A 57,671-nucleotide genomic window follows, 5' to 3' on the forward strand; every position below is an offset into this window, starting at 1 on the left:
TATTTAGAAAATGTAACCTGTTACCAGTTTACAAATATGAATTTTTTCTGCCAGGGGAGTTTTACGAGACCAATTCCCCAGGAAAGCTTTTCAAGAAGAATATCCTGTGTTTTTCGTTCTACGGTAAGGGTGTAATCAGAGTCGGTAATGGTTAATTTCCCCGGTCGCTGGAAAAACTCATTTTGTAATAGTGCAGCAGATGATTTTTTCATAGGAGCCCAGTTGTGCTGTACACTTTCTATTACATTTTTGGCCTGTGTTTTATGCTTACGTGAAAGTTTAATATGCCTGTTAATTGTTTGGTGCATCGGAATATTACACAGAAATTTTTCAAAAATCATGTCGTATTCCGGAGCATTTGTTTTTCCGGCAGCGATATAATGCAATAGATGGGCACACAATTCCGGATCAGTGAGTTGCTGGGTTTTTGGATCAATGAGCTCACAATGTTCAAACAGGGTTTTGATGAATGGGTGGATCAAAATAAGCCCTGCATTTTGAATGTATTGTCCCTCGTTCTGGTTTACCTCTGCCGGAGTTTCTGTATCTTTTTCCTGAATAGTTTCTATTAAAGCTGTTACATTCTCAGGTAGCTCTGCAGCATTCGTTTTGATGCTTTCAGAAATTTCATTTTCTGTAATAAAAGGGAATATCTTAACTACTTTTTTCCTGTTCTGATGATTGCTTTTTGTTTGTGATAAGCCAATCTGTTCTATTGTTGAAATTTCCTGTAAAAGATACTCCCGTGGATGGGTATTGGATGTATTCAAATACTCCGATATTACATTGAAGATCAAACGCCATATTGCAATTCTATCCGTATGATTCAGTTTTGATATATAATGTATTGTACCGGTGTCCAGGTTAATATTTAATTCCTTATTTTTCAGAATTGCCAAACATAATTGTGCAATTTGTTCATTGGAAAGCTGATTGATAATCCGATTTTTAACATTTTCTTTTGACAAAACAGGTAGAATGCTCCTTTGAAAATTATCGGCCGAAATAAGCCGGTCAAAAGCCGTTGATTCCAAAATAGCCATATTATTGCTCTCTGAATTCCACCAGGGCATAGCTCCTTTTTCTAAAAAATAGATAAAAGCCCTGAGCATCTTTTCCTGATTGTCTATCAGGTATACCTTAGTGTCCCTTTCTGTTTCCTGATGGGAAGTTTCAATGGGACTGGTAATTTCTGACAGTTCTTCTTTAAAAAGTTCAGCTATCTGATCTTTTAACTCTGTATTTAATGCGCTGCTTTTTACATCCACATTTAATTCTAAACGGGGAATCTGCAGGGTCTGACCAGCTAATTTATATTCTAAAGCTTTGATATGCTTTTCTATTTCCGGAAAAACATCAATAGACAAAAAGCTGTTAATATCATCTTTTATATGCAATGCTTTTTCTTTATTGTTGACGGTAATTTCAAGAAAAACTTTCTGAATGATATGATTTTGCTTCACATTAATAGGTTTACATTATAAAATATCGGGAGTCGTCAAATGGTTTTACTTTTGGTTGAACTCTCCACCCCAAAAACCTGCAGGACAAAGACTGAATCTTGATCTCTGTTTAGCACTCAATCTGCATCCACAGCCTCTGATAAACCCATCTTTTGGACCATCTACCACTTCCAGTGTCTCTGGATTGAGCCATTTCATTGCGTTGCAATTGTTGCCGTTTTTTAAAGGACATGCATTACAAATTTCTTCCCTTAAAGAGAAAATAGCTTCTTCATTTTGATTTGCTGCCCCCAGTTTTGAGCGTAGTTCGTTAAAGTGGCCTTCAATGATTTCATTGCGCTTGCTGAAAAGATTTTTAATATTCATATGATTAAAGTTTTTAAAATTATTGGGTCAAAATTAGAAAGAAGAAAAGCCATTTTGCGAATTATAAGACCGCTCTATTCTGTCTTTGCAGTAAAACACAAAAATCATTTCGTGGTGATGCGGGTTTACAATTTTTAGAACTTGTTGGGTAAAAAATGTGGTACTCCTAATCAGGAATGCATGTGTTTTTTGTAGAATTAATACTTCTTGTAATCAAAATTCAGAAATGCAGGACCACTAAAAATGACCATTTAGTTAATGGATAATCTTATGTTGAAAAATGATGCTTTTTAAAAGCAGAATGAGCCTCAATCACCAGGCTGAAAATTTAGTGTAATTAGCCGGAGAAAATCTCTGGTCTTAGATTTAATTTTTTAATATTGATTTTAATGTGTTTGTTTTCAGTGTTTTAATAGTGTTTTTTTTGGTTTTTTTTAAAAAGTGTTAAAATCCTATTTACTGCAAAGACTGTATTGAGGCCGTAAAATATTTGTCTTTTGAGGGGGGGTGATTGTATGTTTGCACCATAATAATTAAGAACAGAAATTATGATTAATAAAGTATTAACAGTTTTAAAAAATCAGCTAAATGCTCCGGATGGTTTATGGGATCCTAACGTTCCTAACGAAATTGAAATCGCTGTTGTTGATGACATTGCAAAACATGATGACAATACTGAGGGACTTAATAACAAAGTAGTAATCAGTCTGCTCAACATTGAGGAAGAATCAACATTGAAAAACAGGTCAAGGTATCAGCAGGTTGTTGTTGAGAACAATCCAATCCGATACGATAAAGAAAGTACACCAGCTTACTTAAACCTATATGTAATGATTGCTGCCAACAGAAGTACCTATAGCAAATCATTACTAAGTATTTCAAAAGTGATTGAGGTATTTCAGGCAAAAAATGTTCTGGAGTATGTGGATCTTGAGCCCGAAAACAACTTCAGTTTCAGAATTGAACTGCATTCAATTCCCTTTGAACAGCTAAGTTACGTCTGGGGACTATTAGGCGGAAAAATAATGCCATCTGCCTTATATAAAATAAGTGTGATAAAAATTGCGGCTAAGGATGTAATCCCTGTTAAATTAATTAATGACGTTAATATCCAAAGTATTAAAATTGATTAATCATAAAAGCAAAAACTAAAACTAATAACCCTTTAAATTTTTAAACATGTTAAATTCAGCAACACCAGGTGTTTCTGTTGAAGAAATTACAAAACTTCCATACTCAGTTGCCTATATAGAAACAGCTATGCCAGCGTTTATTGGGTATACCGACCTACTCCCTGCCGGGTATAATGAACCCTTCAGAATCAATTCTCTTTTAGAATATGAACAATATTTTGGAAAAGCAAAAAAAGAAAATATCCAGCTAAAAGATGTAGAAGGCCAGGGAGCAACTATTGTAGCCCCTCAGGTACAGTTTTTAATGTACTATTCGCTGCAAATGTATTTTGCTAATGGCGGCGGACCGTGTTATATCATTTCTGTAGGGGATTATACATCAGCAGAAGTACAATTATCCTCATTGGAAACAGGATTGGGTAAGATAGATCATAAAAATATTAAAGAACCGATTCTTATTATTTTCCCTGATGCTATTTCGTTAGCCAATGAATCTGAGTTTTATAGTATCTATAATCAGGCAATTGATAAAGCTAAGGATGAGAGTAAGAACAGGTTTGTTATCCTGGATACTTATTACGGAAATTCTATCATCAAATCAAACAATCTTACCACGATTGAATCTTTTAGAAGTAATATAAACCCAACTAATCATGCGGCGGCTTACTTCCCTCACTTAAAAACCATTTTGAATTATACTTTTGATGAAACTCAAACCCCTATCACCCATGCCGGTTTACAAAAAACAGGACAGGGGAGTGCTCTTTTTTATGCGGGTGAGATCGCTGCTTTAGATGAATTAAAAAGGTTGGCAAGTGCCGAAATCTCAACGGGATCTGCCGATGCTTACGTGCTTGCTGATTTATTAGATCAGGCTATTGCGATAGCAGAAGAAGTGAATGAAGCAGCGGATGCAGGTGATAAAAAAAATGCTTTAACAGAAGCAATTGATGAAGCAAAAGTTGTTTTAGAAGCCATATATGACGGAATAATAGATGATTTTGTGATCCCTGATGGTTTTGACGAAGATGCACCTGTGTTCAGTGGAGAGTTTGATGCCTTAAAAACTGCAATTCTTGAGGTAAAAGACGAAAAAGGAGATGCAAACGGGATAACGCTTAAAAATTTGGAATTATCCAATTCTGCACTGTATAATCAGGTAAAAAAAGAAATACAGTCGTTAAAAGTTGTTTTACCACCATCATCAGCAATTGCAGGAGCATATGGTAGAGTAGACAGCGTAAGAGGAGTGTGGAAGGCTCCCGCAAATGTTAATATCAGTAATGTTATTACTCCGACAGAAAAAATTTCCGATCATGAACAAGCTGCTTTAAACATTGATGATTTCGGAAAATCAATTAATGCAATCAGAACTTTTACAGGAAAAGGAACCTTAATCTGGGGAGCCAGAACCCTTGAAGGGAAAGATAAAAATAATGAAGGGAAAGATAACGAATGGAAGTATGTACATGTACGCCGTTATTATAATATGATCAGACAGGCGATCAACGAAGCACTCAATAAGTTTATTAATGAGCCTAACATCCCTCACACATGGTTACGGGCAAAAACAATGCTGGAAAATTTTCTTAACCAGCAATGGATGGAGGGCGCATTAGCAGGCAGCACTCCGAAAGAAGCCTACGAGGTAACAGTTAAGGGAGTAGAAGGCACTACTATTATGAATGTTGACCTTAAAATAGCATTAGTACGTCCGGCAGAGTTTATTGTACTCAGCTTCTCGCACAAATTACAACAGTTCTAAAAAATAAAAACAATAAATCAATCACGAATAAATATTCGAAGTTTTACTTCGAGGAATAATTAATATTAACGTAAAATTTTTAAAAATGAATTACAAAACCCCTGGAGTTTACGTGGAGGAGCAAGGAAAATTTCCCCCTTCCGTAGCGCAAGTTGAAACGGCTATCCCTGCTTTTATTGGATATACAGCGGATGGACCGAAAAATAAACCAACGAGAATTGTTTCGATGTTGGAGTATGAAGAACTTTTTGGAAAAGCAAACTCTGAAATCTTCGCTGTAGCTTTCAAAGATGGTGTTGCAACAGCAATGCCAACCAAGGTAAGCGACTTTAAAATGTATTATGCCATGCAGATGTATTTTGCCAATGGTGGTGGCCCTTGCTATATTGTTTCTGTAGGAGATTATAAAAGTCCGGAGGCTGTAGATGCTCCTACACCTGCAGAAGCTTTTTTATCAGGTCTTGAATTATTAAAAAAAGAAGATGAACCTACACTGATTGTTTTTCCGGATCTTCAAAGTTTAGTGCCTTCTGATGCTGATGTTGCTGCTGCTCAGGCTGTTGTTACTACAGCTTTAAATGCTAAAAATGTTGCTTCCGCAGCTAAAGGTATTGCAGGTGTTGTTGCAGGTGCTGTTGCAGGTGCTAATGTAGAAGCGGCTGTTGATGCTGCAGTTGCTAAGGCAGCGGAGTTTAATGTTCCTAATCCTAACGATTTACAGATTGTGGGAGCTAAGGCCGGTCAGGCTGTTGTAGTGGCGGTTAAGATTGCTGCTGCTGTAGATAATGCTACCGTTGCTACTGTTAAGGCAGCAGCTGATGAGGTTGCGACTGATTTTGAGACAGATTTTACTACGGCTTCGGCTATGGAGACTGATGCTCTTGCTGCCAGCAGCATTGTTACTGCCAGAGCAGGTAATTCTGTTGCGATTGGCAAAATCTATGCTTTGTACAGCAAGGCTTTAGATCAGGCAGAATTGTTAAAAGACAGGTTCGTCATTATGGATGTTCTTGAAGATGCTGCTGATTTTAGAGATAAAGTATCTTCTACAGGTCTGAAATACGGAGCAGCTTATTATCCAAAATTGAAGACTGTTCTAAGCTATGATTTCAAAGATGCTGATATCTTAGTTACCGGTGCATCTGGTATCACAACTTTAGCGGATTTGAAGGCTGTTAATTCTGAGATGTATAACCAGGCTAAAAAAGCAATCGAGTCTACATCAGTAGTATTGGCACCGTCATCAGCAATGGCCGGAGTTTATGCAAAAGTAGACAGTACTTCCGGAGTTTGGAAATCGCCTGCCAATTTAGGGCTTAGTTTAGTAGAAGCACCAGCAGTAAAAATCTCCAATAAAGAACAAGATCTGCTTAATGTAGATGCTGAATCAGGAAAATCAATTAACGCGATCAGAACTTTTACAGGAAAAGGAAACTTGGTTTGGGGGGCAAGAACGCTGGATGGAAACAGCAACGAATGGAGATACATTTCTGTACGTCGTTTCTTCAACATGGTAGAAGAATCTGTGAAGAAAGCTACAGAACGTTTCGTCTTTGAACCGAATACTGCCAATACATGGGCTCGTGTACAGGCTATGATCGAAAATTTCCTTGACCAGCAGTGGAGAGACGGTGCATTAGCAGGAAACAAGCCGGAAGAAGCTTTTTACGTAAGCGTTGGTTTACACAAAACAATGTCTGCTCAGGATATTCTGGAAGGAAGAATGAACATTGAAATCGGAATGGCAGCAGTACGTCCGGCTGAATTTATTGTGTTACGTTTTTCACACAAATTACAGGAAGCATAAAATCAATTAAATAACAATCAAAATTAAAAATAAATTATGAGTACATATCCATTAGTAAAGTTTGCCTTTGAAGTAGATTGGGGTGGAACAAAAGTAGGTTTTCAGGAAGTCAGCGGTTTAAATGTTGAAGCAGCTTTAATTGAATACAGACATGGCGCAAGTCCTGATTTCAGTAAGATTAAAATGCCTGGAATGAAAAGTTTCAGTAACATCACTTTAAAGAGAGGAACTTTCAAAACTGATAATGAATATTTCGACTGGTTCCAAAGTATTCAGCTAAGCACCGTAGAGCGCAGATCTATTACGATCTCCCTTTTAGATGAGACAGGAGCGCCTGCAGTTACATGGAAAGTGAAAAATGCATTCCCGCTTAAGTTACAGTCAACAGATCTGAAAGCTGAAGGTAACGAGGTTGCTATTGAAACGCTGGAAATTGCACACGAAGGATTAACTATTGAAAACAACTAATATTAACTTTAAATTTTTAACAAATGAATTACAAAACACCTGGAGTTTACGTAGAAGAAATTGCGAAATTCCCACCATCTGTAGCACAAGTAGAAACAGCTATCCCGGCTTTTATCGGACATACGGATAAAGGACCAAGAAATGAACCGACAAGAATTTCTTCTATGTTGGAATACGAAACGATTTTTGGAGGAGCAAAAAATGAAAAAACAGCAATCTCTATTAAGATTGAAGATACAGTTGTTACTGCAAATATAGATAATACCAAGGTAAGCCCTTACAAAATGCATTATGCTATGCAAATGTATTTTGCTAATGGTGGTGGACCATGTTATATTGTTTCAGTAGCTGACTATGAAAAAACTCCTGCATTAGGAACGGAAACAGTTGCTGGAGGTCTGTGGTTCGGATTGAAATCACTGGAAAAAGAAGATGAGCCAACGCTTATTGTTTTCCCGGATGCTGAAGTTTTAGGAGCAGATGCTTATAAATTATACAATAAAGCTTTAGATCAGGCAGAAGACTTGAAAGACAGGTTCGTTATTATGGATGTTTTTGAAGATGCTGCTGCTTTTAGAGCTGGAGTAGATGCTGCAGGATTAAAATATGGAGCTGCCTATTATCCAAAATTGGAGACTGTTTTAAGCTATAGCTTTGATGATAAAGACGTTAAAATCGATAGCTATAAAGAAGTAAATGCTGCTGGAGTTCTTGTGGACGTTACAATGCCTCAAAATGGAAATACCTTAGCATGGTTGAAATCAAGAAGTTCAGCATTGTATAACCAGGCTAAAAAAGAAATTGAATCTAAAAGACTGGTATTGACTCCATCTTCATCAATTGCCGGAATTTATGCTAAAGTAGACAGTACTTCCGGAGTATGGAAAGCACCAGCCAACTTAGCAATCAGCAATGTACTGGCACCTGTTGTAAAAATTTCTAATGAAACGCAGGACGGTCTTAACGTAGATGCGGTAGCAGGAAAATCAATCAACGCGATCAGAACTTTTACAGGAAAAGGAACGATGGTTTGGGGAGCAAGAACATTAGACGGAAACAGTAACGAATGGAGGTATGTACCTGTACGTCGTTTCTTCAACATGGTAGAAGAGTCTGTGAAGAAAGCTACAGAACGTTTCGTTTTTGAACCGAATACGGCCAATACATGGGTTCGTGTACAGGCTATGATCGAAAATTTCCTTGACCAGCAGTGGAGAGACGGTGCATTGGCAGGAAGCAAGCCGGAAGAAGCTTTTTACGTAAGCGTTGGTTTACACAAAACAATGTCTGCGCAGGATATTTTAGAAGGAAGAATGATCATTGAAATCGGAATGGCAGCAGTACGTCCGGCTGAATTTATTGTGTTACGTTTTTCACACAAATTACAGGAAGCATAAGCTAAATTAAATAACAAATAAAAATAAATACATTATGAGTACATATCCATTAGTAAAGTTTGCCTTTGAAGTAGATTGGGGCGGAACAAAAGTAGGTTTTCAGGAAGTCAGCGGTTTAAATGTTGAAGCAGCTTTAATTGAATACAGACATGGCGCAAGTCCTGATTTCAGTAAGATTAAAATGCCTGGAATGAAAAGTTTCAGTAATATCACTTTAAAGAGAGGAACTTTCAAAACTGATAACGAATATTTCGACTGGTTCCAAAGTATTCAGCTAAGCACCGTAGAGCGCAGATCTATTACGATTTCTCTTTTAGATGAGACAGGAGCGCCTGCAGTTACATGGAAAGTGAAAAATGCATTCCCACTTAAGTTACAATCAACAGATCTGAAAGCTGAAGGTAACGAGGTTGCTATTGAAACGCTGGAAATTGCACACGAAGGATTAACTATTGAAAATAACTAATCATGGCAGTTTTATATCCTCCAACCAGTTTCTCTTTTATTGTTAATGGGATTTCAACAACAGAGGGTATTGACTCCAGATTTCAATCTATATCTGGTTTATCAACAGAAATTGGAACTGAAGAATATGCCGAAGGAGGCGAAAACAGGTTTACGCACCAGCTTCCTTTGAGACCCAAATATCCTAATCTGGTTCTTAAGCGTGGGTTAATCGTAAGTTCCGGATTGATAAGCTGGTGTAGAAATGCGATGGAAAACTTCCAGTTTGAACCCAGAGACCTGATCATTACTCTTTCAGGCGGGATTCAGTCTACAGCACCCCTAATGGTTTGGAATGTAGTTGGAGCATATCCTGTAAGATGGGAAGTGTCAGAATTCAACGCAGAAGAAAGCAAACTTGCTATTGAAACAATAGAACTGAAATATAGATATTTCACAATACCCTCATCGTTAGCAAGCTTAGGCTTGTAATTTCTAAATCAAATCTAAGCACCCGAACGTGTGTTAGTTTAAAGATAACATTTACCCAAATCTTTTTTCATAAAAAACAACAGATTGGTCTATAACAGAGACTGAACACACCCTTCATGTGCTTAGATTTTTAAAAATAAACATGTTAAATCATTGGTTATTAGTATTTTGAATATTAATGATCGATTAAAAAACAAACAAAATGCCAATAGAAATAAAAGAGCTTCACATTAAAATAAATGTGGACGAAAAAGCAGAAGCAACGACGACTGCCGCATCGGTAGATGAAGCACAGCTCATGCGCGCAATCAGCGAAAGTGTAGAACAGGCAGCAAAGATAGAAAACCGTAAAAAAGAAAGATAATGAGAGGAGCAATTCAAAAACTGACAATCGGAACATACGAAAACTCTGATTATGAAAAAAGAGTTCAGAGCGGTGCTTTTAAAGCTTTTATCAATCCGACAGGTTTTTCTATGACCTATAAAACGAAATATAATAAAGATCAGGCAGATGGTAATTCTAAACCTAATTTAGGATACACCTCATCAGCATCACCTGATTTACAATTAGAATTTCTATTTGATGGGACAGGAGTTACAGAAGCGAATTCAGGGCTTAAACTGATCAATAAAATTAAAGGGAAATCGTTTGCAAAAACAGCTGTAACAAAACAGATTGAAGATTTTTATAAGGCAACAAGCGAGCTGGAAGGTTCTATCCATAAACCTTATAATGTTATCCTTAATTGGGGAAGTTTTGAATTTAAAGGAGTGCTTTCTGAATTAACGATAGAATATAAATTATTTGATAACGAAGGCCAGCCTCTGAGAGCTATAGGAAAGGCAACATTCAGTGAATCAACAAGTCCTAAACTTGCCGGTAAAATTGAAGATAAACAATCTCCGGATCTTACCCACAAAAGAACAGTACAAGCTGGCGATACACTGCCATTAATGACTGAAAGAATTTACGGAGACTCCAAATATTATCTGGAGGTCGCTAAAGTAAACAATCTTGTCAATTTCAGACAGCTAAAACCAGGGCAGGAATTATTCTTTCCGCCATTAGAAAAAGTTTCATGATATGAATAATAGCGGATACATACAAACAGCAAAAAATCCAGATTTAGTCACCCATAAGGTGATGTCTGGAGGAACAGAACTGCCGGGGAAGTACGGGGTGAAAAGCATTGTCGTGGAAAAAGAAGTCAACAGAATTCCTTATGCCCGCATTGTTATTTTAGACGGAAGTGTACCGGAGCAGGATTTCAAGCTCAGTAATGAAGAGCTGTTGATTCCCGGAAAAGAAATTGAGATTACCGCTGGATACCATTCTGAAGAAGAAACCATTTTTAAAGGAGTTGTTGTAAAACACAACATAAAAATCAGAAACGGTTCTTCTTACCTGATTGTAGAATGCAGAGATAAGGCCGTAAAAATGACCTTAGGAAGAAAAAGCAAGTACTTCTACGAAAGCACAGACAGTGATGTCATGGAAGAACTCATTAGTAATAACGGGCTTACTGCCGATGTTGAAGCTACTTCAAATTCACATAAGGAATTGGTTCAGTACCAGGCTTCCGATTGGGATTTCATGCTTACCAGAGCGCAGGCAAACGGTAAACTTTGTTTCGTTGAAGATGGAACCATAAAAATTGCTAAGCCTGATTTTAGTGCTGAAGCCGTAGAAACGGTGGTTTACGGATCATCCATACATGAATTTGATGGAGAAATTGATGCCAGAGACCAATTCAGTAAAATTACAGCCAAAACATGGAGCTATACTGATCAGGAACTTACAGAAGTTGAAGCTCAGGATCCGGCGATTAATCTCAACGGAAATCTTTCATCAGGTGATTTGGCAGATGTTTTCGGAATTGAAGACCTGCAGCTTAAGCATGGAGGAAATCTTACTCAGGGAGAACTGCAGGAATGGGGTGATGCCAAAGCAACTTTCCAGCAATTAGCCAAAACAAGAGGAAGAGTAAAACTCCAGGGAATCCCATCTGTGATACCAGGAGCTTCATTAACACTGCAGGGAGTAGGGAACCGTTTCAACGGGAAAATATATGTAACCGGTGTCCGCCATGAAATCGCTGAAGGAAATTGGCTGGTGGATGCTCAATTCGGACTTTCTCCAACATGGTTTTCAGAAACCTATGATGTAAGTGAAATGCCGGGTTCAGGAATTATCCCTGCCATAAGCGGATTACATGTAGGAGTAGTGTCTCAATTGGAATCAGATCCGGACGGAGAAGACAGAATTTTAGTGCAGATCCCCATCATCAATAACGAAGAAGAAGGAATTTGGGCACGTATTGCCACTCTTGATGCCGGAGAAAACAGAGGATCATTCTTCAGACCCGAAATCGGAGACGAAGTCATCATCGGATTTATTAATGATGATCCCAATGATGCCGTGGTACTCGGAATGCTAAACAGCAGTGCAAAACCGGCTCCTCTTGTAGCTTCTGACGATAATCATGAAAAAGGATTTGTTACCCGAAGCGAAATGAAAATGATCTTTAATGACGACAAAATTTCGTACACACTGGAAACCCCAAAAGGTAAAAAAGTGATTGTAGATGAAGATGCCGATGTCATTACAATAAAAGATGAGCATTCTAATACTCTTACCCTTAATAAAGACGGTATAAGTATGGAAAGCGGAAAAGACATTAAGATCAAAGCAAAAGGAGACATTAATATGGAAGGAACCAATATCAATGTAAAAGCAAGTGCTCAATTCAAAGCAGAGGGAAGTTCCGGTTCAGAGCTTAAATCAGGAGCAGTAACAGTAGTAAAAGGATCTCAAGTTAAAATTAATTAATAATCATGAAACCGGCAGCAAGAATTACAGATATGCATACCTGCCCTATGGTAACGGGAACTGTTCCCCATGTAGGAGGTCCTATAATTCCGGCAGGAGAACCCACAGTACTTATCGGCGGAATGCCCGCAGCAAGACAAGGAGACAAAGCAGTATGTACCGGGCCACCGGACACCATTGCTTCAGGATCTTCAAGTGTTTTAATAGGCGGGAAACCTGCCGCAAGAATGGGAGATTCTACCGCTCATGGAGGGGTAATAACCGCGGGTGATGCTACTGTTTTAATAGGCGGATAATATGGAAGGCAGCTTTTAATATAATCATAAGCTCTCTTAGAAATAACATCTGAACTAAAATAAAAATGTAAAACATCAATAACAAAACGGTTAGAATAACCAAAAAACTCTATGCTACAGATGCAAGATGTGAACATTAAATATAACAAATAACGTATGAAAATAAATACAGATTTTTTAGGAACAGGCTGGAGTTTTCCGCCTGAGTTTAACGAAACTGAAGGAAAACTGGCCATGACCACAGATGTAGAAGACATCAATAACAGCCTTAAGATTTTATTGTCAACACGCCCAGGTGAACGTGTAATGTTCCCAAACTACGGGTGTGACTTGCAGGAAATGCTCTTTAAACCGCTGGACTTAACGCTGATTACCCAAATGAAAGGAATCGTTGAGCGTGCTATTTTATATCATGAACCCAGAATAAACATTCTAAGTATTGAAATAGATGCTCAGGAGGAGCTTCAGGGAGAAGTTTTGATACAGGTTGACTACGAAGTAAGAAATACTAATACAAGAAGCAATATGGTTTTCCCTTTTTACAAAGGAGAAGCTACCGAAATATAATGAATTACGGGATGTCTGTAGCCATTTTGAATACTACCAAACACTACAATAAGTATTGCATCTGACCATAGAAAGATAAATATAAACAAATGAAAAAAACAGATACATTTTCACATTATCGTGAAGGAAAATCACAAATGCAGCGCTTTTTAGCAGAATTAGATCCTGGGAATCTTGAGTTACACGATTTCGATTTGTTTGACTGGCTATTATTCGCCAACAATTTTGCTCAACGTGTAAACTATTTTGACAAAGGTAATAATACAACACCAAAAGGAAACTGGGGAAACTTCTTCCTGGGTGATGATGCCAATGCGATCCCACGCAGAGAGAGCGTTGAGTATAAAAGTATGAAAAAACAGGTTACAGATCTTATGTCCCAGTTTGAACAGGATAGCAGCCTGACCCCTCACCTGACATTATTTGTCTGCTTTTTAAAATTATTAGATTTCTCAAAAAATGCCTTCAATAATCTGACTAAAAGGCACCTGGATTTCTATTATAACGAAATTCTTCAAATTGAGAAAAACGACGCCAAATCAGACAAGGTCTATGTGATTTTTGAACTCGCCAAAAAAGCGATTCAGGAAAAAATTCCAGCCGGTACATTGCTGGATGGAGGTAAAGACGCTGACGGAAAAAAACGAATCTACACAACAGGTGATGAACTTATTGCCAATCAGGCCAAAGTAGTGGAAATCAAAAGTTTCTTAAATGATGCGGAAAAGAGAGAACTAAAAATGGCTTCGGTTGCCAACTCTGCCGATGGAATGGGAGACAAACTGCCGGAAGACGGCAATTACTGGTGGCCGTTTGGATATAATTCTGATGAAACCGTTTCAAATAAATCTATTTATAAAGAACTTCCAAAAGCTAAACTGGGTTTTTCAATAGCCTCTTCATTATTAGATTTAAAAGAAGGAGAACGTACAGTGACTCTTAAGATCGATTTTAATAAAAATTCAACCCAGAAATTACAAAATCTTTCAAAAACAGATATTGAAAATAATATCAAAGTGCTTTGTAGTGGGGAAAAAGAATGGTTATCAGGTGTTGTTTTAAAATGTATTAAAAACGAAGAAGCAAGATTAGAACTTTCTTTTACATTATCTAAAGATTTCCCGGCAGTTGTAAAATATAATAAAGAAGTGCTGGCAGAAACATTTCAAACCAGCTTTCCTGTTATAAGATTGATGATTGAAGGAGAAAAATATTACGATATGTACGAAGCTCTTTCAGAAAAATTAATAAAAAATATTGAAATAGCAGTTGATGTAAAAGGAGTAAAATCAATTCAGATAGAAAATGACAACGGAACATTAAATTCAGAAAAGCCTTATTATCCTTTTACCGCACAACCTGTTAAAGGATCTAATTTTTATATCAAATGTCCTGAAATGTTTTCCAAAAAATGGCAGAACGCGGACATTACGATCAACTGGAAAAATGCTCCGGATTCTATAAAAGATTTATACAGCGGATACGTCATTCAGCCTAATCAAAACATCAGTTTAAACGATTTTGAATCTTTAAAAAACTCCTCAATCGTAGGTTCTGATGGTTACTTTAAGGCCGATGTAGCCCTACTGGATAAGGAAATCTGGTATGAAAAAGCGAATGATATTAATGTATTCAGTAAAGTAAGAGATGCTTATAAAGTCCAATTCTCTGTAAATAATACAAGTAATGAGGCAGGGACAAGTGAGACCATCAGGTTGACACTTAATCAGTCATCATTACAGGATGTATATCCTAAACTGTATACATTGGCATTATCAAGTAATCCGAGTTTAAAAAAACTTATTCCCAACGAACCGTATATTCCTTTTGCTGAAGATATAGAGTTGAATTACAGCGCAAAAGAAAATGCATATTCGTACTTAGAAAGAAAATCTGCCGGAGAAGCTTCAAAAAATAAAGAAGTACAGCTGTATCATGAGGATGTATTCGGACAGTATGAAAAAGAAGTCGAAACCAACAGCATTGTACCTGTACATCAAAATGGAGGCGAATTATATATCGGTTTGGAAGCAATGCCTCAGACGACAGTTTCACTATTGATTCAAATGCTGGAAGGAAGTGAAAATCCTTTGGTAGAGACCTTCCTGGAAAAAGAATATATAGAATGGCATATCCTTTTAAACAATACATGGATGAGTCTGTCGAATTATATGCTGCAGAACGAGACCAGAAAGTTCCTGGAATCAGGGATTGTCAGGTTTAAAGTGCCTAAGGACGTTGATAAAAGCCACACAAGATTTACCGACGGATTAGTCTGGATCAGAGCCAAATCACAAAGAAGTTATGATGCAGTATGTAAAATTCAGGGAATCTATACGCAGGCTGTTTTAGCGACATTCCAGAATCAGGACAATGACCTGTCTCACCTTAATAACGGACTGGAAGCAAAAACTATTGCTAAACTTATCACAAGAGTTCCTCAGGTAAAATCGGTTAGCCAGCCTTATAACTCGTTTGACGGTAAATACAAAGAAACCGATACTGAGTTTTACAGACGGGTAAGTGAACGATTGAGACATAAGCACAGAGCTATTACCCAATGGGATTACGAACATTTGGTATTACAGGAGTTCCCGGAAGTCTTTAAGGTAAAATGTTTAAATCATACTTCCGAAACTTCCTATATGGCTCCGGGCCATGTAACCCTGATGGTGGTTCCGAATATTAAAAATAAAAATGCTTTTGATGTCTATCAGCCGAGAGTAAGCCGAGCTTCGCTAAATAAGATTCAGAATTATGTAAATGAATTAAATACAATGCATGTGAAAGCTCAGGTGATCAATCCCAATTACAAAGAAGCGAAAGTAGAAACAAAGGTCAAGTTCTTTGAGCAGTACGATGAAACATTTTACACCAAACAGCTGGACGAAGATATTAAAAAATACATATCGCCCTGGGCTTTTACAGACTCTGAAAATATTGATTTTAATGTAGAGTTGAATGTTAATCAGTTGGTTAACTATCTGGAGCAGCTGTATTATGTAGACTACATTGATGATATTAAAATATTGGTGAACAATGTTCCGCAAAGGCAGTCTTTAATCGAAGTAGATCCAAAATCAATTCTGGTATCTGCCAAACAGCACAATGTCACTATTACAGAGCAGGTATGTATTTAATAATAAATAAGAAGAAACATAATCATGTCAGAAAATAAACATATTAGTATATCAAAAAATATAGAAACCGGGGATCAGACAGATTTTCATTTTCTACGCAAAACCGGGGTTGAATACATAGAGAAGTTAGGAGGAAAACTATGGACCGATTATAACTCTCATGACCCCGGTATCACCACGTTGGAAGTTTTAAGCTATGCCATAACGGATCTTGGGATGAGGATGAACCTGAACATGGAAGATATCTTAGCATCTGATGATGTAAAAAAAGACATTCATACCCAGTTTTTAAAGGCTGCAGAGATTTTGCCTTCAAGACCTTTAAACGAACTGGACTACAGAAAGTTGTTTATAGATATTAACATGGCAGGAAGTCTTACAAGACCGATCCGTAACTGTTGGTTAGTCCCTAAAAATGAAAAATTATACGTTGATTGCAAAACAGGAGATTTAGACTTTAAACCCATTGGAGAAAAAACACAAAGCTTTGACGTAAAAGGACTGTATGACCTGTATGTAGACTATGCTGAAGAGATTGATATGGATGGTATCGGATGTGAAAAATCTAATGTCAATATTAAAATATTAGACAGTTACCATGCCAACAGAGGACTTTGCGAAGATCTGGCGGAAATTAAAGAAGTTGAAATCCAGAAAGTTGCAGTATGTGCCCGTATCGGACTTGTCAACAAAGCAGATGAGGAACTGGTGCATGCCAAAGTAATAAGAGCGATCAATAATTATCTTTCTCCTGAGGTTCATTTTTATTCATTGAAGCAAATGCTGGACAAAGGCCTGACTACAGATCAGATCTTTGAAGGACCTCTTTTGGATAACGGTTTTATCGATACTGAAGAGCTTAGAAACAGCCAGTTAAGAACAGAAGTTCGTCTTTCCGATATCATCAGTGAAATCATGAAGATTGAAGGGGTTAAAGAAATTCATGACGTTTCTATTGCAGGTTGTGACAGTGTGATCAAGCAAAATAACGACTGGCTGATCTGCATTGAAAAAGGCAGAAAACCGGAACTGTGTGAACTGAGCTCATTCAGTTACAGTAAAGGATCTCTTCCGTTAAATATCAATGACAAAAAAGTTCAGGATTACTTAGAAACCCTTAAAAGGGAAGAAGAAGTACTCAGAGAGGATGCAAGACAGAATAAAGAATTGGCTTTACCGCAAGGAACTTCATATGATATTGCGAACTATGCTACTATTCTGAATGAATTTCCGGATACTTATGGCGTAGGAGAATCAGGAATTATAGGAAATCAATCTCCGGAGAGAGAAGCTTTGGCCAAACAGATGAAAGGGTATTTGTTATTTTTTGATCAGATCCTTGCTGGTTATTTCAAGCATCTTGAAAAAGTTAAAGAAGTATTAAGCATCAATGGTAAGTTAAAAAGAACCTTTTTTACACAGGCTCTTAAGAATATTAAAGGGTTTGATGAACTGGTTTCTGAATACGATACTGAAAATGATGATCAGCTTACAGATTCATTGTATAAAGAGTTGGATAACAGTGTGGAACGTAGAAATGAAGTTTTGGATCATTTGATCTCCCGTTTTGCCGAAACATTCAGTGACTATACTTTCTTAATGAAATCCCTGTATGGGAAATCTACCGATGAAATTGTCTTAGGTAATAAAGAAAATTTCTTAAAAGAATATTCATCATTAAGTAAAGACAGAGGGTTAGGTTATAATTATACCTTAATCGGAGATTCAGATCTTTGGAATACCAGTAATATTTCCGGTGTTCAGAAAAGAATCGCCCGTTTGTTGGGAATTAAAGATTATACCCATAGAAACTTATCGCAGTCGCCGGTTTCCATTATTGAAACGATAGATAATGCCGGTAAAAAAACGTATACCTGGAAAATAAAAGATACTGATAACAATATTATCTTATCATCTGTAAATAGTTATACGACTGAGCATATTGCAATCAAAAACCTGAATGAAGCTATTTATCAGACCATTCAGATCGATCAGGAAGATCTTGAAAATGCATTAGCTACACTGGATGAGAAGAATCCTGCAGATACATTAGAAAAACTGAAAAACTGTGAAAAGGATTACTGTTTAATTGGAAATATAAAAATCCGTGTTTCATTGGGAGGGAACTATTATTTTGAAATTCTGGATGATAGTGGTCAACAAAATGTTATTGCTGTCCACAAAAAGACCAATCCTTATTCAGAATTGAAAGACCTGAAAAAAGGAATTGAAGAGACGATTAATTATTTCAAATATGAATTTACAGAAGAGGGTATTTTCCTTGTTGAGCATTTATTATTAAAGCCAACCACTAAAGATTATAAACTCATGGGCGGTATTGGCTGCATGTCTGTCGGAGGTACTTTTAGAATCATGTATGACCTGGAAGAAGAAAATCCTGCAACAGATCCGATAGAATATTCGGAAGCCTTTATGTCTTCTTGCGAAGAAGACTGCGAAACAGACGTTTTTGACCCTTATTCTTACAGGGTGAGCGTTGTTCTTCCTGGCTTTGCCTATCGTTTCCAGGATCCTGATTTCAGACGTTATGCAGAAACAGTGATCAGACAGGAAATTCCGGCTCATGTTTTAGCAAAAATTTGCTGGGTGGGAGATCGTTTGAGTGAAAAACAAACTGCTCAGAATGATTTGGCTGAATTTGAAGTAGCCTTTAAAAAATACCTTTCAGATAAGTCAAGAAACAATATTGCGAATCTCGGAAACAGCATTACAGATTTATTGACTGCTCTTAGCCATTTGAATAATATCTATAGACCGGGAAGACTGTTGGACTGCGACGCCAGTGATAGTGACATTCTGGATGGAAAAATCATATTAGGACAATCGAACTTATCAAAAAAAATTGAAAAATAATGAATACCAAATTAGACAATGTAACAACCCAATATAGAAAGTTTAACGACAATCAGGCGTTAACTGAAGGGCAATTAAACGAATTTATAGATTATTTTGAAGATCAGGACAGACTATCAAGAACCCGTCTGAGCGGCGTGGGGATAGTGTGTGGTTTTCAATCGGAATATGTAGAGCTTGAAATCTCACCTTCTTTAGCAGAAAAAACATCCAGCCCCGGAGATAGAGATCTTGAGGAGATTCCCTTTGATACGATTGCTATTACGCAAGGAGCCGGGGTGACTACGGATGGAGACTTAATAACACTGCGTAAGGCAGGAAGCAAAAACTCAGAGGTTACCATTGACTTCCAGGCTAAAAATTATAGATACTATAGAAATTATATTGATGTCGTAGGATATGAACATTTTCGTATCGGAGGGCAGCAAATTCCTCTTTTAGAATTGTTTACAACACAAGAGTATACAAAGTTAGTGAACGAAGGAGCTAACGCCGGGGATTTTAAACAGGTAATAGATATTCGTAGTTCGTTAAATGATAAAATTGTAATTCTGTATTTAGAAAGTTATTCTAATGATGAAAATCCATGTCAGGATGCAGATTGTGACAATAACGGGGCTGAGCAGGTTTCTAATCTTAAAGTACTTCTGGCAGATTCAGCATCTGTTTCAGAGCTTATAGCGAAAGGTGATGCAAAAGATGCTATCTATAAACAACACAATACTTATGAAAAGCTTTTTGACAGTTTGCCGAACATACAGGCTAAAAGAGTTATTTTGGATACCGAAGTTAAAACAGCTTTACAATTAAAAACAAAATTCAAAGAATCAATCACTGCTGTTGCAGATTTAAGCCAGGGCTTTGACTCTATTGCAGATACTTTTAACGTGAGTGTCAACCTGGGAGGGCAAACGCTTATCGATAAATTGAATTCCTTATTGTCTATGACGACAACAGGTTTGGAGGATTATCAATACCGATATGATTTACTGAAGGATTTGATTGATACCTACAATGAAATAAAAGATCTGATCCTGCATCTGAACGCCGAGTGTTGCCCGGATATTACTTCATTCCCAAAACACCTGATGTTAGGTCCTGTGGGAGCAAAACAGGAATTAGGGCAGTACACCCCTTTACGTCATGGATTTTACAATTCCCCTGTAACAACAAATGATGATGAGAATTATGAAAGAGTTGTAATGCTTGCCAACCGTTTTGTGCAGAAAATCAATGGATTTCAAACCTATATCGGACGCATTAAAATTACACCTTCCAATCTTAATGTAAGGCTGGGTAATAAGGCAATACCATATTACTATAATGTGGATCAGCCTTTATTGGCTCAGTGGAACTTTGAAAAAGCAAAAACCGATAGAGCTGCTTACAATCTAAGTTATCATACAACCAATCTGGCAGGAGAAGATTTTATTCAGAATCCGCTGAATTATAACATTGACAATAATGATTTCTATAGAATTGAAGGTCACCTAGGAATGCCTTATAAAACAGCATTGCAAAACATCAATGACCTTAAAACACAATACGGATTAGCTTTTGATGTCATTGCATTGGTTCTGGATAAAGGCGAAAAACCTGGCAGCGAGCCGCCAGTCAGAGAAAAAACAGTATCGATAGACGAGCTCAGAAAGCAGCTGGTGTCCATTTCCAGTGATGTTAGCAACAGAACATTCAATTCACAAAATACTTTACTGAATATCTCTAAACTGGATGAACAGTTAAGACTGCTGAACCAGGCCGAATTCTCAAAAGAAGGATCACCTGAAGGAATTACCGTTGTAAAACAAGATCCTAAAAAAGATGATGTTGTAAGTGAGCTTTTAAGTGAGTTTCTGGAGCGAAAATCAGGACTGGAGCACAAGGGCGGAGTAGAACCGGGCGGGACTATTGCTTTGGTTTATTATTCTGATGCTGATAATCAGGTGCTTGCAGACTTTTCGTTACCTTACTTATGTTGTTCTAAAAAAGATCCTGCATTCCTGTCATTACCGAGCAGCAAGCTATGTCAGAAAGATGCTCCGATTGCTATGACAATTGTTCCGACAGACGGACAGGTAAAAGCATTTGTAAATGGTACTCAGGTTCCTGCGGTTACACAATCCGGAGGTCAGAGCTTCTTCGATCCAGGGTTGGTGAATGCAACTTACTTTGGACAAACCATTACGTTTACCGTGGATGATGATCCGGTAGAAGCACAGATGGTCGTATATGCACAACCAAATGTATCTGTTACTACAGGTACCGTGAGCTATGATGCTCCTACGATGGACGAGAATGCCAACAATCCGGATGCTACAGTTGAATTTAATGTTGCCGGGGACTTTACAGGTCTTACATTTACCTGGAATTTTGATGATGGTACTCCAATACAGCATAATGAGGCACCTGCTAACAAAAAGATCCACGTGTACAAACTGGTTGCTGGACAAGAAAAAACTTTCAATCCAATACTTACAGTAACCAATGCTAATGGTTGTAGTACGGTGTACAAATTAGCTCCGCTTAAATTAAAAGGTCAATCCACTATTGCATGTTTAAGTGGTATGAGAGTGGTTATTCAGTACAGAGATGATGTAGACCAAGGTCACGTTTGTAATGATGCTACTTTCAACTTAAAAGGAAATGATATTGTAATAGGAGGGATCAATCCATACCCTGGTTTTGTTGGAAATATACATTTAAGTAATACAGGAGGTAATCAGGATAGAGGTAATCATAAACCTGGTACTCCTGCGTTGAGCAGATATAATGAAATTACGATCACTCAGGCTGAAGCGAAACAAATGGCATCACAATCATTGGATGGCTTTGTAGAGTTTTCACTTGAATGTGCATTACCTCCTAGTAACAGACCACCAACAGGTTGTCACCAGGATGTTGCTTATACAGAAATCTTCTTAGCAAACGCTACTATTCCTATTTATAAAGGGTATCCAAATGGGAATTTCCTAAAAATAAACCCTTGTACAGGAGTGACAAAATAATAGTCAGATAATAACTTCATAGACAGTCTGAATTGTCTATGAAGTTTATTAAAAGACCTTAATAAATCATTAAAAATGAACAATAATGAATAATCAATTAAGTAATATAACCGTTCAATATCGAAAGTTCAGTAAAGGACAGTATCTGGAAGATCCCGATCAGTTCAATGAGTTTCTGGACTCTTTCGAAGATCAGGACCGTTTGTCCAGAGTGCTGCTTAAGGGGGTTGGTGTTGTATGTGGTCTCAAACCCAAACTTATTTATAAAAACAGACTTTTAGACAAGATACAGCTCTCTCAGGGGGCGGCTGTGACAACTGACGGAGATTTGCTCACCTTAAGTAATACAAGTGAGGTAAGTAAGGATTTGTATGTGAGTGATTTAAAAACCATCAACTTAGAAAATAAAGACTATACGCATTGTAAAGCATACGATAATTTTAAAGTAAAATATCCGGTATTTTATGAGGGAACCGAGCAGATTGAACTCTGGGAACTGGCAACAGCTCAGGAAGCAAGATCGGATTTTCAACCCATTAATACCCTATCGAATTTAGAAGACAAATACCTGCTGCTGTATCTGGAGGATTATGAAAAAGAGGTTAAACCCTGTAGAGGAGTTGACTGTGATAATCATGGTATACAGCAGATTAGAAACCTCAAAGTATTAGTTACTACAGCAAGTGGTATCACTCATATTCTTGGAGAAGATGGTTTTTCTCTGCCTGATCCCGTAACAGGTGAGGTTAAACCCAAAAGAAAAGATAATCTTCAGCCTCATCCTTTGTTTATAGAAGGGATTATGGAGCCTGTAAAACAAAACCGGATTATTTTAGAGAAGTTTGTTGCAGACGAAATTGTAAGTGCTTCTGATTTAAAAAGACAGTATATTAAGGCTCTGGACAAGGATGATTACGGTAAAATCGTCTTTGATAAAATCCAGGCGATCGCTAAAATATTAAAGGTTTCAGGTTCTAGCCATGAAGTATTCAAAGCATCATTTACAAAGATTTTTAACCAGGATTTTGGTTTTCAGTATGCTTATGATGTAGTAAAGGATTTGATGGATACCTATGCTGAAATTATAGAGTTACTTCCTAAAGCATTTACCAAATGTCTTCCTGATTTTGTTTCTTTTCCCAAACACATCATGCTTGGAAAATTAATCTCGGATACCCAATTGGATTCCTCAAGACATCAGTTTTATAATTCGCCTGTCTTAGACAGTGAAAAAGCAACCCAAAAAGTTAAAACCTTAATCAATCGATTTAATCAGCAAGTGGGACGTTTTGATCCTGATAGTATTATTAAAGGTAAGGAACGCGTTAAAATTACTCCATCACAAATATTAAATCCTTTGGGCAATAAGGCGGTTCCTTTTTACTACCGGGCTACAGAAGAATTTTTAAAAACATGGAATTTTGACAAGACAAGCAACCGGTCATCTGGCAGTAATTTAACCTTTGATACCGAGTGGGTGTTAATAGGGGAATCCGAACAGGTAAGTCCTTTAAATCTCAATATAGATAACAATTCGTTTTATAATATAGAAGGCCATCAGGGGATGGATCACCGAATCGCTTTTGAACAGATAAAGGAAATCAAGGATAAGCAGCAGCTGGGATTTGATATTATGCTTTTATCTTTAGAAGAATTAAAAGGAAATAAAGATCTGTCGAAAGCATATTTCAATGAATATGTAGAAAAAAATTCCGGATTGGAACATAAGCGGGGAGTTAAAACGGGAGGAACTTTTATCATGGTGTATGGTTCCATAAAAGACCCGAAAGTTATTGCAGACTTTTCACTTCCATACATATGCTGTACTCCGAAATCGATCATTAAATTAAGCTTGCCAACTTCTGTTATCTGTGCTGAGGCCAGTCCTATACCTTTTACAGTATCCCCTATGAGTGGAGTGGTAAAAGCAAGTGTTGGTGACGGTGTGAAATTTATCAAAGGACAATATTTCTTCGATCCGAAGTCTGTGGAAGATCAGTTCCATGGCCAGGTAATTACCTTTACTGTAAATGGGAAACCTACTGATTGCAGCATTAAGGTGATTTCAGAACCGGATATAAAAGTAGAAGTCGTTCAACCTATCATTTATCCTGGAGGAGATTCAAAGGCAACAGTAGTAAACTTTAGAGTTTCCGGAGCAAACTTTGCCGACTATACTTACAACTGGGATTTCCTGGGTACTGATGTCTGGCTTCCTATGAATCCTGATGAAAATGGATATTTGAGTTATAAATTTTACAATCTGGATCCATCAATGATTCCGGTAGTAAAAGTAAAAGTGATCGGCAATGGCTGTACTGACACGGTGACTGTAAATTTACCTCTGGATAAAGAGTGTCCGGTGATTTCAAATGTTAAATATACAGTTGTTGATAATGGTGATGATACCCAGACATTCACATTTGATTGGGATTTGCCTTCAGATCTTTCCGGAATAACAGGCTTGAATATTTATGATTCAAATGACCTCGGAAATGGATGGCATTATGAACCCGGATCATTCCGTCCGCGAAGATCAATCACACTGCCTTTAGGCAAATACTCTATTAGATTCGGTTTAGTGGGTTCATGTAGGGAAGCAGAAAATACGCTGAATCTTCCGGGATTTGATGATATTGGAATTATAAAAGATCAGAATAATCACCCACCCACAGCATTGATCAGATGGAAGGATAATTCAGGAATTGAGGACAGGCTGTGTAGGCAGTTGGTTTGTAATTTTACAATTGATGTTTATGCAACTGATCCGGATGGAGATATTGCAACTATTCAGATTTTTAAAAGTACTGATAATGGGACAACATGGAGTTTGTTTATTGGCAGTCTTACAGGGACAACATTTACAGATGCTATAAATGGAGCTGGTACACAGTTGTATAGAGCGATTGTTACTGATCAGAAAAACAATAAGACAACTTCAAATACTCTGTCTTATAAAAAAGAAAACCATCCACCAGCGGTATCAATCAGATGGAATGATACCTTCGGAATTGAGGATAGGGTATGTACACAGCCTGTTTGTAATTATACAGTTAACGTTTTGGCTAGCGATCCTGATGGTGATATTGCCAACGTTCATATTCATAAAAGCACTGATAATGGGGCTGTATGGAATTTATTTATTGGCAATTTTACAGGGACGACATTTACAGACTCTATAAATGCGGTGGGTACAAATTTATATAAAGCAGTTGTAGTAGATGGGGAAAACAATACAGTAACTTCAAATATTCTTTCCTATAGAAATGAATACCGTCCAACGGTTGTGATAGATAACATTAGCTTTCCTGATAAAAATTGCTGTAATGTTGAGTTACCTACGATTACAGCTGGTGCCGGTGGAAATCAAAACATTCGTTTATCTAATTTACCTATTAGGCAATTGGGATTAAAAGGATGGGGGAGCGGAGCGAATGAGCTTCTGTATTTTTGGAGCAAACTAGAAGGTCCGGATGTAATACTTGAGAATGTTAACGAAGCAACTTTGACAATCAAAGAGTTAGTCGTTGGGAAATATAAATTCCAGATTTTGGTTAAGGATGCTAATAGTGATGCATTTGAAATTGATGTAGCAGAGATAATAGTGGAGTAAGGAAGATATTTCCTGATGCTATATCTAATATAAAGGGGTGTTTGTCTTTAGCATAATGATAACACCCCTTAATTACCAGAAAAAATAAATAATAACAATAAAAACATAATACAATGGCAGCAGCAAAATGTGATGCTTCATTCAAAATAGAATATGAATCTTCTTCACCAATAACGGAGGCGACTGTGACTTATCTGAATCCTCCAGGCCCCACACATGATATAAAGCAATTGCTTGCAATTAATAATACAATAAAGCTTAATGATATTCAAAATGATATTCAGACTCCAGACACATACGATCTGGAAGTGAAACTGGCTGTAGATGATGTTGTTACTACGAAGAGGTTTTCTTTGAACGTTGGGAGATGTACCTCATCTTCTTGTTATGTGCCGAAGATCTATGAAATAAAAGTGTTGGATGATGGGCAGATTGTAATGAACTACTGGGTTGATACTACCACCAATCTTGCAGCATTGGAATATCAAATCGCAAAAGATCCTGGCTTTAAAGATGAAGATATTATTTATTCAAAGGTGGGCTTTAGTGATGTAAATTATACCCAATTTGAAAATATTGACATGAGAAATGGAAATATTCCTGATAAAACTCGTTTATACATAAGAATAAGAAAATATTGCGGGAGAGATGGAGTTTCGGATTGGTCGGATTTCGTTGAATTTGACTCTGGAATATGGGGAGTAGAAGCTTACTGCTTGTCTGGTGTAGATGATCGGAACAAAGATGCTCTTTGTTATGGAACAGATCCTGCCTGGAAGATGAAAGTAACTTTACAGCCTTTTCGGCCAGATATAGGGAGCTTGATTTGTCTTACTAATGGTAAGCCTGCAATACCGGAAAATATAAGAGACTTTGAGCAAAATGCACCCGAAAACCTCAAAAAAAGTGGAATAAGATGGATAAGATTCCTAAGATCCAATTCAGATTTTAACCCAAGTTTAATTTATCGGGTAAAGCCAGAAACAGGTGAAATAGAGGTTCTTGAAGGCGACGTGAAGTGTTATTAGAATATCTCACACGATGATGATCCAAAATGCCCCAATAAAATCCTCAAGAAATTGAGGATTTTATTCACTCAGGCAATTATCTTCTGTTGTTTTTACGTCTAGTACTTATAATATTGAAAAGTTTCGCAACATCCTTCAGATGGATTTCGAAATCTTCATAATACTCATTCAGAGAATGAAGAGTGATAAGACCTTTCTCAACATCGTGGTTGACGATTCGCTTTACTAAAATCCCTTTCTCTTTGTGAACGATTACAAAATCCCACTTATCATAATGCAGTTTACTCATCCAGTAATCCTGTCTGATATTTCGGCACAAGATAATGTCACCTTCCAGGTAGCTTTCATATGATCCGTTATCCATACTGTCTCCTTTCACTTCAAAACACATGTATTCACCCCGGTGCTCTACATCGTCCGTAAAAGGAATAGTGGGTAAGCTTTCTATGTATTCTTCATCAGCAAAATTACTCAGATAACCGGCTTGTGCATATTGATTCGCCAGCGGAACGTGCATAATCTTTAAATCTGAAAAAACAACCGGAGATGCGCTGTCATCATTGAGTTCCTGTTGCTTTAAGAGTAAATTGGTTACAAAATAAGCCGTTGTTTCAGGTATCTTTCGTTCGCCTTTTTCCCAATATTGTACGGCTCTTGTGCCTACTCCTATGGATTTTGCTATATCAGCCTGCTTCATGTTTAGTTTCTTTCTGATTTCTTTGAATTCTAAATAGTTCATTTTGATATGTTTATAGTTATTTGCAAAAAAAAATGAACAAAATGTTCGTTTTTATTTTGGAAAACGAACAATGTTCGTATATTTGTTTCGTCATTAAGATGGAACGGTACAAATGTACAAAATTATATTTGAAATTTAATGTTTTTTTAATATTTTAAAATGTTGTTTTTTGTTTGTAATTGTCTGTAATTAAAAAAGTTAAAAAATAATTTTATGTATAATGTATTTAAAATACAGATATTTTCCTTTTTTATTTTATCCGGTGCTAATAGAAACAGGGAAAATTTTAAACAATCTACAAAATGTAAAAAGTGCGTTTTAAATATAGAATTCTTTGATTTTTGTTCGTTTTTGTATCGTTTTATTGGTGATAAAAATGCGTTTATTTTTTGATTGATATCTGAATAAAGCAATCATTTTGCTCTTTGTTTTTCCTGAAAATAAAAAGCAAGCCCAAAATGTAGAATATCATTACTGTTCAACATATAAAATATCGATTAATTATAGTTGTCAGTAAAGTTGCTAATACATACAAAAGGGCAAATGAAATTTAAAATAAAGAAGTCAGGGTAAAATTTTTATTGGGAAATACCTGGTACCGGCTTCTAAAAAAACAAAATTAAATAATTGAATTAGACATCTTTTAAAAGACGGAATGTTCGTCTTTAGGGTTTCTTATGACTCAATGAAACGGTCAATAGGTAAGAAAAGGAAAGCCTGTCTGATTCAAAAAAAACTTTTTAACCAAAAAAACTTTTAACCATAGAATATGAAACGTAGTAAAGAATTAGTCGAAAAAAGAAAAGATTTTGTCATTGATTATGTAAAACGTAATCAGGATAAACAAATGAAAGTGATTGTCAACGAGCTGATGGAAATGTTGTTTTTGTCCGAGAGAACAATATATAATATCATTCTTCAGCCATAGTTATGGTTTGTGAAAGAAAGCTCAGTTCTTAGCATTTAATATAATGTTATTATTTGGATATCAGTAAGATAATGTTTGTGGATAGTGTGTACTCATGATTCATATCTTGAAATTATTCATTCTAAAAAGGTAAAAAGGATTCAAAATTATTGCTGTACCCTCAATAGCCCGTGCATCAGATTGAAGGACTGGCCTGACATCTTTCTCAAATTTAAATTATAAGTAAAATAGTAAGGTGAAAAACGGTTTTTGCTTTTAGTTCTATTGTTTTTAAATGAAACATGAATTTCAAAAAGAAACCGTTTGGCCTTAGTGTATTGGAAAGGAAATCAACTTAAAAAACTAAAAAGAAATTATTCATTTAATAAATTCTGGAAACCATGAAAAAAAAAGAAAAGAAAAAAAAGAAAAAAGATAAGGAAAAAGACAATGAAAAACTGAAGAAACCAAGCAGAGATATCAGTGATCTTATTGACGAGCTAGCCTATGCAGATGAGAGTGATAATATCCGGAAAATCAGAAAATTTTTAGATGATATGTACATCCTGTCTCAGGAATAAGTAAGCATCTGAAAGTTGTTGGAAAATCAAAAATTTTAATAAATAATATAATTAGGAAACGAATGAATTTGGATAGTATAAAAGCCCTTTTGATCGGAACTGCAATAGCATTTTCAGGAGGATTATTAAGGGTACTGGTCTCCATACAAAATAAAGAGAAAAAACAGCCATGGGAACACTTTATCACATTGGTAATCGTGGTGATTGTGGGTTTTACAATGAGCTATTTAATGAACAGAGCTGAATTGCATGACAAATGGTATTCAACAGGAGTATTGTTTGTACTGGGATACGGTTATGATAAATTTCTGAAAATGATCACTAATAATCTGCCTAACTGGATTGATAAAGCAGTGAATCTTCTTATTGAAAACCGATATGGTTCCAATACAGATCGATCTTCTGATGAGAAGGAAGAAAAAAATGAGGGTATGAACTAATAACCAATAACGTAATGAAAACGAAAGTGACCATTTTTCTGGAAATCACATAAAGAAGCAGCTAAAGGAAACAGAGTGGATAAATGAATATAAAGATGTCAACTTATCCTGATGCTCTGATATTTACTGCAACGTAAAGAATCAGTCACTAAACAGATAATTTACCTGAAAAAGAGTGAATTACCAAACTTAAAAAAACCTGAAAATTCAAAACAAGAGAACAAACTAAGAAATGGTTCAGTGTTGCCTGTTTCTCAAAGTCAAATACCATTTCTATTTACTTACATTCTTAAAGAATCTACCTCACCCGGTATGATTTTTCTAACCCGGCAGGCACCCTATAAGGCACAATATTTTGGTTGTGCCTATAGGTCTTTTAAACAATATGAAACTAAAAACTAAGTCAATGAAAGCAGCAAAACCTGTAGAAAAAGACAACAAAGCCCACCAAAATCAAAGACAGAATAAGCCTGTGGTTGTTCATCAATCAGAGGCAAAGGTGAGTGGTGTACAAATACCAAAATCTGGCAATCTGAATATTATAAAGGGATCAGGAAATTCTAATAATAATACAGTTGGTGCCAATGGTACTACCCCGATGGTTCATGGTTCACAAACCATTTACGATCAGGGCTCGGAAATAATGTATAAAAAGCAGCAGGAAAGTTTAGCAAAAACTGGAGATCCCAACCATCCGGAAACCAGAGATGCGGAAAAAGGCTATCTATTTGCCTTGAATATCAATCAGGTACAAGATTATCATGGTGTTAAACCTGAAACTTATCAGTCGAAGGAACAAACAGCTGAAAGTCAAATTCTTGCACCTGAACTTGTATTTCAGGCAGGTGGTAAGGAAAGAGTAACGCACAAAGGTGATGTGTATACCTTGCATTTCGATACATACAAAACGGATGAATTTCGCCGCAGTATAGATACTAACTATAAGCTGGATCGGTACGCAGAAAGAATGATTTTTGGAGAAGAAGTCAATCATTCCTGGACGCCTGAATTTGAAAATGCATATGTACAAAAGCTTGTAAGTTCAGGAGGAACTGCAGATTACCGGAAATCTGACTATAAAGGGGTCGTGGGAGGTAAAGGTACAGGAAATGGAGAAAAATCGGGTAAAGAATCTGGTGAAGAAAATACCATTAAACCCAACCAGGAAAAAACCCCTGAAGAATTGAAAAGCGAACTGGCTAAATTACCTAATGAAATAAAAAAGCTTATCAAGTTAGAAAAAGGTAATCTTAAACCATCAGATTATCAACGTTTATTGGTAATTGCTCAAAAATTGAAACAACTGTCACAAGAAGATATAGCATTATTCCAACTTCTTACACTGAAAGCTACAGACAATATAGAATTATTTGAAAAAGCCGTTGATTTATTTTTGGCAAAAAAAGAGGAACTGAAAGCAATAAGCGAGCAAGCACAAGCTGCCAATGTTCCCCAGTCTATGCAGGAAGCTATAGAGGGTTCGTGGAATGGGTTTGATGAAAACCAAATAGGTAAAATATCTGAAAGCGACCAGTATGATTTAGCCAGAGAACAGACTACAAAAGCGACTGGAGCGCAATTGCAGTATATGAAAGACCATCCGGGCGAAGTTATCAAAGATTTTGCTAAAGCGGCTACATTGATGAATACACCTGAAGCAGCAGAAGCCATAGAAAAAGATATTCAAGAAGCTGCTAATGGAGATGTCAATGCATGGCAACGATTAGCAGCAGGTTTGGGAGCAGGTGCTAAAATCTCGGGTTGGTTGCTGGCAGCAGTGTGTATAGTTGCTGTCATTGCTTTGCTTACCGGGGTAGGTGAGGTGGCAGCAGTTATAGCTACAATTGTAGAAGTATTGTTATATACTACCATCACTTTGTCGGCATTAGAATCTGAAGCACGTATTAAGGCTGCATCACAAGCTAAAGATGCCAATACCTTTAAGGAAAATGTAAATCAGGCAGCTTCTGCACGCGCTAATTTTATAGTAGCTTTGGCTATGCTGGGGCTGGCAAAAGCAGCAGGCTTTATTGCAAAAACCTATTTCCCAAAAACACTGGCTAAAATAGGAGAAAGTGTAAAAAACTTTAGAGCTAAACTAAGAGATATGATAGGTCTCGATAATTTTGCTGCAGTGAAGAACGGATTTTTGACAGAGCTGGAAAATAATAAACAAAGTTTAATACAAAGCGGAGAGCAGGCTAAACAAAATGCAGTACAAACAGCCAATGAGTTGGCCCAAATGGATATTCAAACTTTTATAGAAAGATTGGATAAAGCAGGTGATGATTTTTACGTGCAAGCAACTACTCAAAACGGGCAAGCTACCACCTGGAAAGCTATAAGTCAGACACCTGAAGGGTTAAAAGGAATAGAAACCTATAAAGAAGGTCTACTACAAGAGTTGCGTACAGAAGTGCCACAACATATAGATGCTTTAATACAAGAACAGGTACAGGCAGTAAACAAAATGCAGGAAGGAGTGAAATTGGCGAAGGATACTGAGGCTTGTGATGCTACGCTACAAGAATATGAAAAGTTTATCAGCAATGAAGAAGTGGGTAAAAGAGCCAATGAGAAGCAAGTAGAAATTACCAAAAACTTATCTGAAAAAGCTCTGCGGGAGATTGATGATAATTTAAAGAAAAGTAATATATTTGAAGAAAAGCCTAAACATACAGATCCAAAGGGAGGTAAAGTTGATGAAAATAATACTGTAGATGTTGGAAAAGTATTAGATGCTAATGACATGTCTACAGCACGTGAAATAGTACGGAATATAGGAGATATACTAGCACAGGATATTATTAAAGGACTTAGAAAAAAAGGGCTAGCACCAGATGTAATTGATGATATAATTATTCGGTCTAAATATATTGATGCCAAACTAGGAAGTACAAAAATGTCCGAGACAATAAGTAGACTTGCTAATGAAACTGGATTTTTAAACCCGGAAGATATTATTAGATGGTTGGATGATAGTGTTATTAAGCCTGATGGTTCAGTTATTGATGGTTCAGTAAAAAATCTATTAAATGAATTGGAGACAGGATTGAAAGAATTAAATGATGGTAGTGAAGTTATTATTTCTAAAATAGTTGGTGGAGATGAAATAGATGTTTTAAATGTTACAAAGAAGAAAATTATTGAAAATAAGCGTGTCATAGGTGGTGACTCACAAATTAGAGATAATATTAAAAGTATAATTGGAAAGTTTAATACAGAAACCAGATTAAGTACTGCAAATAAGGAGTTATATCCCAATCATTTTGGGCAATTAAAAATTGATAATCCTACCAATTCATATTTTAATCTGAACAAACTAGAGTTTATTAATAAAATTAGACAAGATTTATTTCCTTACACTTCTGCTGAAGGTGGGATTGAAAAAATACAGTTACAGAACGCTATACAGGAATTAGAAGTCACAAATGGAAAAGGAACATTTAAAATTAATAAAAATGAATGGTAATAAAATAAATAATGTAAGTGAATATTGGAAATACATGGATCATGATGTTTCTGCATTCACAATTAAATGGAACACAAAAGAATCACAAATGTTTTTGGAAAGTAAAACCTTAGATTTTATTTGTTCATATATTCTTTTAACTTTTAAATATGGTATTCTGTTACCTCATAATATTTCAGAATTAACTAACCTAAAACAGCTAGTTAATGAAATGGATGTTAAAAGTGAATCAATAAATTCTCCCATTTGGAAAAAATTTAATTATTTATATAACTATAATAATAATTCATTATATCATTCATTATTATTTGTGCAAAAGGAAAATTATGAGAAAATTTTTGCAGAAAAAATTGTCAATGCAGATTTGTTAATCACCTATGAGGATGTTCTAAATATGAATGATAACATTTATGCAGAACCGGTTACAATACTATTCTTTAAAAATTATTTTTATATTACTTTTAATGCTGATGCTTTTTTTGACACGCTAAATAACAAGAAGACAAATGGTGTGGTTGATAATTCAGAAACAGCTTATTTAAATACACCAAGACTTAATAGTTTTTTAAGAGATTTTATTATACTGTGTTTTGAATATGGAGCAACGGATTTTGAATTTGAAAAATTAGAATATGATAATATTTCAGAACAAGGAATACTATTTGACAATAAAATAGTGTACTACGAAGATATTTATGATTTATTACCTGAAGAGCATAAATATAAACAATTTAAGGAGATACAGGTAGAATTGGATGATACCAATTATAAGAGATACATGGAAAGAAAAAAAGAAACTAAATAAATCTTCTCAATGCCGCGCGATACAATCGTGCGGCTTTTATTTTATATCATTTGCTCAAAAAAATTAACTTTATAAGGCATGAGTTATGATTATAAAACTTGTAATCATAGGTTGACTAGATATTTTATTGGGAGCGAATAAAAAAAAATTAGAAACCCTGTGTAAAATCGCATCTAGATACTTGTACTGTATTTAATAAAGCTTACTATATTCTGATAAAAATGCATAATCATATTTAACTTTGTAGTTCATTTGTTAGCCAAAGAGCGCTTAAATGAAGGTTTAACAAGAGAAATTGAAAAAATAAGGGAAAAGGACAATATTTTACGGTGAAAGATCTCCAAAAATATAATTTTCCACTTAATCCTAAATTTAATGGTTCTTATGATGCATTTATGAAAGAACATGGAGTAACACTAAGTGATAGGTTATATATAAATTATAATATTGAAGTAAAAGTTAAATATGTAAAATAAAGAAATATGATATCAGTAAAATTATTAAAAATAGAAAATGTTGAACCTGTAGAGGTAGATAATTTGGATGAATTTATTCAAGGTTTAAATAATGTTTTGGGACATCCAATAGAGACTATAAATAAAGTAGATCCTAATTTTGATGGATATTATTTATTGCCAATGGGTTTCACAATTCCGGAAGATGAAAATGGCTCTGTAAAAGAAAATATTAATGAAAAAGTTTTTTTGTTGAGTGTAATTAATAGTAATATTCCAAGAATACTGAAAGAATGCAGACCGGCAGGATTAACGAATTGGGCTCTTTTTTTTAGAGCTGGAACAGCAGTAATAGGTAAAACAGAAGTGATTGATAAAGTATCAACTCGAGAGGAAGATCAAAATATATGGTATGAAGATTTAGGATATGATCAGTATATGCCGATAATGCAAGATGGTACATATGAAACTGTTGCAAAATCTATTTTAAGTTATTTACAAGCTTATGATGAATATATAAATAAGTTTGTATAAATTCCCTTACCGCCGCATGATATGATCGTGTGGCTTTTATTTTATATCATTTGCTCAAAAAAAATTAACTTTATAAAGCATGAGTTATGATTATAAAACTTGTAATCATAGGTTGACCAGATATTTTATTGTTAGCCAAAGAGCGCTTAAATAAGGTTTAACAAGAGAAATTGAGAAAATAAGGGAAAAGGATATTTCTAAAAGAATGCAAAAAGACTTAATACACAAAGCACGTGGTAGAAATGGTGGTTATATTGAAGGTGAAATTGGAAATATAAAATTTGAAGGTGATTATAGGCAGAGTGGAGAAAAGATATATATTGAAGAGCCAATTTTTAATGCTTATAAGGTAGATAGAGAAGGAGGTGTAAATACGCAAAAAGCCTGGTTGAGAAATGATGATACAGAATATATAATGTTATCAGAAATAGCAAGAAAGCTAGGTGCAAAAAAAGGAGGAGTATATCCTGAAATAAAAGGACAAATAAAAATAGTATCAGAATTGCCTTATTACCTTTCTTGCCAAGGAGTAATCCAGGATTTTAGTAAGATGTTTCCGAATGTAAAAATAAATTTAACAGATAATGTAAAATTTTAAAAAATGAAAACAACAAGAATCATGTATGCCCCACCGGCAGTAACTCAATTTACATACAAGTTTAATACTGAAAATAACACAAATATTGAGAATACAGACGAAATAATAGAAGGCTCTCCTTTCGTAACAATAGACTTTAAAGATACTCCGTTTCAATTAATTTTTGAATACACATACGAATTGGGTAGAATCCAAAGTTATTTAGCATCAATAAGAGAGCAGTTCTTATCATTAGAATATTACCCTTTTCCTCCTGATGATGATGATGAAGTAATATAAAGAAATGTATAACTATGTTATTTCCTCACCGCCGCATGATACGATCGTGCGGCTTTTATTTTATATCATTTGCTCAAAAAAAATTAACTTTATAAGGAATGAGTTATGATTATAAAACTTGTAATCATAGGTTGACCAGATATTTTATTGTTAGCCAAAGAGCACTTAAATAAGGTTTAACAATAGAAATTGAGAAAATAAGGGAAAAGGATATTTCTAAAAGAATGCAAAAAGACTTAATACACAAAGCACGTGGTAGAAATGGTGGTTATATTGAAGGTGAAATTGGAAATATAAAATTTGAAGGTGATTATAGGCAGAGTGGAGAAAAGATATATATTGAAGAGCCAATTTTTAATACTTATATGGTAGATAAAGAAGGGGGTATAAATAAACCAAATGCCTGGTTAAGAGATGGTGATACTGAATATGTAATGCTATCGGAAATAGCGGAAAAGCTAGGCGCAAAAAAAGGAGGAGTATATCCTGACATAAAAGGAGAAATAAAAATAGTATCAGAGTTACCTTATTGTCTTTCTTGCCAAGGAGTAATTCAAGATTTTAGTAAGATGTTTCCGAATGTAAAAATAAATTTAATAGATAATTTAAAATATTAATAACAATGAAAGTCAAAAAGATAATGTATGCTCCAACAGCAGTGGTTCAATTTACGTACAAGTTCAATAAAGAAAATAATACAAATATAGAAAGAGAAAGCGTTGAATACTTAGACGGTTCTCCTTTTGTAACTATTGACCTTAAAGAAACTAGCCAAAATTTAATATTTGAATACTCTTATGAACTAGGTAGAATTCAAAATTATTTAGCAAAAAGAGGAGAAGAATTATTGCCTTTACAAGACTATCCATTTCCTCCTGAGGGGAATAGGTAAAATAAAAGAACGGATAATTAATAAATTATCTCTCACTGCCGCACGATATAATCGTGCGGCTTTTATTTTCAATCATTTTATCTACAAGTTTTTATCTTTATAAAAGAATAATCAATACTTTTGAATACATCAAATAAACCAAAGTTAATAACTCATTAAAATATTGATTATGAAAAAAAAATTATTCTTTTGCTCCCTTCTGTTCAGTCTTTCCGCTGTAAGTGCCCAGACTATAGAATCCGGAAGTCACAGCACCACAGGGCATATTAAAAGTGATGGAACCATAGAAAACAGCAGTCATTCCACCGTGGGATACATTAAAAATGATGGAACTATCGAAGATAAAAGCCACGGCACGATTGGTTATATCAAAAGTGACGGAACTATTGAAAACAAAAGCCATTCTACAGTAGGTTATGTAAAAAAAGACGGGACTGTAGAAAGCAGCAGTCATTCCACTATTGGTTACATCAAAGATGATGGAACGGTAGAAAACAGCAGCCACAGTACGATCGGGTATGCCAGGGGAGTCAAAAAAGAATGGGTAGCGGTAGTATATTTCTTCTTTAAATTAGATTAATTATTAACTCTGCGAAACAGAAACTAGCGTTAAATATATAAGTTAAAAAGGCTTGGATTTTATAATCCGAGCCTTTTTTATTATAGATATGGACCAGGTTTTATGATATAAAAGTGCTCATTCTGGCAAAGCATGGCTATTTTAATTATTCTGAAAAAAAGAGGTACTGCAGCTACAGAATAGAGAGGCCAAAAAACTTTCACAGGAATAAAAAAAGAATGAATTTTGAGCTTTGAAATTTAAGAAGCAAGCCATTCAGTTTTACAAAATAACAGGTACTGCAACTACAGAATCGGAAGGTCCCAAAACTTTTACAGGAATCAAAAAAAGATGAATTTTGGACTTAAAATCAATGATACGAACTAGTATCTCAAAAACAATCATATAAATAATATAAATAGCAAAGAATAGTGAAATTATGGAAAAAAATGAATTAACTCCAAGGAAAGAATTAAAAACCTATTTTGAAACCGGTAAACATCCAACGCAGGGCCAATTTTCGGAACTGATAGATTCTTTAAGACACAGAGAAGATGCCCTGACCAATAAAGAAAAGGCGATCCTTGCCAATAGTCTGGCACTTATTGATAATGCATTCATTTACTATTCTACAAACATTGTTGGAAATTTAAAATTCCGGATTGCTATTAGCTCGCAGGATGAAGAAGATCAGGTGGTAACCGTAAGACAAACTGACAACATTGTGGAAAAGCAATTTTTATTAGGCAGCGCACCTTATACCTTTAAAGTAAAAGAAATATCAGAAGAAACATTAAAAGGAACTGAATATTATCTTTTGAGATATGAAATAAGCCCAAGCTATACAATTTTTAGAATGTTTGGAAATGGCCTGAATACAATTCCTGAAGGTTTTGATTTAGGGTTGCTGGAGGGCAAAAGGTTACCCATACAAATTTATAAACAAGATTATGGAAGAAAGGTAAATGTTATAAATACAAATATTAAGTTTGTTAATAAAACTGAAGTACCTATACAATACAGGGTAAGTGGAAGTAACTGGAGTTCGAGATTCAGAGCTGAAGACTCTGTTACTGATCATTATGATATAGCTGATAATTTAAGCTTTAATTATAAGGCAGACCTTACAGAATTGAATCAATCTATACAATGCACTATCGTTGATGAAGATACAAATAGTCTTCTAGCTACAGGCTACTTATATGCCGGACAAAATCAGGATGCCTGGTATGGTGGTGACATAAGTGGAATCAGAAATGTAAGAATCGAATGTAATTATTCTATCAATGAAAAATAATCAGACAGGAATATCTGAGGAGTAATCAATATTACGAAATATTTATATTGGCATAATTAAATTCGCCAAAAAGGATCTAAGAATAAGGGTGTGAGTTTTGAAATCATGTACCCATCATTCGACTTTAAAAATTAAGTTTACTGCCACTACAGAGCAGAACAGTCCAAAAAAAATTACAGGAATAAAGAAAAGGATGAGTCCCAAACTTTAAAAACATAACATTAATAATCATTGAAAACCAAAGGTAATTATGCTCTAAGCATAAGCCGCTAAGAATTGTAAAGTATTATGGAAGAAAATAAACCAACTACAAGAGACCAGTTAAAAACCTATTTTGAAACAGGTAAACATCCTACACAAAACCAATTTTCGGATCTGATTGATTCTTTAAGACACAGGGAAGATGTTCTAAACAAAAAAGAAATGTTACTCTTTGCTAACAGTTTGGCATCTATTGATAGTGCGTTTATTTACTATTTTGCAAATAACGTGGGAAATTTGGAAATCCAGATTGTTGTGGCCTCACCGGATGAAGAAGATCAGGTGATCACAATAAGAGATTCTACCAAAGTAGGTGTAGTGAGACAATACTTATTTGGAAATACTCCTTATACGATTAAAATAAAAAATATATCAGAAGGTAATTTAGGGGAAACTGAGTACTATAGTTTTGGTTATCAGTTAAGTGAAAGCTATTATATTCGTAGATTATTTGGAAACAATCTGCATACACTTCCTGATGGTTTTGACTTTGGAAAATTGAAGAATACCAGACTACCCATCGAAATTTCCAAAATGGATAATAAAGCAAGAATAAATATTGTGAATACAAGTATTAAGTTTATTAACAAAACTGAAGTGCCTATCCAATATAGAGCATACTCACAATACTGGGGTAATGAACATGGAGATAAAGATACTGTTACCGATCATTATGATGCATGGGACTTTTTGTACATTGCTTATAATGCCGACCTTCAAGCAATCACTCAGAACATACAGTGCGATTTGTATGATGCGGATACCAACACTCTTGTAGCCACAGGATATTTGTATGCCGGGCAAAGTCAGGAAAATTGGTGGGGTGGCCAGGTAGATAAAGTCAGAAATGTTAGGATCGAATGTAGCTATTCTTCTAAATAATAATTAATTTTTAAACAGAGTTACTGCAACTACAGTACAGATAGGGCGAAAAACTTTTATAAGAACAATAAAGTGATTAATTTTGAACTGTCATCATAACATAAATAGTAAGTACTATTAGGTAACAAAACAAGTCGGGAATTAATCCACTACATTCTCATTACTAAAAATACAACCTTATTTGGATAAGATACTCTGCGATGGAATCTTTTCCATTGAATTTATCCGCAAAGTGAAACAAGGTTGTCACATCTATTTTTTTGAAAACAAATAATAAATTCTGTGAAAACGGAAGGTGGAAATGTATTGCAAAAGATGAAGAAACGAGAACCGTAGAGTATAGGTGTAATTATTTGTTTATGAGTGATATGGAGGGTGCTGCAACTACAGGATAGAGAGGACTGAAAACTTTTATAAGAACAAAAAAAGAATCAATTTTGAACTGTACATCACAACGGATAATCAGCTCCGGAAAGCAGGCATACTAAGAATATAAGCAAATAAAGAAAACTAAAATATCATGGAAGAAAACAATATATTAACCCCAAGAGAGGAGCTGAAAACCTACTTTGAAACCGGTAAATATCCTACAGAAAGCCAGTTTGGCCGATTCATAGACAATTATCTTCATTTAAATGAGCTTAATTTCGGCCTGGATGTAAAGGCATCAGCAGACTGGACCTCCAAATACTATCATTTCTATAGAGCCGGAAATATTGAAAAATCAGGACGAGGACATATCAACCTTGAAGCTGAAAATGGAAGCCAGCCACAGCCAATAGATAATTATGCACATGCTTTCAGTAGAAGTGTAAGTTATAAGTATTTAAAGGTAAAATTATCAAACAAATTAGATATTGATAAATACAAGCCTAAGATTATCATAAAACGGTACAAACAGAAGAAAAAGATTAAGGATGGAGTAAAAGATGGAGGTTTTTACAAGGAACAGCTGTTAGACGCAATATCCTGGGGCAGAATGTCCGAATATCCGGTAACATCTAAAGAAATGATTCTGGACATTAATCCTGTTAATTATTTCAGACCTGGATCAGAGTTCAATGAATTTTATCCATCGGGAACACTTACCAGACCGGGCTCATTCAGACATACAGTTCATCATAGAAAACCATTTTCTCTTATTCAGATGTTTTTGGAAATTGAGATAAACGGAACAAAATATACATCGTACCCCGTTAATATAAAAATTATTTTAGGGCGTGACTTTAACGATTTGGTTAATTACATTATTGACTAATCACAAACATACCTCAATCGGAAAGATTCTCATTAGCAGGACACCTCTTAGCGCCTGGAATCCCGGAATTTTCTGATGTATAAACATTAGAATCTCTTCCCGGAAGCGGAATGACAGGCCTTCGGATCTGCAGTTCTCTTTCAGACGTAGATTGATTCTTTAAAAAAGCAGGACTCCAATGACGGAGCGACTTTCCAAAAGCAGCTGCTTCGGCAGTTGTGGAGAGACACTCGAATGTGAGCTACTTTCCGGTTGAGGTTTTCTTAAGCAAACTACGAAATACAACGTAACCATCCTTGAGATGTGTTGCATGATATTTAAAATCATATAAAATATAAAACATACCTCAATCGGAGAGATTCTCATTGACAGGACACCTCTTAGCGTTTGGAATCCTGGAATTTTCTGATGTAAAAGCATTAGAATCTCTTCCCGGAAGCGGAATGACAGGTCTTCGGATCTGCAGTTCTCTTTCAGACGTAGATTGATTCTTTAAAAAAGCAGGACTCCAATGACGGAGCGACTTTCCAAAAGCAGCTGCTTCGGCAGTTGTGGAGAGACACTCGAATGTGAGCTACTTTCCGGTTGAGGTTTCTTGAAATCAACCACAGGACAGGTGGAAGCATCTTAAAATAAAAAAGAAGCAATACACCAGATCTTTAAAAGCATAAAACCAATGGAGTCAGAACAATTACAAAAATTATTTACTCATTTAGAAAAGGTTATTACATGGCGTATAAACAATCCATCAGAGGATTTTAATGTAGGAGCCCCTGAATTTAATACCAGTAACCATGAAAATTTTCAATTAGGAGATTATATTTCAGGGAAAGAGCTTGCCCATCAGGAAGTTGTGATTCTTTTAATGGCTTTATTACCACGATTGGATCCATCATTGTTGAAACGCATTTATTTGGAGTTTCCAGGGAGTGCGATGTTTGACTTCTGTGCAACCAATGATAGTGGCAGGCTCTTTTATCCTACAATTCAGACCGCTCAATATATTTTAGGAGGGGATAGTATCTCAGAACGATTGAAAGCACTGGATTATTTCGGCCCGAATTCGGTTTTGAGTAAAGAAGAACTCATTGCTTTTTCAGGTTCAGCTCATGAGAACAGCCAGATAAGAATTCATGAAGAAGCTTTTAATAAAATCATTTTTGGCTTGGATTTATTGCCGAAAATGAGCAATGATTTTCCTGCAGAACAAATACATACCCGTCGATCATGGACCGATTTAATACTTCCTCAAACTACGCTGCAGGAGCTTAAAAGTATTGAAGCCTGGTACCATAGCAGCAGGATTCTTATGGAAGATTGGGACATGCAGACAAAACTTAAACCAGGGTTCAGAGTGCTGTTTTATGGAGAACCGGGAACCGGAAAAACTCTTGCAGCCAGTCTTTTAGGGAAATACACCAAACGTCCTGTTTTCAGAGTAGATGTCTCCATGCTGGTCTCAAAATATATCGGAGAAACAGAAAAGCAATTAGCTAAACTGTTCGACAAAGCAGAAAATAAAAACTGGATTTTATTTTTTGATGAAGCAGATGCTATTTTCGGAAAAAGAACCTCTGTAAAAGATGCCCATGACAAATATGCCAATCAGGAAGTTTCTTATTTGCTGCAACGCATAGAAACATTTTCAGGACTTATTATTCTGGCATCCAACTTTAAAAATAATATGGATAAAGCCTTTACGCGACGCTTTCATAGCTGCATACAATTCAATAATCCAAAGCATGAAGAGCGTCTGCGTATCTGGCAGCAAAATGTACCCGAACAATTACAGCTTGAAGATATTGATCTGGAACAAATTGCCAAACGATATGAATTAACCGGTTCTAATATTATGAATATCATACAGGATGTGAGTTTAAAAACAATAGCATTAAAAGAACCCGGCTACACAGTAAGTGTAGACATGTTACTGGACAGCATTAAAAAAGAGTACGTAAAAGAAGATAAAATATTTATGTAAGAATTTGAATTCCAATCAGGTTTTCCGGAATTGAAGAATTCAAGAAATCAGAGCTATAGGCCTGTTCAATTTTTAAAACTAAAACCAATGAAAGCAAAAATTCTGTTATTGATCATATTGAGCAGCCTCATGTTGGGCTGCCGGAGTAAACACAAAATTACAACCACTTATAAAGAAAATACAAAAGAAACAGAAACAGAAAAAGCTGATTCTTTAAGCTTACAAAGCTCACAATCAATTCAAAGTATATCAGATGATGTGTCATTGAAGGAAGAGAGAAATGAAATCTCAGGAGATCTATTGATTAAAGGAAAATCTGATGTATCCAATCCCCTTGTTTTCCATAACATAGTAGGGAGGGATACCATTCAGCGTATTTCCATTGTGGGAAATGCAGAATATTCCATCAGCAACCATTATGCAAAGGCCAGCCATGAAAAATCAGAGGTTAAAAAAGAAGAAATCACCTATGTTATTCAGGATTTAACTCAGAAAACGAGTTCAAAAGAAACGATCAAAGAAGTAGCTTCAAAAGTCTCTGAAGAAACAAAGAAAATCCAATCAAATGGATTTGAAATCCTGGCCTGGATTTTCATTACGATTATTGGAATCACTTTAATACTCATCTTTTTCACCTATAAATATTTTAAGAAATGAAAACATCACAAAAAGGAATAAACCTGATTGTATCATTTGAAGGTTTCAGTGCTAAGCCTTATCTGGATTCTGCAGGAATTCCGACAATTGGGTATGGTAACACGTACTATCCGGGAGGAAAGAAAGTAACCATGAAAGATCCTGCAATCAGCAAAGAAAAAGGAATAGAGCTATTTTCATCTGTTTTACCAACGTATGAAAAAATCGTCAACAGTAAAATTAAATTGATTCTTACTCAAAATCAATTTGATGCTCTTGTCTCTCACACGTACAATACAGGAGGATCTGACACTCTGTTTTCTTTGATTAATAAAAAGGCAGATGAGAAAACAATCAGAAATTGGTTTACCGAGAAATACATTACTGCTGCCGGAAAAACGTTAAACGGACTCATCCGCAGAAGAAAGGCTGAGGCTGATCTGTTCTTTTCTAAATAAGCAATTCCCACCTAATAGTGGGGACTTTAAACCCTATATTATCATTGGAAATAAATCTCAAAGTCAGGTGATTTCAGAGATAGCAAAAGTGGAATCAGCTTCATTGATTCTTTCTAAGTAAATGCATATCATATAGCTTCATCTGCAACGATATGGTTTTCTTCGCTCCCCTTAAAATGCCGCGCAATAGAAATAATCTTTAGGCCTTTCCCCAATTATCAATTTTATCAAAACTAATTATCAATTATCAAATGAGTACACCATTACATACAATTTTCAGTTGGTTTGAAACTGGAGATTTTCCAACAGAAACCCAGTTTAAAGACACATTTTTATCTTTTTATCACAAAGATGACTTAATCCCTATGCAAGGCATTGAAGGGTTTGAAGAAATTTTTCAATTATTTGCCAGTGCGGAAGCATTTCAAGCACATTTAAAAGACCCAGATGCTCATTCAGAATATTTGGCTTTACTGAATGCAGGCAACCTGACTTCAGCTCATGTTGACAGTTGGAAAAGTAAACTTGGATTAAGCAATGCTGCTACCATTGACAGTTCTGATCAATTGGGTAATACATATACTAAAATACAGGTAGATGGTTTTGTTGATGCATTGAAAGATGCTGATAAAGACTTAGCCCTGAAGATAGAAAATATTAGGAATGTATTATTATCCAATGATTTGTCTTTAGATGAACTTCAGGAAATAGTAAACTTCATAAAAAAAAACCGTGACGATATTGAAGCTTTAAAAGCTATTCCAATAGGAGAATCAAGGGAAGATAAAGTAAAGCTGTTACTTGACTACGATGGGCTAGGCAGCCCGAAAAATCAACAGGAATTTAATAAGCAAGTCTATGATAAGGTTTTGCTGATTTCACAAACAGCTACAAGTGCAGTGGTACAGGTCACAGGAAGTACAGAGTTTCCTAATACCCTTGAAACGGAAAATGTAATCATTCAGGCCCGGGACAGTGTTACGGGGAAAAAAATAAATATTGACGATTACGCTACCAACCAAACCATAAAGATTAACATGTTTGGCGACATCGTTAATCCAGTCAATATTCTCATTTTAAAAGTTAAACCATAAAAAATAAAAAACAATGAATAATAACGCAGTAATAAGTAATAACGCACATCAGGATAATTTTTTTGGAGAATTACAGCACACCCGCTTTCAGTATTTTGATACACTTCCCAGTACGGATAAAGCTCTCCCGGGTTGGATCATTGATTATAAAAATGAGTTGCATCAGTGGAACGGTACCCAATGGATTAACCTGGCTCAAAATTACGTACATCCCGATTATCCACTGACTAATAATCCATTTCAAACAGATCAAACAAGCGGACTTCTATTACTAAGTCAGATACTGACCAATAGTTCAGGACACGTTATTAAAATAGCAGGCCGCAATCTTACCAATGCAGATATTGTTTCCATCTTTTTGAATGATGCTATTCAGTCAGGTACATTTACCTGGTCATCCAATAAGATTAAAACTTATATTGAAAATTTAATAGGACAAAGCCTTACAGGAGCGTTAATTTATCAGCCGGGAGGTTATAGTCCTTCCACTACTGAAGGTTCAATGACGGCTCCGTTACCCGTTACCTCAGCTGCCATTAAAACAGGGATGGTGTGGGTGATTACAGCAAATGGCTGGGTGGGCAATGAGCCCGTTTCTGTTGGTGATCATCTTATTGCTAATACTGATGATGCTTCAAATGCTCCTAAAAATTATCAGATTATAGAAAAAGGCATTCCTGACATTGTAGATGCTACAGATACGGTGAAAGGACTGATTCAAATTGCTACAGATGATGAAGCTATTGAGGGTGTCAATCCTATTAAAGCAATGACTCCAAAATCTACGAAAGCTGTTCTGGATGAAAAAATTAAATCCAAAACAGTGCAAATCGGAGATGGCTCATCCGTTACTTTTTCCATTAATCATGGCTGGAATACCCTGAATGTTGATTATATCTGTTATCGTAATGCTGATAATAGAAAAATAAATGTAAGCTGTGTGGCTACATCGGCAAATGATGTACAGATAGATGTTTTAGCACCTCTTACCCCGAGTGAATATAGAATTACTTTAACTGCAAGATTAGACTAATGATTGCTCCTGAATATTTTAACAATCACATCGCTGTAGAAGGCGAAATAATTGTGAAAAGTGTTCCAAACGATGCAGGTTCTGTAATGGTTTGGAATTCTGTAACGAAAAAAATCAGCACAAGAACCCATGCGGAAATTGTGTCTGATTTAAATTTAGTGACAACTAATACCGAGCAAGTTATATCGGCAAGAAAAACATTCTCAGGGGGTACCGGGAATGCTTATAATTCAGTGGCTTTGGAATTAAGAGGTAATGGTACATCTGATACAGTTTACCCCGCCATTTCTTTTCATCAGCCGGGCCTTTATGGCGCTACATTGCAGTACAGGTCAAACGGTTATCACTTTATGAATATCAATGGGAATGCTTTTGATTACGTAAATTCTGCCGGGTATTATAAAGACGGTTCAGATAATGAAAAGTTTCTTACAGGAGGCGGTGGAGATTATGATTCCCGAAAAAAAGAAGACTCCTGGTTTCATTCAGGAAGAGACTTTCCGCAGGGAACACTGATTGAAACTGATGTAGACTATTCTGTAGACTATGGAGATCAGTTTCTTTTAGAGATTAAAGGTAATATGTACGGAAGTGATCAACCTTTGGATTGTAAGATCCAGGGCTATATCTATAACGGTACTATTATTTCTCATAGCGGTTACTCTACATTACATTATTGGAATGGGATTACGGCCTTAAACTTAAACGGTAAACTTTGTTTTTGGTTTACTCAATTGTCTTATTGGCAGGGGTTTGATGTAAAAGTAACTGTTGGGTATGGAGGTTTAGACCAAGGTAGAAACCGGGTTATTTCAGTTTCGGATCATCCGGACCCGGGAGGTACAAAAAGAGTTCAGATCAAGCTTAAACATTTACTAACCAAAGAAGAGTTAGTTTCTGATAATACATTTTGGGAGAAAAAAGATACAGGTGGCTATTGGGTATTAGATTCAGACAGACCTATAGCGGGTTTAAATGGGAATAGTTCTCAGGTTATTTTATCTGGTGGTTTACTGGCTTCTTCTGCTTATACTGATTCCCAGTTTATTCCTCCTTACGGAATACATTCAAGAGGTTTTGTGCAGACAGATGAAGGTTTTCAAAACAGATTTTACAAAGTAGATGAAAGAAATAGAATCTGGTCATTTGCTAATGCCGATACGTATGGACTTTCTTATTATCAGGGAAGTGCCAATAGCCTGAATGAAGGTATAGGTTTCCATTTTGGAGATGCCAATAATCCTACCCATTTTCTGGGGCGGTCAGGTCAGATTTATTCTAAACAGGGTATTTATTCTACTTCATTTACGACAGGTAATAACCAGGTTTTAAATTATGGTAATCCATCTACATTATATATAGGAAATCCTACTATTAATACTATTATAGAGTCTAATGGCAATGATATAATACACTATAAAAATGGAGTAAATGGAGTGGTTTGGGATGCTCATAATTTAGATCCGTCAACTTTTGTCAATGCATCGGCTTTAAATAATTATGTTCCCTATAATGGCGCAACACAGGATGTTAATCTTGGGGCAAAGGATTTGGAATTTGAAGGAGGGGGATCTATAAATAAGCACCAGAATAAGGTAAGAATATTTAATAAAGTTTATCAGGGCTATTATGATGATGGGGGACATACAGGTATTTTAGCTATTAAAATGCCACAGGCTTCACCAGATCATGCTATGTTTAGTATTGATATTAATATTTATGGATATGAAAGTCAATACCTGGGAAAAGTTAATGTAGCTTTTTACAAATATGTATCAGGGGCTATGGTCCCTAATGGTTCAAAAGCGATATGGGAAGTAACAGATAATTTCCCTACAACTACCGCAAGAATTGGGATAGGAACTGACGGATATGTCAGTATTTTATTAGGAGAGGCGGATACATTTTGGAATGCCTACTTATCATTTGAAGTAGCTAAAGTGGAAGTTAAATATGGGAACTATAATCAAGATTGGAATGTAGGATGGTCTCATGCAATAGAACCTAACTTTGATTTATATCCTGCCAATATCATTGTTTTGCCTTCTGATGTTGTAGCTACAAGAAGTTGGTTAACTAATTTTGCAGACAGCAGCTATATCCCTAAAGCAGTTCAGTTTAATGATAACTTCAACAGTCTTGGAGGCTATTCCAGTTCTGGAGTTTATAGAGCCAACAATAATGCAGGAGGAGTTCAGCATTTATACAGTCCTATGTTGCACATGGGTGCTCAGGATACCACAGCACAATTACAGGTAAAATATAATGATACGAGTGCAGATGCAGGAGAATTAGTTTATAGAAGCGGGCATAATGGCAACTGGACTCTATGGAGAAGAGCCTGGGACAATGTAAATTTCAAACCAGGTGATTATCAGACAAGAAATACGGATGAAATTATCTCGGCAGCAAAATCCTATTACAACAGAATACCTTTCAAACTAAAAAATAGTTCCTATAAATCCTGGTCCATTCAGAAGCCTACAAATAACAATTTAATATTGGCACCTTCTGCTTCAAATAATGCGGAAGATTGGGATTTAAATAATGGTATAGAATTCACTGATGCTGGCCAGGTTTCTTCAAAAGGTTTTAATAAAATTGGCTATAATGATAACTATCTTTTAACTGCGGGCGGAGGCCATAGATTAGCAGCAGATTTTGTGTCATCTTCAGAGTTAGGAAACTATCTCAGAAAAGATGGAGGTACTATGACAGGTGCTTTTAATATAGAGACCCCAGCTATGTTAGGTAAGTGGAAAAGTACTGCACAGACAGGGAATTATTTGACCTGGCAAAAGTATGACGGGGCTAAAGATATAGCTTATATTGGAGCTGATGGAGGTTCTGCCACATGGGGTGGGACAGGAGATAGTTTTGTAGTTAGAGCGGTAAATGACGGTGATTTATTATTGAATTCCGACAATGGTGTTGTTAAAATTCAAGGAGGTATTCCCTGGACTACTAACAATTTTAATCCCGCAGAATACTTAGCGAAAAGAGGTAATCATCAGGATGCAACTGCAGTAAAAACAGATTATCCTTTAAGCATTACAGATTGGGCTTCAGGTACCGGGTTCCCGTCTACTTATGGTAACTCTTTACACATTGCAGGAAATAATACATGGTATCATAGAATAGATTTTCCTTTATTCAGCAATCACTTAGAGTATTGGCAGGCTATCAATACCACAACCATGACGAAAAAAGGTAATATTCCTTTATTGTCAGATGGAGAAACACTTTGGACTAACAATAATTTTAATCCTGATGCTAAAGTTAATTCTGCTGAAAATGCACAAACATTAGGGTTTTCAAGTGGTTTATCAGCAGGTGCACCTTACATATATCACAGAACAGATGGCTATGTATTCTTAGCTACTCAATCCTGGGTATCATCTAATTTTACGAGTCAAATTCTGTCAATTCAACCTGAAGGGGAAGATGGTCAATGGATAAATCTGACCAATTCAAACGGAGTTTTAGCTTCCAATTATTTTATTACATCCAGAGATGGTTCAAGAGACCCGAATACAGTTGTTACACCAAATGGTAATTCCCGTAGAGTTAGATTTGATTTTATTAACGCTGGATCTGTTGGAGGTTCTGGAAATTATGCGGGGGTAATGACTTACGCTCCATGGGATGGTACGTCTGCATCAACTGGGGATTCTTCATATCAATTAGCTTTTGCCAATCAAACTGGTATAAATGGAGAAGGAATACCAATGCTTAAAATAAGAAAAGGCATTGATGATAAGTGGTCTAAGACATGGTATAAATTATGGAGTGACGCAGATTTCTCACAAGGTCATATTAATAACTGGAATTTTATGTCTAGTAATGGTATTATTGTAAACCAGCAATTTACTAATAATACAGGTAATGGATTAATGGTTGCTGATGAATATAATGGCGGAGAATCTGGTATATATAATGAACAGGATGGATTCTATTTAGCTGTATTGGAAGGTGAGTATTATAAATATTCAAGCAGATATAATGGCTGGGAAGGTATTAATTTCAATAGAAAGAGCTATAACATTGGTATAGGTACAGATGCTAATGATGCAGATAAAGTAACTGTTTCAGGCTCGGTAAAAGCTACCGAAAACTTTAAATCAAAAGATGAGAAGCCTAATACTTTATTTATTCCGGACGGAAGTCTTTCCTATCTTGATGATGAGATTACCAATGAAAAATCCAGAATGAGATTATCTCATGGCATGATTGAGCAGCAGCCGGGAACTCAATATTATGATTCTGATAATAGAATGCTGGTAATCAGATGTGTATATGGTGAGCATTTTGTGTTAGGAAAATGTTTCCGAGGTCAAAGAATATTAGTATTAAATGCTAGTGATAATTGGCAAGGATTTGACATAGAAAGTGCAGGATATTCATATAAAATACCACCTTATAGCTCTATCCAGTTATTTGTCTGGGATGAAAAGACCGTTTATAAATATGCAGAAAATAAAATGTATTAAAATGATGAGTAATCACTAATATAAAATGACGTCACTTGTCTTAAAGTGGCGTCATTTGCCCATTCGTGATCAGGCTTGGCTATCTTCAGACACTTTTATATAAAGTTTGCTTGAATCAGAGGCAATTACCGTTATTTTTCAGATAAATGTGACTTTGAAATTAGTGTACAAGCGCCCATATTAAAACACCGATTCCGGCATACACAGTAACTGTAATGATATCAGCTATGGGTTGTGAAAAGCGTTTTTCTGCAATTTTTTCGCTGTTGATCTGGTTCTTATGAAATTTCAGAATTTTTTTAGGATTATAAACAGCGTGTGCAACCAGACTGTCGCTTTCCCATCTGTCAACTATTATTTTATAGCTCTTTCCAGCAACATCAATTTTAACATTTTTGTTAGGGGCAAGCGTCTCCTGAATATTAATCGGAACAGCAGTCGGTTGAGTAGCTGTATTTTGTATTTGGGTAGAAGTATTATTCGCTAATTCAGATGTCTTTTTCGGGCTCTGTTTATTGTCAGTTGCCGGATCCGGCTGCTTTTTTACCTGATAAGTATAGCAGCTGGTAAGAGATAATAATGTTATGATGAGGTAAAGATACTTTTGCATTAGCCAAATTTAAGAATTAAACGGAATATTTAGCATTTTCTTTTAAAAGATCCTGTTTTTATAAAAATTATGTCTGTTTGTGACCAGGGCGAAATTATTTTCAAACACTTTTATAAATCATTTAGTCCGTTCGAGCTTATTGAACTGTAAGTTTACTGCAGCTACAGAATGGAGAGACTAAAAAACTTTCACAGGAGCTAAAAAAAAATGAATTTTGAACACTGTAATTACAGAGCAATATCATTCCGTTTCAGAAAAGTAAAGTCTACTGCAACTACAGAATGGGAAGGTCAAAAAACTTTTATAAGAGCAAAAGAAAAATGAAATTTGAGCTCTGAAGAATGTAAATATAAACATCGGCAAAATACATAGTTTTCTTGTTGATGACATACAGGTAATCTACCAATTGACAAGGGTATAAAGAGTGAATAAAAAATCACTCAAAAAATGTAGAATTCTATTCAAAGTAATCAGTCTAGAAATAATATAGGTTTCCCGAACTGTCAATTTTATCAAAACTAATTTTCAATAATCAAGATGAGTACACCATTAAATATAATTTTCAGTTGGTTTGAAAAAGGTGATATTCCTACAGAGTATCAATTTAAGCAGACCTTTTCTTCATTCCGCCATTTAGATGAAAAAATCAAAATGGATGAGGTGACGGGTTTACATGAAGCCTTTCAACAAACACTGTCTACCACAACTTTTACCAATCATCTGGAAGATGAAAACGCCCATATTTCAGTGCTGGCAAAACGTAATGCATCCAATCTTACGGATATTAATGTAGAGGAATGGAAAGAAAAATTAAAAATCAAATTTGCCGCTACTATAGATGGAAGTGAAGAGACTGGAAATGTCTATACAAAAGAGCAGATCAGTGAAATTGTAAATGTAATGCAGGCAAAGGATGATGAAATGCTTGAGCATATTGCAAAAATTAACGAAATACTGCGCTCTAATGACGCCAATCTTGATGAGCTTCAGGAAATCGTAGACTATATCAAAGAAAACAGGAAACAGATAGAATTGCTTAAAGAGGTTGTTATTAGAAACATTTCAGACGATAAAATTAACCTTGCCGGCATTTATTCAAACTGGGGCGCAATTACTTATCAAAATCAGTTTAACGATTTGGTTTATGATAAAATTAAAAAAATCGAAGATGCGGCCAGTTCCGAAAAGATTAAGCATGAAGAGAGAATTAGGGGTGACTCCAGGATAAAACATGATCTTGATACGCTAAGTTTTGTGATTGAAGCTTATGACACAGTCACAATGTTTACAATACCCCTTAAGGTGAGAAGAATAGACACCAATAATATTGAAGTGCTATTCGATTCATTACCACCCAATATAATTCAGTTAACAATTAAAAAAATATAATTATGGACATTAAATACGCTTATTACCGAAGTTCTGTTGGATATAAAATAGAAGGGAAAACAGACAATGATATTTTAACTGCCGGCGGCGGTACAAGGGGAATCAATTCTTTTTGGCATGATGGAAATTTAAATCCGTTAGATTATGTGCCTAAAACACGTACTTTAACAATTAATGGTACAGCTTATGATTTGTCAGCAAACAGATCATTTACAACGCCAGATACCATTACCCGTCTGAAAGGAGGTGCATCCGGTTCTTTGGTTTCCGGAGATGTTACCCTTGCAGCAGGTGCCAATATGGCGGTTAACCAGACCGGGAATACAATTACGTTAGTTTCTACCGATACAACCTACAGCGCAGGTAGCGGTTTGACATTGACAGGCACTTCATTTTCTTTACCGGTCACTACTTCAGGTACAGGAAATGTGGTTACGGGAATTACCCAGACAACCAATGGAATAACGGTGTCTCTGGGCTCTATGCCCACTACATCGGATTTAGCTAACTATATTCCGTTATCACAAAAAGGAGCTGCGAATGGAGTTGCCGCACTGGATGCATCAGGACTGGTGCCTGCATCTCAATTGCCATCTTATGTAGATGATGTTTTGGAAGGATATTATAAAGCTGCTGACGGAAAGTTCTACAAAGAAGCGGGTTATACTACGCTTATCACTGGTGAGACAGGTAAAATTTATGTATCCCTTGATACCAACAAAACTTACCGATGGACGGGAACAACGTTCGTTTATATCACCTCAGGGGCTGTAGATTCTGTAAATGGATTAACCGGTGTTGTAGTCTTAAACAAATCTCATGTTGGCTTAGGGAATGCTGATAACACGGCAGATGCAGCAAAAAATGTTCTTTCCGCTACAAAGTGGACTACAGTACGAACTATTACACTTTCCGGAGTTACCGCAACGGCACAAAATATTGACGGTTCTGGAAACGTAACAGTTCCTATTACTGCTGTTCCTGCGACATTATTAACGGGAACTGCAGCAGTCAATACAACCGGATCAGCTGCAAAACTGACAACACCGAGAACAATTTCTGCTTCAGGTGACGCTACGTGGACAGCAACTTTTGACGGTTCTGCCAATGTTACCTCAGGTCTGACATTAGCTGCAACAGGTGTAACTGCCGGGACTTATGATGAGGTGACCGTTGATGCTAAAGGTAGAGTAACTGCCGGTAGTAATAATGTAAAGTCGTACACTACCTCTATTTCCGGAACAGGTGGTGTGGTACACAATTTAGGGACCAGAAATGTAGATGTAGCCATGTATGACACGGTAACCTTTTACAAAATAGAAGGTAGAATAAGATTAACCGATCCGAATAAAATAGATGTTGAATTTGATTCTGCTTTACCTAATGCTGTATCCATAACAGTAACGCGTAAAGATATTTAACATGGATGTAAAATACGCATATTATAACACTTCTAAAGGCTATAAAGTAACGGGCGGCACAGCTGCCCAGTTTTTAAAAGCGGATGGTTCCCTGGATAACAGTGCTTATGTGAATAAATCAGGAGATCTGATGACTGGTGCCCTTACATTTAATCATTCTATTGGTAGTACAATAAGAAAAGATTTATCTGCGATAACGGCAGCATCAGGGTTTGCTAGAGATATTTTACAATTAGCAGGTTCTAATGGTGTAGTGGATACTGTTGCGTGGTTTGGAGCTGTAGAGGCAGATGGGACAGTAAAAATGTCGTATGGTTATTTCGGTGCAACAACTTATAATGCTACTAAGGCGCTCCTCTGGACATCAGATCAGAGAGTAGGAATTGGATTAAGTGGATCATCATTACCACTGGATGGATATAGACTTCATGTTTCCGGGAATAGTTATACATCCGGTAATATAGGAGTTGCAGGAACTATTAACAGTACAGCGGGTGAACTTCAGGTTCAAAGACAGGGAGTAAACAGAATTAAAACAGGGTCTACATATACATTAATTTCAGGAGATGGAACTTCAGGAATTGTTTATTTGAGACCTCAGGGAGATTCAGTAAGTGCGGGTCAGGTAGTTATCAATGCTAATAACACTCAGTTTGTAGATGCTTATAATTTGTTATTTGGCAGTCAAACAGCGACAGGCTCAACGATTTTTCATACTAATCTACCTAATTCAACACATGGTTATGGGATGTGGTTAGCCCATAATTTACAATTTGATGGTACTGATTTTATCCAACCAAGAGGATCATTAAATTCATTGGGACTTACAGTGAATAACCATAAAACTTTTTCATTTAATTATGGCAGTGCTACTGGTACAAATGGTAGTGTTCCGACATTAACAGAGGTTGTGAAAATTAGTAATACTGGTAAAATTACAACTTTAAATGATGGCACTTCTTCTGATTGGATATCAGCATATAATACAGGTCTTGTTTACAGAGGTGTTTTAGGTCCTACAGTAGATTTAAATAGTATTAATTCTACAGGATGGTGGGTTCAGACAGGAAATGCAAATGCAACTTCTGCAAATAATTATCCTGCAGGCTTAGCAGGTCAATTAAGAGTTTACTATACTTCAACACATATAGTTCAGGAATATACTACCTATGCTAATAACAATGATGTTTACAGGAGGTACTATTTCAGTGGAACCTGGTATCCCTGGACAAAAGATTGGGATTCAAATGATTTTTCTGCAGCAAATATAAACAACTGGAATACCGCATTTAATTGGGGAAATCATGCTAATGCAGGATATCTTACGAACGCTCCATTATCTAATTATTACACAAAAAATGAATCTTTAAATTTATTTGTTGGAAAAAATGGAGTTGAAACAATAAGCGATACAAAGACATTTACCAACAGTCCTGTGATTCCAAACGGAACGTTAGGAAACCATGCTGTAAACAGGAACCAAATTGCATTAAGTGCTACTCCTGAAAGTGAAAACGGGCAGCAATTAACGATTAGCGGTAACAATTCTGTCAATCTTACAAATTATTTTGTAACATCAAGAGACGGATCAAGAAATGCAGATGATATTGCACCCAATTCTACGTCTAAAAGAGTAAGGTTTGATTTTGCCAAATCTAACAGTGCAGGCTTGGGAGCATCTGGAAATTATGCAGGAATCATGACCTATGCTCCCTGGGATGGTAACACTGCCTCTACAGGGGATTCTTCCTATCAGTTAGCATTTGCCAATCAGACTGGAATTAATGGTTCCGGCATTCCGATGTTGAAAATCAGAAAAGGAATTGATGGAAGCTGGACGACGTCATGGTATAAATTCTGGACAGAGGCAGATTTTACTGAAACAAATATTCAGCAATGGAATTATATGACTCAGTACGGGTTACAGCTCAACCAGGACTTTACAGTAAATACAGGATCAGGTTTAGTGATTTCAGATAATCATCTGAATAGTGCTGAGTCAGGTATTGTAGATATTCATCAGAAAAGATTTTTAGCAACGAAACGAAAAGAATATTATTCTTATGGTTCCGAGTATGATGGGTTGGGAGGTTTAAATTTTCATATAGAGTCTACTCGCTTCGGAATGGGAAGAGGAGCCAATGATAGTGATAAGTTAGCTGTAAAAGGCTCCATAAAAGCCAGTGAAAACTTTAAATCTGAAGATGAAAACCCAGATACAATGTTTATTCCTAATGGCAGAACAGCTACTCTCAAAGATGAAATTGTTAATGACCAGTCTGATCCTAAGGATTATGCCGTTAGATTAGATCCACACGAATATGTGATCGATTCTTCCAGTTATCTTGCAGTAGATGATAGAAACAGGCTTATCCATATTATTGGAGAACAGATTAAAATGGTGGTGAATTTCAAAGAAATCTACCCAAAACAGCAGATCGTTATTTATAATTTTGACAATGGAGGTACGATGGGAGTTGATGTATATGGCAAAAGAATATATAATATCAGCCCGGGATGTTTCCTTAGGTTGTATGTGACAAAATCAGGAAGAATAATTGCAGAACAAGAACAGAACTGTAAGTTTATCTGGTAAAAAAATATAATAGTTATTCTCTACGGAATATAGATTAAAAACTTCTTACTATAATGTAAGATAAAGCCAAACCCACAGTCAGAGGATGAAAGTCTTCTGATTGTGGGATTTGTGTTGTATTACCGTGAGAGCTGCAAATATCAGATCTGGTATAAGTTACTTGAATAATATTTTTTTGTGAACCTACTGGTAAGAACATCTAACCAATTTTTAAAATATATTGAATGTGTTTTAAGTGTATATGCTTGGTAATCAATATTTTGCAAATTATTTACTTAGGTTTGAATCCTGTTAATGTTTTGGTTTGTATCTTTCCTTTTCTGATTCAGAAAAAAGATATTGGTTAATCGAGCTGGATTTACATAAATTTAAAAGCTAAAAGGATGACAATAAAAATCTATAGACCTGAAAATCCTATATTAAAAAAGTATATTGAATGCTTTTATATTCTGGAGCAGACCTCTGAAGAATCTTCTGCAACTTATTTTACCTTTCCAAGCATTTATACAATTGTCACTATTAGTGAGAAAACAGAAACTTTGGTCACCAAAAATAAAATAACAACTAGGCATTGCCAGTCCAATCCAATTGAAACCAACCTGGTAAGCAATTTTAATGAACCTGTATTGATCAGCTATGAAGGTATAATCAATGAAATTACTACTTACTTTAAACCATTGGGGATAAATGCTTTTATACCGAATAATTTAAGAGATTATTCAGAGGGAAGCTTTCCTGATTTTAGTCCATACGCGGATTATAAAGAAACCATGGCAGCCATTCTTTCCTTAAAAGTTCCGGATGAAAAAATCAGAGCAATAGAATTGTATTGGCTTTCAAAATTTCATCCGTTTGAGAATGTCTTGTTGGCGGAGGTGCTGACTGAAATGTTCGATAAAGATAATATCAATCAATCTATGACGAAATTGTCTTATACAACGGGTCGGTCACGAACAACGATAAACAAGCATTTTGATCAGTATATTTGTAAAACACCTTCTCAGTTCAAGAAAATCATCAGATTCAGGGCAGCTGTTCAAAGCCAGCTTGAAAATAAAGATAGAGCAGGATTGTCTTATAGTATGGATTATTTTGACCAGTCACATATGATCAGGGATTTTAAAAAATTAACAGGTTTTACCCCAAAAGTTTTTTTTTCAAAAATAACAACAGTTGAAAAAGATCTCATAAAATGGATGTTTATTTAGTGGGGTTTACAAAAATACAATGATGCTGGTTTATTAAGTAGTAACATTGCAGCTTAATAATGTCATTAAATAATTTATGAAGCTAATCCTAATAATACTGTTATTCCC

Annotated in this window: 47 protein-coding genes (1 of these 47 only partly in view); 43 read left to right on the plus strand and 4 right to left on the minus strand. The window is 35.8% G+C overall.

From position 1 onward, the window contains the following. Positions 1-20: 20 nt before the first annotated feature. Together ACPF63_RS05780 and ACPF63_RS05785 are read right to left on the minus strand one after the other, a co-directional pair. A complete protein-coding gene (locus tag ACPF63_RS05780) occupies positions 21-1,463 on the minus strand; it encodes a contractile injection system tape measure protein (protein WP_426482349.1) in 1,443 nt (480 codons plus the stop codon). Between the two features lie 45 nt (positions 1,464-1,508). Continuing rightward, positions 1,509-1,829, minus strand: coding sequence for a hypothetical protein (locus tag ACPF63_RS05785; RefSeq protein WP_077418669.1), 321 nt, complete (start codon positions 1,827-1,829; stop codon positions 1,509-1,511). A gap of 548 nt (positions 1,830-2,377) precedes the next feature. Here ACPF63_RS05785 and ACPF63_RS05790 point away from each other — a divergent pair. From ACPF63_RS05790 to ACPF63_RS05870, 17 genes are all read left to right on the plus strand, one after another. Next, on the plus strand, positions 2,378-2,962 hold the full coding sequence (locus ACPF63_RS05790) for a DUF4255 domain-containing protein (protein ID WP_077418670.1): 585 nt from the start codon (positions 2,378-2,380) through the stop codon (positions 2,960-2,962). Positions 2,963-3,008: 46 nt separating this feature from the next. Next, complete coding sequence (locus tag ACPF63_RS05795) at positions 3,009-4,727, plus strand: phage tail sheath family protein (protein WP_426482350.1); 1,719 nt, start codon at positions 3,009-3,011, stop codon at positions 4,725-4,727. A gap of 85 nt (positions 4,728-4,812) precedes the next feature. Further along, positions 4,813-6,534: a phage tail sheath family protein gene (locus tag ACPF63_RS05800; RefSeq protein ID WP_426482351.1), complete on the plus strand. Its 1,722-nt coding sequence runs from the start codon at positions 4,813-4,815 to the stop codon at positions 6,532-6,534. Positions 6,535-6,570: 36 nt separating this feature from the next. Continuing rightward, entirely contained in the window at positions 6,571-7,002 is a 432-nt protein-coding gene (locus tag ACPF63_RS05805; RefSeq protein ID WP_047378138.1) for a phage tail protein, read from the plus strand. 23 nt (positions 7,003-7,025) lie between these two features. Continuing rightward, positions 7,026-8,399 carry a phage tail sheath family protein gene (locus ACPF63_RS05810; protein ID WP_077418674.1) on the plus strand — a complete coding sequence of 458 codons (1,374 nt, stop codon included), beginning with the start codon at positions 7,026-7,028 and terminating at the stop codon, positions 8,397-8,399. A 34-nt stretch (positions 8,400-8,433) separates the two neighbouring features. Then, entirely contained in the window at positions 8,434-8,865 is a 432-nt protein-coding gene (locus ACPF63_RS05815; protein WP_047378138.1) for a phage tail protein, read from the plus strand. Between the two features lie 2 nt (positions 8,866-8,867). Further along, positions 8,868-9,335: a phage tail protein gene (locus ACPF63_RS05820; protein WP_047388278.1), complete on the plus strand. Its 468-nt coding sequence runs from the start codon at positions 8,868-8,870 to the stop codon at positions 9,333-9,335. A gap of 202 nt (positions 9,336-9,537) precedes the next feature. After that, positions 9,538-9,699, plus strand: a complete 162-nt coding sequence (locus ACPF63_RS05825; RefSeq protein WP_426482352.1) for a DUF5908 family protein — start codon at positions 9,538-9,540, stop codon at positions 9,697-9,699. Further along, positions 9,699-10,418, plus strand: a complete 720-nt coding sequence (locus ACPF63_RS05830; RefSeq protein WP_077418675.1) for a CIS tube protein — start codon at positions 9,699-9,701, stop codon at positions 10,416-10,418. Before ACPF63_RS05825 ends, ACPF63_RS05830 begins: the two co-directional genes overlap by 1 nt. Before the next feature lies 1 nt (position 10,419). After that, positions 10,420-12,165 carry a type VI secretion system tip protein VgrG gene (vgrG, locus tag ACPF63_RS05835; RefSeq protein WP_077418676.1) on the plus strand — a complete coding sequence of 582 codons (1,746 nt, stop codon included), beginning with the start codon at positions 10,420-10,422 and terminating at the stop codon, positions 12,163-12,165. Between the two features lie 5 nt (positions 12,166-12,170). Beyond that, positions 12,171-12,461: a PAAR domain-containing protein gene (locus ACPF63_RS05840; protein WP_034699500.1), complete on the plus strand. Its 291-nt coding sequence runs from the start codon at positions 12,171-12,173 to the stop codon at positions 12,459-12,461. 156 nt (positions 12,462-12,617) lie between these two features. After that, positions 12,618-13,028 (plus strand): GPW/gp25 family protein, encoded by a 411-nt coding sequence (locus ACPF63_RS05845; RefSeq protein ID WP_077418678.1) that lies wholly within the window; start codon positions 12,618-12,620, stop codon positions 13,026-13,028. Positions 13,029-13,117: 89 nt separating this feature from the next. Next, positions 13,118-16,168, plus strand: a complete 3,051-nt coding sequence (locus ACPF63_RS05850) for a baseplate J/gp47 family protein (protein WP_426482353.1) — start codon at positions 13,118-13,120, stop codon at positions 16,166-16,168. Between the two features lie 24 nt (positions 16,169-16,192). Beyond that, the gene (locus ACPF63_RS05855) at positions 16,193-19,042 is read left to right on the plus strand and encodes a hypothetical protein (protein ID WP_426482354.1); all 2,850 of its coding nucleotides are present in this window, start codon (positions 16,193-16,195) and stop codon (positions 19,040-19,042) included. Beyond that, entirely contained in the window at positions 19,042-22,047 is a 3,006-nt protein-coding gene (locus ACPF63_RS05860; RefSeq protein WP_426482355.1) for a PKD domain-containing protein, read from the plus strand. Before ACPF63_RS05855 ends, ACPF63_RS05860 begins: the two co-directional genes overlap by 1 nt. 85 nt (positions 22,048-22,132) lie before the next feature. Continuing rightward, positions 22,133-25,660: a PKD domain-containing protein gene (locus ACPF63_RS05865; protein WP_426482356.1), complete on the plus strand. Its 3,528-nt coding sequence runs from the start codon at positions 22,133-22,135 to the stop codon at positions 25,658-25,660. Between the two features lie 113 nt (positions 25,661-25,773). After that, a complete protein-coding gene (locus ACPF63_RS05870; RefSeq protein WP_426482357.1) occupies positions 25,774-26,688 on the plus strand; it encodes a hypothetical protein in 915 nt (304 codons plus the stop codon). Positions 26,689-26,764: 76 nt separating this feature from the next. Here ACPF63_RS05870 and ACPF63_RS05875 read toward each other — a convergent pair whose 3' ends face one another. Next, entirely contained in the window at positions 26,765-27,427 is a 663-nt protein-coding gene (locus ACPF63_RS05875) for a S24 family peptidase (protein WP_047421519.1), read from the minus strand. 769 nt (positions 27,428-28,196) lie between these two features. On the opposite strand from ACPF63_RS05875, the gene ACPF63_RS05880 reads away from it, so the two are divergent. The 21 genes from ACPF63_RS05880 (at position 28,197) to ACPF63_RS05980 (ending at position 50,339) form a co-directional block, all read left to right on the plus strand. Further along, a complete protein-coding gene (locus ACPF63_RS05880; protein ID WP_156106583.1) occupies positions 28,197-28,355 on the plus strand; it encodes a hypothetical protein in 159 nt (52 codons plus the stop codon). Positions 28,356-28,735: 380 nt separating this feature from the next. Continuing rightward, a complete protein-coding gene (locus ACPF63_RS05885; protein WP_077418684.1) occupies positions 28,736-28,915 on the plus strand; it encodes a hypothetical protein in 180 nt (59 codons plus the stop codon). Between the two features lie 62 nt (positions 28,916-28,977). Further along, entirely contained in the window at positions 28,978-29,355 is a 378-nt protein-coding gene (locus tag ACPF63_RS05890; protein ID WP_149386347.1) for a hypothetical protein, read from the plus strand. A gap of 406 nt (positions 29,356-29,761) precedes the next feature. Beyond that, complete coding sequence (locus tag ACPF63_RS05895; protein WP_426482358.1) at positions 29,762-32,827, plus strand: hypothetical protein; 3,066 nt, start codon at positions 29,762-29,764, stop codon at positions 32,825-32,827. Continuing rightward, complete coding sequence (locus ACPF63_RS05900) at positions 32,787-33,632, plus strand: hypothetical protein (RefSeq protein WP_426482359.1); 846 nt, start codon at positions 32,787-32,789, stop codon at positions 33,630-33,632. The genes ACPF63_RS05895 and ACPF63_RS05900 overlap by 41 nt, the downstream gene beginning before the upstream one ends. A gap of 482 nt (positions 33,633-34,114) precedes the next feature. Next, on the plus strand, positions 34,115-34,621 hold the full coding sequence (locus ACPF63_RS05905) for a hypothetical protein (RefSeq protein WP_426482360.1): 507 nt from the start codon (positions 34,115-34,117) through the stop codon (positions 34,619-34,621). 205 nt (positions 34,622-34,826) lie between these two features. After that, the gene (locus ACPF63_RS05910) at positions 34,827-35,219 is read left to right on the plus strand and encodes a deaminase domain-containing protein (protein ID WP_426482361.1); all 393 of its coding nucleotides are present in this window, start codon (positions 34,827-34,829) and stop codon (positions 35,217-35,219) included. Positions 35,220-35,222: 3 nt separating this feature from the next. Further along, positions 35,223-35,498, plus strand: a complete 276-nt coding sequence (locus ACPF63_RS05915) for a hypothetical protein (RefSeq protein ID WP_426482362.1) — start codon at positions 35,223-35,225, stop codon at positions 35,496-35,498. Positions 35,499-35,722: 224 nt separating this feature from the next. Beyond that, a complete protein-coding gene (locus ACPF63_RS05920) occupies positions 35,723-36,115 on the plus strand; it encodes a deaminase domain-containing protein (protein WP_426482363.1) in 393 nt (130 codons plus the stop codon). Between the two features lie 5 nt (positions 36,116-36,120). Next, a complete protein-coding gene (locus ACPF63_RS05925) occupies positions 36,121-36,390 on the plus strand; it encodes a hypothetical protein (protein ID WP_426482364.1) in 270 nt (89 codons plus the stop codon). A gap of 169 nt (positions 36,391-36,559) precedes the next feature. Further along, on the plus strand, positions 36,560-36,970 hold the full coding sequence (locus tag ACPF63_RS05930) for a 5-fold beta-flower protein (protein WP_426482365.1): 411 nt from the start codon (positions 36,560-36,562) through the stop codon (positions 36,968-36,970). Between the two features lie 418 nt (positions 36,971-37,388). Beyond that, entirely contained in the window at positions 37,389-38,246 is an 858-nt protein-coding gene (locus ACPF63_RS05935) for a hypothetical protein (RefSeq protein ID WP_077418691.1), read from the plus strand. Positions 38,247-38,534: 288 nt separating this feature from the next. Beyond that, on the plus strand, positions 38,535-39,389 hold the full coding sequence (locus tag ACPF63_RS05940; RefSeq protein ID WP_426482366.1) for a hypothetical protein: 855 nt from the start codon (positions 38,535-38,537) through the stop codon (positions 39,387-39,389). Between the two features lie 520 nt (positions 39,390-39,909). Next, entirely contained in the window at positions 39,910-40,647 is a 738-nt protein-coding gene (locus tag ACPF63_RS05945) for a hypothetical protein (protein ID WP_426482367.1), read from the plus strand. Between the two features lie 365 nt (positions 40,648-41,012). Next, a complete protein-coding gene (locus tag ACPF63_RS05950) occupies positions 41,013-41,135 on the plus strand; it encodes a hypothetical protein (RefSeq protein ID WP_426482368.1) in 123 nt (40 codons plus the stop codon). 188 nt (positions 41,136-41,323) lie between these two features. Further along, entirely contained in the window at positions 41,324-42,628 is a 1,305-nt protein-coding gene (locus ACPF63_RS05955; protein ID WP_426482369.1) for an ATP-binding protein, read from the plus strand. A gap of 87 nt (positions 42,629-42,715) precedes the next feature. Next, the gene (locus ACPF63_RS05960; protein WP_426482370.1) at positions 42,716-43,285 is read left to right on the plus strand and encodes a hypothetical protein; all 570 of its coding nucleotides are present in this window, start codon (positions 42,716-42,718) and stop codon (positions 43,283-43,285) included. After that, positions 43,282-43,722 carry a lysozyme gene (locus ACPF63_RS05965; RefSeq protein WP_180564094.1) on the plus strand — a complete coding sequence of 147 codons (441 nt, stop codon included), beginning with the start codon at positions 43,282-43,284 and terminating at the stop codon, positions 43,720-43,722. Before ACPF63_RS05960 ends, ACPF63_RS05965 begins: the two co-directional genes overlap by 4 nt. Before the next feature lie 251 nt (positions 43,723-43,973). Then, complete coding sequence (locus ACPF63_RS05970) at positions 43,974-44,816, plus strand: hypothetical protein (RefSeq protein ID WP_426482371.1); 843 nt, start codon at positions 43,974-43,976, stop codon at positions 44,814-44,816. A gap of 13 nt (positions 44,817-44,829) precedes the next feature. After that, positions 44,830-45,849, plus strand: a complete 1,020-nt coding sequence (locus tag ACPF63_RS05975) for a hypothetical protein (RefSeq protein ID WP_426482372.1) — start codon at positions 44,830-44,832, stop codon at positions 45,847-45,849. Then, positions 45,849-50,339 (plus strand): hypothetical protein, encoded by a 4,491-nt coding sequence (locus ACPF63_RS05980; RefSeq protein WP_426482373.1) that lies wholly within the window; start codon positions 45,849-45,851, stop codon positions 50,337-50,339. The genes ACPF63_RS05975 and ACPF63_RS05980 overlap by 1 nt, the downstream gene beginning before the upstream one ends. A 160-nt stretch (positions 50,340-50,499) precedes the next feature. Here the strand turns inward: ACPF63_RS05980 and ACPF63_RS05985 are convergent, their stop codons facing one another. After that, entirely contained in the window at positions 50,500-50,949 is a 450-nt protein-coding gene (locus ACPF63_RS05985) for a hypothetical protein (protein WP_426482374.1), read from the minus strand. A 537-nt stretch (positions 50,950-51,486) separates the two neighbouring features. Here ACPF63_RS05985 and ACPF63_RS05990 point away from each other — a divergent pair. From ACPF63_RS05990 to ACPF63_RS06010, 5 genes are all read left to right on the plus strand, one after another. Further along, the gene (locus ACPF63_RS05990; RefSeq protein ID WP_426482375.1) at positions 51,487-52,338 is read left to right on the plus strand and encodes a hypothetical protein; all 852 of its coding nucleotides are present in this window, start codon (positions 51,487-51,489) and stop codon (positions 52,336-52,338) included. A gap of 2 nt (positions 52,339-52,340) precedes the next feature. Next, entirely contained in the window at positions 52,341-53,759 is a 1,419-nt protein-coding gene (locus ACPF63_RS05995; protein WP_426482376.1) for a hypothetical protein, read from the plus strand. A gap of 1 nt (position 53,760) precedes the next feature. Continuing rightward, entirely contained in the window at positions 53,761-56,355 is a 2,595-nt protein-coding gene (locus tag ACPF63_RS06000; protein WP_426482377.1) for a pyocin knob domain-containing protein, read from the plus strand. A 383-nt stretch (positions 56,356-56,738) separates the two neighbouring features. Beyond that, positions 56,739-57,563: a helix-turn-helix domain-containing protein gene (locus ACPF63_RS06005; RefSeq protein ID WP_426482378.1), complete on the plus strand. Its 825-nt coding sequence runs from the start codon at positions 56,739-56,741 to the stop codon at positions 57,561-57,563. A gap of 76 nt (positions 57,564-57,639) precedes the next feature. Then, on the plus strand, positions 57,640-57,671 hold the 5' end (the start) of the coding sequence (locus ACPF63_RS06010) for a serine hydrolase domain-containing protein (RefSeq protein ID WP_426482379.1). Its footprint extends 1,267 nt past the window's final position; only the first 32 of its 1,299 coding nucleotides appear in the window; its start codon is at positions 57,640-57,642; the stop codon falls past the right edge of the window.

The sequence above is a fragment of the Chryseobacterium sp. R2ACT005 genome (assembly GCF_049949215.1).
In the GTDB taxonomy this organism is placed as follows: Bacteria; Bacteroidota; Bacteroidia; order Flavobacteriales; family Weeksellaceae; genus Chryseobacterium.

Coding starts and splice junctions, on each gene's coding strand:
- ACPF63_RS05785 (WP_077418669.1), bottom strand. CDS start 1,829: ATGAATATTAAAAATCTTTTCAGCAAGCGCAATGAAATCATTGAAGGC.
- ACPF63_RS05790 (WP_077418670.1), top strand. CDS start 2,378: ATGATTAATAAAGTATTAACAGTTTTAAAAAATCAGCTAAATGCTCCG.
- ACPF63_RS05795 (WP_426482350.1), top strand. CDS start 3,009: ATGTTAAATTCAGCAACACCAGGTGTTTCTGTTGAAGAAATTACAAAA.
- ACPF63_RS05800 (WP_426482351.1), top strand. CDS start 4,813: ATGAATTACAAAACCCCTGGAGTTTACGTGGAGGAGCAAGGAAAATTT.
- ACPF63_RS05805 (WP_047378138.1), top strand. CDS start 6,571: ATGAGTACATATCCATTAGTAAAGTTTGCCTTTGAAGTAGATTGGGGT.
- ACPF63_RS05810 (WP_077418674.1), top strand. CDS start 7,026: ATGAATTACAAAACACCTGGAGTTTACGTAGAAGAAATTGCGAAATTC.
- ACPF63_RS05815 (WP_047378138.1), top strand. CDS start 8,434: ATGAGTACATATCCATTAGTAAAGTTTGCCTTTGAAGTAGATTGGGGC.
- ACPF63_RS05820 (WP_047388278.1), top strand. CDS start 8,868: ATGGCAGTTTTATATCCTCCAACCAGTTTCTCTTTTATTGTTAATGGG.
- ACPF63_RS05825 (WP_426482352.1), top strand. CDS start 9,538: ATGCCAATAGAAATAAAAGAGCTTCACATTAAAATAAATGTGGACGAA.
- ACPF63_RS05830 (WP_077418675.1), top strand. CDS start 9,699: ATGAGAGGAGCAATTCAAAAACTGACAATCGGAACATACGAAAACTCT.
- vgrG (WP_077418676.1), top strand. CDS start 10,420: ATGAATAATAGCGGATACATACAAACAGCAAAAAATCCAGATTTAGTC.
- ACPF63_RS05840 (WP_034699500.1), top strand. CDS start 12,171: ATGAAACCGGCAGCAAGAATTACAGATATGCATACCTGCCCTATGGTA.
- ACPF63_RS05845 (WP_077418678.1), top strand. CDS start 12,618: ATGAAAATAAATACAGATTTTTTAGGAACAGGCTGGAGTTTTCCGCCT.
- ACPF63_RS05850 (WP_426482353.1), top strand. CDS start 13,118: ATGAAAAAAACAGATACATTTTCACATTATCGTGAAGGAAAATCACAA.
- ACPF63_RS05855 (WP_426482354.1), top strand. CDS start 16,193: ATGTCAGAAAATAAACATATTAGTATATCAAAAAATATAGAAACCGGG.
- ACPF63_RS05860 (WP_426482355.1), top strand. CDS start 19,042: ATGAATACCAAATTAGACAATGTAACAACCCAATATAGAAAGTTTAAC.
- ACPF63_RS05865 (WP_426482356.1), top strand. CDS start 22,133: ATGAATAATCAATTAAGTAATATAACCGTTCAATATCGAAAGTTCAGT.
- ACPF63_RS05870 (WP_426482357.1), top strand. CDS start 25,774: ATGGCAGCAGCAAAATGTGATGCTTCATTCAAAATAGAATATGAATCT.
- ACPF63_RS05875 (WP_047421519.1), bottom strand. CDS start 27,427: ATGAACTATTTAGAATTCAAAGAAATCAGAAAGAAACTAAACATGAAG.
- ACPF63_RS05880 (WP_156106583.1), top strand. CDS start 28,197: ATGAAACGTAGTAAAGAATTAGTCGAAAAAAGAAAAGATTTTGTCATT.
- ACPF63_RS05885 (WP_077418684.1), top strand. CDS start 28,736: ATGAAAAAAAAAGAAAAGAAAAAAAAGAAAAAAGATAAGGAAAAAGAC.
- ACPF63_RS05890 (WP_149386347.1), top strand. CDS start 28,978: ATGAATTTGGATAGTATAAAAGCCCTTTTGATCGGAACTGCAATAGCA.
- ACPF63_RS05895 (WP_426482358.1), top strand. CDS start 29,762: ATGAAAGCAGCAAAACCTGTAGAAAAAGACAACAAAGCCCACCAAAAT.
- ACPF63_RS05900 (WP_426482359.1), top strand. CDS start 32,787: ATGGAAAAGGAACATTTAAAATTAATAAAAATGAATGGTAATAAAATA.
- ACPF63_RS05905 (WP_426482360.1), top strand. CDS start 34,115: ATGATATCAGTAAAATTATTAAAAATAGAAAATGTTGAACCTGTAGAG.
- ACPF63_RS05910 (WP_426482361.1), top strand. CDS start 34,827: ATGCAAAAAGACTTAATACACAAAGCACGTGGTAGAAATGGTGGTTAT.
- ACPF63_RS05915 (WP_426482362.1), top strand. CDS start 35,223: ATGAAAACAACAAGAATCATGTATGCCCCACCGGCAGTAACTCAATTT.
- ACPF63_RS05920 (WP_426482363.1), top strand. CDS start 35,723: ATGCAAAAAGACTTAATACACAAAGCACGTGGTAGAAATGGTGGTTAT.
- ACPF63_RS05925 (WP_426482364.1), top strand. CDS start 36,121: ATGAAAGTCAAAAAGATAATGTATGCTCCAACAGCAGTGGTTCAATTT.
- ACPF63_RS05930 (WP_426482365.1), top strand. CDS start 36,560: ATGAAAAAAAAATTATTCTTTTGCTCCCTTCTGTTCAGTCTTTCCGCT.
- ACPF63_RS05935 (WP_077418691.1), top strand. CDS start 37,389: ATGGAAAAAAATGAATTAACTCCAAGGAAAGAATTAAAAACCTATTTT.
- ACPF63_RS05940 (WP_426482366.1), top strand. CDS start 38,535: ATGGAAGAAAATAAACCAACTACAAGAGACCAGTTAAAAACCTATTTT.
- ACPF63_RS05945 (WP_426482367.1), top strand. CDS start 39,910: ATGGAAGAAAACAATATATTAACCCCAAGAGAGGAGCTGAAAACCTAC.
- ACPF63_RS05955 (WP_426482369.1), top strand. CDS start 41,324: ATGGAGTCAGAACAATTACAAAAATTATTTACTCATTTAGAAAAGGTT.
- ACPF63_RS05960 (WP_426482370.1), top strand. CDS start 42,716: ATGAAAGCAAAAATTCTGTTATTGATCATATTGAGCAGCCTCATGTTG.
- ACPF63_RS05965 (WP_180564094.1), top strand. CDS start 43,282: ATGAAAACATCACAAAAAGGAATAAACCTGATTGTATCATTTGAAGGT.
- ACPF63_RS05970 (WP_426482371.1), top strand. CDS start 43,974: ATGAGTACACCATTACATACAATTTTCAGTTGGTTTGAAACTGGAGAT.
- ACPF63_RS05975 (WP_426482372.1), top strand. CDS start 44,830: ATGAATAATAACGCAGTAATAAGTAATAACGCACATCAGGATAATTTT.
- ACPF63_RS05980 (WP_426482373.1), top strand. CDS start 45,849: ATGATTGCTCCTGAATATTTTAACAATCACATCGCTGTAGAAGGCGAA.
- ACPF63_RS05985 (WP_426482374.1), bottom strand. CDS start 50,949: ATGCAAAAGTATCTTTACCTCATCATAACATTATTATCTCTTACCAGC.
- ACPF63_RS05990 (WP_426482375.1), top strand. CDS start 51,487: ATGAGTACACCATTAAATATAATTTTCAGTTGGTTTGAAAAAGGTGAT.
- ACPF63_RS05995 (WP_426482376.1), top strand. CDS start 52,341: ATGGACATTAAATACGCTTATTACCGAAGTTCTGTTGGATATAAAATA.
- ACPF63_RS06000 (WP_426482377.1), top strand. CDS start 53,761: ATGGATGTAAAATACGCATATTATAACACTTCTAAAGGCTATAAAGTA.
- ACPF63_RS06005 (WP_426482378.1), top strand. CDS start 56,739: ATGACAATAAAAATCTATAGACCTGAAAATCCTATATTAAAAAAGTAT.